The organism is Acinetobacter sp. 742879 (genome assembly GCF_000588535.1).
GTDB lineage: Bacteria > Pseudomonadota > Gammaproteobacteria > Pseudomonadales > Moraxellaceae > Acinetobacter > Acinetobacter pittii.
The window spans coordinates 1-57,671 of record NZ_JFYC01000019.1 but is presented as its reverse complement, the minus strand read 5'-3'; the positions used below and the strand labels follow the sequence as shown (position 1 = coordinate 57,671).

The following is a 57,671-nucleotide window of genomic DNA, read 5'->3' as shown; positions in this document are numbered from 1 at the left end:
GATAAGGGTTTTCAGCATATTGCGCCTGAGTTAAGCCCTCTGGCATTTCGCCGCGACCTTCATAATGATGCAGATTTAAAGCAACTGAGTCTTTATCATTAAATTGATAAGCAGACTTTAGCATTACGTCATCGATATCAATCTTATTATTTGCTTCTCGATAACCGTTTCCTTTAGTCCCTGAATATAAAAGGGCAAGGCCTAAACCATTATCTAAAGTTCCCCCCACAAATAGATTAGGGCTCAGTTTTACTTGGTCAGTACCAGAGGCATATTCTGAAGTTAGGCTAACGGTTCCGCTAAAATCTTGAGGAATTGATCGAGTAGCAAAGTTAATAATTCCGCCTACGTTTTGAGGCCCAAAACGAACCGATCCCGCACCACGTACAACGTCAACTGACTCAATATTACCAATTGAAACAGGTGCTAACGATAACTGTGGCTGACCATAAGGTGCAAATGAAAGAGGAATGCCGTCTACTAGAACTGTTGAGCGAGGTGATAGGCGAGATGCTAAACCACGAACCCCAATATTGAGTGAAACATCACTACCACCTGTGCCACTACTGTCTTGAGCCTGAACTCCAGGAACTTGCTTTAGAGCTTCGCGCAGTGAAGTTGCCGCCGTTTCATCTAAACGCTTACGGTCAATAATAGTTCGAGCGCCAGCATGCTTGTGAACAGTTTCTGCATTTGCTTCTTCTAGCCAGTTACCTTGTGCCTTAATGGTAATAGTCGGTAATGCATTAGTGGTTGTATCTTCAGCATGTGCAGGAAATGCGAGATAAGTACACACAATTCCGATTGCATAGCTAAGCGTAGAAACTTTGAACTTGAAATTTGGGAGTGAAAGAGGGGGTGAAAGAGGGGGTGAGCGGTCCATGTTGATGTATCGAAATCCTAAACGATAATTATAATCATTATAGCGAAAAAGTAACAAAATTTTATAAAATGGTTTATGTTTTTTTTAAGAATTTTAAACTTTTTCTAAAAGATTACTTTTGATAATAATTTCAAATAGCTGACTATGATTTAGATATAAATAATAAGATTCTAGCTAGACATTGGCTGTTAAAAGATGGAAGCCCTCTTATGTGCAGCCACGTATAATTTCTATTTAAAGACACAGTAAGTATAAAAGTGATAGGGGGCTCAAAAGTACACTATTACAAACTTACAGTAGATAATCAGGTAATAAGTTGAGTTTAAAGGCTATTTGTGTGAAATTGAAAATAATTTCATAAATATATTTAATTAAAATCAAAGAATTATTAATTTTTATTGAACATTTGTTATAGGATTTTTATATTAAATTATTGTTTTAATAATCAATAATCATTATTATTCGCGCTAATATTTACATGAACACACAAAATATATATGGAATTTATTAAGTCTCGCAAGAAGATTGCTAAATCAGCAATAGCTTCTTCATTATCAATTGTAGCTACAACTGCAATGGCTGCTCAGGAAAATTCTGTAGCGCTTCCATTAATTCATGTTCAAGCAGATACAGAAGTTGCACAGAGCCTTAAAGTTGATAAATCGGCTAACTCTAAATTTGTCGCACCTCTGTTAAATACACCAAAATCAGTTTCAGTAATTTCAAAACAACTTATTGAAGATACCAAAGTAAATACTTTAAGCGACGCACTTCGTACTGTACCAGGCATTACCTTAGGTGCTGGAGAAGGCGGTAACCCGAATGGGGATCGACCATTTATTCGTGGTTACAATTCAGAAAGTTCGATGTACGTTGATGGTATTCGTAACTCATCATCACAAAACCGTGAAATGTTTGCTATCGAGCAAGTTGAAGTGACTAAGGGGTCTGCTTCTTCTATGGGTGGTGCAGGTTCTGTTGGCGGTAGCATCAATATGATTTCTAAAGTTGCTAAAAAAGGTGACTTTTTAGAAGGCTCTGTACAAGCAGGTACCGATAATTATCAACGTATCACATTAGATGGTAATAAAGACTTCGGTAATGGTACTGCTGGTCGCGTTGTTCTTATGGGGCATAAAAATGAAAAAGCGGGTCAAAGCGATGGCGCTGAATACAAGCGTGTAGGTATCGCACCTAGTATTACATTTGGATTGGATACACCAACACGTGCAACTTTAAGTTATTACTACTTAAGATCTGATGACACTCCAGATTCAGGTGTTCCATATAATTACGATACGGCTAAAAAGGCAACTGTTGGTAAGCCTGTTGATGTTAAACAAGGTATTTACTATGGTTTAAAAGGTCGTGATTTCCAAAAACAAGAAAATCATATTGGTACTTTTAAAGTAGAGCATGATTTAAATGAAAATCTTACTCTTGCTAACACTGTACTCTACAGCAAATCAAAAAATGATTACCTTTGGACTCAGCCAGATGATTCAAAAGGTAATGTAGCAAACGGTAAAGTTTGGCGCCGTATTAACTCTCGAATTACTGACACTGATATTTTCACCGATCAATTATCTTTAAGAGGTAAGTTTAATACTGGAGCTATCAAGCATAGCTTTAATGTCGGTGCAGAATACAGTGATCAAGAGTCAGATAAAGGTAGCTACACAACAACATATCCGGGGTACGCAGGTTCTACAACGGGCGGTTTTAATAGTGATTGTGCTATTAATGATGCATGGTGTACTTCATTAACTAATCCTAATTCTAAAGATGCGTGGTTAGGTGGTCGTATCGCCAATAAAGCAACTACGACAACGACTACAAAAAATACTTCTGTCTATTTATTAGATAATATTGAGTTTAATCCTCAATGGTTACTTGATTTAGGTGTTCGTTGGGATAAGTTTGATACCGAACAGGTGACAAATGCCACTGGCGCTAAAATCGAGAGTAATAAAGATTTTGTTACTTACAATGCAGGCGTAACTTTCAAACCTACTGAAAATGGTAGTATTTATGCAAGTTATGCAACTTCTGCTAACCCTGTAGGTGTTGATGGCGGTGATGGTTCTGAGTCAATCGGTCAAGCTTATATGGACCTTAAACCAGAAGAAAGCCAAACCATTGAATTGGGTACAAAGTGGAACGTTCTAAACGAAAAACTTAATTTAACTGCTGCCATTTTCCGTACAGAGAAACAAAATACACGTATTCAAGTTGACTCAAGCACTTATACGAATGGCGGCGATAGTAAAGTTGACGGTATTGAACTTTCAGCAAACGGAAATATCACTGATAAATGGGCTGTGAGCGCAGGTTACACCTACTTAGATAGTGAAAATACTGATCCAGGGCCAAGTTGTAGTCGTGCTGGTGTATGTAATCCAGAAAATGCAGCTAAGGGTAAGCAACTTCCAAACGTACCTAAAAACTCTGCAACTTTATGGACTACATATAAAGTATTGCCTCAAGTTACTGTGGGTGCTGGCGCTTTCTATGCTGACAAAGTATATGGTGATGCAGCTAATACAAAATGGGTTCCTTCATATGTTCGATATGATGCAATGGCTCGTTATGACGTTAACAAGAATGTTAACTTGCAACTTAACTTAAATAACCTTTCTGATAAGCGTTACTTTACTAAAGCATATGCTTCACACTATGCAACTGAAGCAGAAGGCCGTAGCGCAGTATTATCAGTTAACTTTAAATACTAATAAGTTTAAAAATTTATTAGTTTGAATAAGTAATCTAAAATAGCCTCAATATGAGGCTATTTTATTAAATAAAGCTATTTTTAAAGGTATCGCCGTGATTCACCATATTCCAAATGTACTTAATAAAGACCAAGTCCAGTTTTTCCGTCAAGAAATGGACAAAGCAGAATGGGTTAATGGAAAAGTCACTGCTGGTACACTTTCAGCTACAGTAAAACATAATCAGCAATTGCCTGAAGAAGATCCTCTAACTCATCAACTGAGCAATATCATTCTTGATGCTTTAGGAAAACATCCATTATTTCTATCTGCCGCAATTCCCCTAGATATAATCCCACCATTATTTAATCGCTATGAAAATCATGAGTCTTTTGGTTTTCATGTAGATAATTCAATACGGCTCATACGTGGTAGTAATCAGCGTTTAAGAACAGATTTATCGTGTACGGTTTTTTTAAGTGAACCAGAAGAGTATGAAGGTGGGGAACTCATAATTGAAGATACGTATGGATATCATGAGATTAAATTACCTGCTGGTGATATGATTTTGTATCCATCTACCAGTCTACACGAAGTCACCGCTATTACTTCAGGCTGTCGTATAGCGTCTTTTTTCTGGGTTCAGAGCATGATTCGTGATGATGCAGAGCGGCATATGTTATTTAATCTAGACCAAACTATTCAAAATTTACGTATGCAACTAGGTGATGATCATAAAGAAGTTTTGAACTTAACCAATACTTATCACAACTTAATTCGTAAGTGGGCTGAGGTTTAAAAAAACAAGGCGAGTAATTAAGTAGCGTAGATTATTTATAGGTTACTTATAAATATTTACTTCAATATTTAACGCTTTTTCATCAATTTTTTTCAACAAGCATTCTAGTAGTTCTTCTACTTTTTCATCATATTCAAAAGGATGAGATTTTCCAGTTTTGGTATTAATAAGATTTAAACTAATTTTATTAGAGGCTGGTCTATAAATCCCTCTATTACTTTTACCCAAAACAACTCTTTTAATTAATTTTCTATGTTCGAGTTCCGCTAAAGTACGATATGTCGTGGCTAGACTAATTTTTAAATTTTTCTTTTGAGATAGTAGGTATATTTCTTCTGCAGTTATTCCCTTATCGTTCTCATGTAAAAAACGAAAAATAGCAACTCGCGAAGGTGTAGCTGATAAACCCGTTTCCATTAACGCTTGATGATAATCCATTTAGTTCCTCTGCTAATGGCTTCTTTACATTTAAATTGATTACTAAGGCTTTTTTAGTAGCAGGTAAAAAAATCTATTTGAAAACCAATGATATTAGTCTTAATTGTAAACCATTCGGTATAAAAAGTATTATGATAAAAAGTAAAAATACTAATAGAAATAACAAAAGCTAGCAGTCGATTCTTTTTTAGAAGCTCATATTTACCATACCATTAAATTTTTAGACTCTCATGACTGAGTTCTATTTTGCTCAATGATCTCTGTTAGCTTTTCACATGATTGATTTACTTTTGCTATAGGTGAGGCTGCAATGCCTATGAATTGAGAGCTGTAAAGATGAAGGAAGTGGCATTCCTAAAAGTAACATTTAAAAAGCCCTCCGAAGAGGGCTTCAAATTTATTTAAAGTTAGGTTGATTTAAGATTTTGTAGACCTTTTCTTTATATACATCATTAGAAATAACACCTTTATCTCGCTGTTGTTTTAGCGATTTAAACTGTTGGCCACGAATTTCTCTTTGAATACCCACATTATCATGATGTCTAATGTAATAAAGACTACGCTCATGATTGCTCATATTCACTGTTTCATCAGTAAACGAAGAAGGCTTTGCTTCATTTTCTTGATATTGTTTTGCAATTTCAAAAAAATCTACGTTTTGGGAATGAGGAGAGTCAAATGAATTTTGTTGTTCAGTCAGCTGATAGTTCTGAGTGTTAGAATTTACTTCAAGCATACTTTTATGCTGATTAAATCTAGGGCGGTTATATTCTTGTTTGGTTTGAAATGTGTTTGTTTCAGCAAAAGTGGAAGAAGAAAAAAGCCCAATATTTAAAGATAAAAAAGTTAATAAAAATCTATTCATTTCTTTGGGAGTCCAATTGAAATTGAGTAAATCACTGTATTCTAACATTAAAATTTGATTTTTGAAGGTTTGACTTCAAGTATGCTTGATCAACTGGTAAATAATAAGATCTGTAGCGGAGCGTAAAAGCCAATTTAAAAAGGCTCTTTACACTCATTTTTTTAAGATCGTTTTGAATATTCTTCTTTCAATTTATCCAGAAAAATAAAGAGGTTTTGATTCATTTTTTGATAGTCATGCTTCCATAATTCTTCACGAGTATTCACAAATTTATAATTATGAGCATCATTTAACTCGATTTCTGAATGTTGAATCAGCAATTCAACTACTTCTGAAGTTAATTCCATATGACATTGTAGGCCATAAACTAATTTGGAATATTCAATAATCTGTCTTGGGCACCCTGCGCTAAAAGCAATAATTTTTGCGTTGGGAGTTAAGCCTGGCATGTCGTTATGCCAATGGCCAACTTCGGTCATTTTTCCTAAGTGAGAAAACTTAGAATGCGTTATTCCATAATCTGTAAGCATAATTGGAAACTTACCAATTTCTCGCTCAGGGCTGTGTTCAAACTTGGCACCTAAAGCTTCACCGATCAATTGAGATCCTAGGCATACCCCAATAACCACTTTATTTGCTTCAATCGCTTTTTTAATGATTGCTTGTTCTGCTAATGAATTAAAGTGAGGGCACATATCTAATGTAGTATCGGGACTTTGTGGGCCACCCATTACAATAAGAAAGTCAATATCTTCAACAGAAGTTGGCAAAACTTCATTTAAATACACTCTTGAATAGGTAATTTTGAAGTTATTCATTTTGCCCCAAATTTCATATGCGTCAGGCGCTTCAAAATCTTCATGAACAATAAAATGTAACCGCATAACAATCCTTAAAATCTAAACATTAATAGGTAGATCATTGGTTAAAAATCAAGGAAATATTAAAATTAGAATAGGGCCTTTAATACATCCAGTTTTGAAAACTTATATGGGCCAGCTTTATTTGTTTTTATCGAAGTTGAAATTATTTGTTTTTAAAATATATGCGATATATTTATTGTTAAGTTAAACTAAATTATTCTGGTGTGACAATAGCAGTTCAATTTGTTAAATTGTGTAGCTTTTATCAAAGTGGACAAAATTTATGAAGACATTTTTAGTTATATCTTTATTGGGTTTTGGGCTGATTGGTTGTGCTTCATCTCCATATAATTCTCAAGAAAATTATTTAAATAAACCTCCAATAGTTCCAGAGAATAAAGCTTTTAATAGTTTTAAAACACCTGAACACGGGATTTTTACTGATCGAGATGTCTATAATATAAATATATCAGAAAATTCAAATCTAAATTTTCGTTATGAAGTTCCTTTTTAATGAAAATAAAATATTAAATAAAAAAGGGAAGAGCAAAGGTGGCTTCACACCTTTGTTAACTCATAATAATTAATGATTAATACAACCTTTTGGGTGGTTTTTTAAACTCTAAACTGTTAAATTTTAATTATTGAAAATAAGGTATTTTAAATGAAAAACTTCACTATTGTTGCTTCTTTATTTTTGTTAGTTGGGTGTGCCACAGGTCACAAACAAGTCACTCCTGCGCCAGTGGTTGATAATAAAATTATTTCAGAGGCTGAAAAATATAAAAAACAATATCAAAAGAAAATTTATAAAACATGGGATATTCCCAAGTCTTCTACAGGTATGAGCGCAAGTGTTAAGGTCTTTTTAACGGATACTGGAGAAATCGAGCAAATTATCTTTTTAGATAAAGAAGAGCAAAAATTTAAAACAAGTATTGAAAAAGCTATCTGGCGTTCAAGTCCATTTGTTTTACCATCTAATCCGGAAGTAAGAAAACAAGCAAGAAAATTCAATATTAAATTTCAGGTAAAATAAAAGAAGATCTTACTAAACATAAGGAGCGGATTTAAAGGATTTTCGTTTATTTATATTAAATTCGCCCCTTTGTTATAAATATCTTTAATACTATTTACTTTAAAATTTTGAGGTTACAGAAATATTAAATATACTAATTAATATTTTTTGATAAACAAAATATAAAAATTAATAACATTTTTATCAAAAAGTTAAAGAAATAAAACTTTAAGTACATAGCGAATTAATATAAAAGAATATGTAAATCTAGAAGTTTATTAAGAAAAATTATGAGTGAAGTGAAGAAATCACTTAAAGAAAGTAAGACAACATCAGTTGTAGCATGGGTTGTGATTTTGTTTGGAATTGTCTTAGGCTTGGCTTTTATTTTGTCATATGGGCAAGTTGAAACTCGAAATGATAATTTAGATATTATTCAAGTGTGGTCTAAAGAAATGGTGACTGTTGGTCTTTTTATTATATTTAATGGACTACTTTTCGGTTACTTGTTTTTAAAAATTAGTAGTATTTTGAATCACCTTGAAAACAATAAAAATTAAAAAATATCTTAGTAAATTAATATCTTATATAAGCATATTTCATATTAAATGGATGGTAAGTTAGTATTGGAAGCATTGCTCATCTATAAAAATAAATTGAAAGAAAATTTTTCAAAATCTTCTTTTATTTTGGTGTTTTATGTTAAAAGTTTCACATTTTTAAATGTTTTTGATAAATGCCTTACTATTAGCTTTCAAAAACCTTGTATTTCTTACATTTAGTTGATGAGTTTTACCCTATCTTACATAAAAAAATAATAGTTTAAAGAAGTATATAAATATACGCATAAGAAGATAGGAGGTTAAGATGCCAAAATATCTAGCAATAGCAGATAAAGTTTATAAAAAAATTAAAAATGACAACTTGTTTTCTGATGATGTAATAGAAAATTTAAATTGTTTGGTTGGGCTTATTCGTAATGCGATAAAAGGTACTGAATTCAAATTAAAGTATAATTTTATTAATTTTGAAGACTGCTTAACCAAGCCCATCGAGCAATGCTCGGTAAAAATTGATTTTAGTCTTATGCCTAAGTTTGATAATGAAGGTGAGTTTATTTTATGGCTTGCAGGATTTATTGAAAGAATCACTGAGGGAGGGAAAGCCAAATTTCCTCCTATTTCTCAATTGGTCCCTCAAGGCTTTAGTATGGGAAATGAAAATATTCCAGTAACTACTTTACCTGTAAAAGAAGAAAATGCAGAAATGATTGTTAATTATTTTAAATCAGATGATTATATTAAAAATAATAAACTACCTTCTTAAAATATATAACAGTTATAAGCCAATTATCTCTAACAATTTAGAGTTTAGTAACCGCCTTCGAGGGCGGTTTTCTTTGTTATATGTATCTTAAAGTGTCTGTTACATAAATGATGATTGTTTCATGTTGAATGTATCTGTTAATTATTTGAGCATAGTATGAGACAAGTGAAGTAAAGGATAAATCTCATGATAGATGAAGAAAAACCCTTAAATTTTGATGATGATGAAGAGCCTCTTGATTTTGCAGATGAAGAATTTATTGATGATAAAAAAGAGGATGAGTTGTATAACAGCATTACCAAAGATGGCTCTAGTGTCGATCCGGCAGATGATGGTGAGCGACATATTCGACCTGAAGATGGCGATCCCATAGAAGTCGAAGAATAATCTATAGCCCAATTTTATATTGGGCATTTTAATTTTTAGCTTATTTGGTTGAACAAAAACAAACCCTAGATGTTATTCAAAAATTATCATTAATGACTTAAAAAACATGAAAGTTAAGCAATGAGTCTAGAGATATGAGGCTATATATTTATTAAATTCTTATTCTCAGCCAGAAGTAAAACTATGAGTAATTATATTTATAAATTTGCCAACCAAATCAAACATAACGCTGTACCACCAATTAATGACGTTTTGCTCGCTTTTAGAACATTGAAAGCAATACCAGGTGGATTAACGTTGTTGTCAAAAGTTGTTAGCCGTGTTGCTCCATATTTTCAAACAGTAAATCCAATTATTCAAAAACTAGATGCTGACGTGTGTGAAGCTTTCATCAAAAAGAATAAATCAGTCGAAAATCACATAGGAACAGTTCACGTTATTGCCATATGTAATGGATTAGAATTTGTTATGGGTGTACTAACCGAAGCATCTATTCCTCAACATTTAAGATGGCTACCTAAAGGCATGAACGTAAATTATGTCGCCAAAGCCGATTCTGATATTAAAGTCGTCGCAACAATTGATGAAGAATGGAAAGTTGGCGATATGCAAATAAAAGTAAATGCCTATAGAGCAGATGGACAGTCTGTAGTTCAAGGGTATATTACACTTTGGGTTACAGAGAAAAAGTAAGATGACAGAGGATTAGATGCAAAAAATATTGGATTATCTTTGCAAGCTTTTTACTACCAAGTCTCGGTCACGTGCCGCTACAAATAGTCCGATTGCTACCGCAACAGACAATGGCGATCAGGAAATTGGTTTTGCGGTAGATGAGATGTCTCTGAGTCAGGAAGGGGTAAATCATATTTGTAATTTTGAAGGATTAAGACTCAGTGCTTATGATGATGGCGTAGGTGTCTGGAGCATTGGTTATGGCACAACCAGATACCCAAACGGTTTGAGCGTTCAAAAAGGTGACACATGTACTCTTGAGCAGGCCAAAGCATATATGCAGCATGATTTGAAAATATTTGAGCGTGCAGTCAATGGCACTGTAAAAGTTCCTTTAAAGCAAAATCAATTCGACGCATTAGTCTCACTAAGTTATAACATCGGGGCAGGAGCCTTTAAAAAATCGACCTTATTAAAAAAATTAAATTCAGGTGATTACAAAGGGGCCGCAAACCAATTTGATATATGGGTAAACGCAGGCGGTAAGCGTTTGGCTGGATTGGTTAGACGCCGCGCTATTGAAAAGAAATTGTTTTTAGGATCGTAGAGTCTTTTTAATTTTTATAGGCTTTTATCAGAAAAGCCGTTCCGATCTTTAATAAAATCTAGGCATAAAAAAAGCCTGATGCTACGAATCAGGCTTCAGTATTCATCGACAATAGGAGTTGATGAACAAGACCAATCTAACAGACCTGTTCAGTAAAGGCAAACCGAGGCTTGAATTGCTGAGTCAGATAAAAGTAGTTTTTCCAAATTACACGCATTAAAAAAGCCCTTGCTCGAAAGCAAAGGGCTTAGTCATTCATTGATCTACCAATGAACTATATAAGGCTCATCTCATACTAAGGTCAGTATATCTGAAATTGGAGCAACTGAGAAGAAAACCTTATAAATACCTTTTTCATTCTATTTAAACTTAATTTATTTGAGCGTATAGCAAGTTACATCATTGGTAAATCAATACACAAAACTTGCACTTTGCATTTTTAAGGGTGTGGTATTTGTGTAGGCTCTGATTGGCTTAGGAAATAAAACAATAGCTATCTTTTAACGGTTCAATATAAAGTTTGAACATGTTGAAGACATCAGGAGCTAGATATAAGCAAGGAAGTAAATATGAACTTAATTAGATTAGAAGAACTTTCATTGATGAGTAATGCGGTTTTAACACCTCAATTAAACAATTGGCCATGTATACAATCATCAAATACGGGTACTACATATGCTAATAAGAATACAGACAGTTTTTCTGAACAATCTGATAAAAAATTTCATAAAGAATGGCGAAAACAACAAAAGAAAATACTTAAAAATATTCCGAGTAATGCTGTTTTACTCAGTATTAAAGAGATGGTGTAGTTAGACACGAGACAAGTTTATAAAGATATAAATTACAAGGATAAGCTATTAGCTAAATAACTTTACGTAGGTACACTTGTTAGTCATAACTTATTCTAGGGATATTAATAATAAGCAAATTACATAAGGTAAGACAGAAAATAGAAAATAACAAAAAAGGGCAATTCTGTAGAGGTAATTTTTATGGTTAATCTTCATCAGAAATCACTTTTTGATGTTCTGACTCAACATCAAGCTTATCTATATCGAGCATCTTCAAGATCGGTTAATGAACTTCTTAATTTATTTAATTCCGAAACAGTTAATATGCTTACCAAACTAAGTAACTTGTTAGATGAGCTAAATGAAAAGGAAAAAACCGCATTGGCGGGGGGGGTTTACTCAACAGCCCCATTAAAAGAGATACGTGCACTGATTTCTCAGTGGTTTAATACCACTAACGATGTGCTCATTGAAACTTTTACCATCTCTGCTGTGGCATTGGCTGTCTATGAAGCCAAATATATGTCAAAAGTTTTTAGTGGCAAACATAAAGAATTAAAAGGTGAACAGCTCTATAAAGCTGCTAAACGTGTTCCTTTAGCAGGTGGAGCATTGGTGGATGAGTTATTTTCTACAATTGCCGAGGTAGCCCGTCAAAGAGTTGAGTATGCGATTCGGGATGGCCTCAATACTGGATCGACGAATCAACAAATTATTCAAAGGATTCTAGGAACTAAACGCCTTAAATATGAAGATGGACTACTAAATAGCTCTAAGATTGATATTGAACGAACTGTGCGTACGATTCGAAGTCATATATCCAATCAGGCCTATTTAAACAGCTATAAACAGTTAAAGTTTGAATATGTCAGATTTGTAAGTGTTCTTGATGGCAGAACCTCCAAAATATGTGCAGCCCTTGATAGTAGTGTGTGGAATATCAATGATCCTACAAAAAAAGTTCCGCCTTTACATCCTCATTGCCGTAGTATTCTAGTTCCAACTCATGAGGACGGTCAGCTAGTCGGCAGCCGAGCCTTCATTATGGATGAGAGAAAATTTAAGGATATTCCTAAAAATGAACGTGAACAGTTAATTGGCCAATTAGATGCAAATATGTCATTTAAAGAGTTTTTTAAACTAACAGATGATTTCTTTCAAAAAGAGTGGTTAGGGCCTAAAAGATATCAACTATATAAAGAAGGACAATTCGACTTTGATAAGTTTTTTGATCCAGAAGGACGATTGTATACACTTGAGGAGCTTAAAGAACTTGATGAGCGAGCTTTTAAAGTATTGGGATTGTGAGATAGAGTAGAAATATTAGAGATAATATTTTTAGTTTTAACTAAATACACACACTTAAACAATTAGTTGAAAAAAGTTTCAATAATCTAGCCAGATAGCATGTTAAGTTTTTCTCAATCATAAAAATTTAGAAAGGATCAAAACATGAAATTTTCCTACCAAGATCTTGCTGGAAATAATATTGAAGTGGAATGTGAAAGTTATATCCATATTCCATCAGGTGCAGCTGTAAAATCTACAGAAGCCGGCAATTATCATATTACTGAAAATTTCAGCTTCTATAAAAAAACTCAAGCTGATTCTGTGCCCATCTATCGATTTGCTATTGATCGTAATTCTAATGTTTTTAATAGCGATGAACTGCCAGCATTAGCTCAAATTGGTAAAGATTGGAAAAACTTAGACTAGTCTTTAACTCAGCATAAAGCCCTCAGTCGAGGGTTTTATGATGTACTTTAAATGAGTTATTTCTTTTTAAATACAAGTGTTAAGCCTATTAAAATCGCAATCATTCCTATTAAGCCTGCAAGCGGCAACTTATTTTTTAAAATTAAAAAATCTAAAAGTGCAGTAACAACAGGGACTAAATAGAATAGGCTTGTCACATTTACAAGATTGCCCCGATTTAGAAGTCGATAAAGTAAAAGTTGAGCAACTACAGAAATTAAAATTCCAAGGAATAAAACCGAAATAATGAGTTGTGAATTCCACGTTATTTCAAAATGTTCAAATGGAACTATAAATAAACAAACTAGAAGGCTAACTATATATTGGAGCGGTAAGACATCTGTTGGGGCTTGTTGAATGTTTTTTTGCATGATGGCACCAAAAGTTATACAGATCAGTGCTGCTAAGGCAAAGAATATTCCGATTGGAGCGATAAAAGACATAGTTAAGCTTTTCCACACTAAAAGTATGAGTCCGGCTAAAGCAATCAATAGACCTAATAATCTCTCTTTTTGTAAATTCTTTTCTAAAAGACAAAGCGTCAAGATTGGCTGTATTCCCATGATTGTGGCCATTAAACCAGGGGTGACTCCGTGAGCCATGGCTTTAAAATAACAAATTGAATAACCTGCAATAATAAGGAGTCCAGTTAATAAAACTTGCTTTCGAGTTCCATGCTTAGGTAAAAGTCTTTTTCTAAAAATAGCAATTAACAATAGAACAAACAAAGCTGTGGCAAAACGCAGAATTAATAATGCTATAGGTGAGGCACTGTCGAGTCCCCATCGAGTAAAAATCGCAGCACTTCCCCAAAGTAAAACGAAAGTGGATGTCGCACTTTGTGATGCAAGCATCTGTTTATTTAGGCGCATAAAACCTCCTCCTAGTGCGTAATACCTAAGAAATACGAAGTGATAAAATTGTTAGTAAGGACAGTGATTAACGAGTTATTCAGTTGTTAATCAATTTACTGTTAGTGACGTTAAAAAATGAATTGTTTTAACTTCTTATAAGTTCAGTATGAGAGAGGCAATAAATAAAGAAAAGCGCATAATTCTTTTATATACTATTTGAAAATCGAATAGATAAATTCTAATGACTTTAAAAAATTTACAGATTGATTGGCTAAAGTGTTTTGTCACCGTAGTAGATACAGGCTCTTTATCAAATGCAGCACCTGAGTTATATCGATCACAGTCAGCGGTTAGCATGCAATTAAAAAAACTTGAAGAAGCTCTACATTGCCAACTTTTAATACGAACGCACCGACAAATTGAATTAACGTCTCAAGGACAGCTACTTTTAGGTTATGCGCGCCGTATTCTTGACTTACATGCAGAAGCCCAAATGGCATTTCATGGAGATGAGCTGAAGGGGCGTATACGCCTTGGGGTGCCCGATGATTATGCTGCAAAATATTTAACGCCTGTACTTAAGCGTTTTGCTCCACGTTATGGAGGTGTTGAAATTGAATTAATTTGTGAGCAGTCTACTTCGTTAATACCACGGGTAGAAACTGGGGATATAGATTTAGCATTAATTTCGAGAGATAACGCTCGTCAAGGAACACTTTTATTTCATGAACCAATGGTGTGGGTAGGCTCTCCACAGTTTGAACTCTGGCGAGAAGATCCACTCCCAATTGCAGTTTATGAAAGTACTAGTCAAGCCAAAAAGAGTGCTATTAATTCTTTGGCTTTACAGGGACGCCGTTATCGGGTGGTATACAACAGTTCAAGTTTAGCTGGTCAAATTGCAGCAGTGGAAAGTGGTCTAGCAATTGCAGTGTTTACACAGTGTAGTGCACCTGAGCATTTAACTATTTTAAGTGCTGATCATGGCTTAGGACCTTTAGAACCTATGGAGGTCGCTGTGTACCGAAGCCGGGCATCTTTGGAGTCTAAAGCTGTAGATCACTTATATGACTTACTCCTCAAAACGCTCAGGCATTCAGTTAATATTTAATTTAAGTTTATTTTAGGTACTGGGCTCTGAACGTGGTGAGTTAAATTTAAAATGGGCACTTAAAGTTAAAACTAAATAGCTTTACATTTTTGCGCTAAATCTACAAAAAAGCCTAGAAACCTATGCTGATCGTAAAACTAATAAAAAGTATTTATTAACTCATCAATCTAAACAATTCATGAGGTGAAACATGACAAAAATTATAGCGACCTTGGGTTTAGCCGCCTTTATTTCTTTGAGTGTGAGTGCTTGCCAAGGTGAAAACGACACAAAACAGCAAGATAAAACCACAACTCCTCATTCGATGGATAAAGATTCATAATCTAGTTGAATGCCCAAAGCCCATCGTAAGATGGGTTTTTTATATCTTTTTATTTTTGTCTTAAAGTGTGATTTGTAACTCAAAAGATTTATTTTTAATGGCACTGTTCAAAATATGTTGACTAATACACTCGGTTTTAAATATATTTAAATTCGACACTAATTATTTTAAATAGAACTCTATATTTAAAGTAAATTGGTTCAAATATCGTCAGATCAGAAATTTAACCTTTAAATTTGATTATAAAAATATTAACTAATCAAGGAGGTAGGTATGGACGCTAAATTTCATTCTGAAAATGAATATGGTTTTATTTTAAATATATTGAACAACTATGTTGTTATAAAGAAGACATTAAAAGATGATCATTATCCTTATGATTCATTTGGTTATCTTCTTGCTCTTTATCAACCACTAAAAGTTTATATTCCTCAGCTTCCACATCCAAAAATTTATATTGAGGTTGGTGGAATTTCTTATGACAGAATGATTGTTATGCAAACTGAGGACGAGACAGAAGCCATAAATATTTTATTGAATTTAGGACAACTTGTTGCTTAACAATGAAATGATATTTAAATGCTGAGTTTAATTTACTTAAGAAAAAGCTTTCTTAAGTAAATTCACGAAAAAATAAAGACCATAAAATAGTTGTTGGAAAAGAGAACTTAAAGAAATTTTTTAATATTACTATTTATTCTCATTAACAAAGATCCTAATAAGATACAAAAAGCCACAAAAGCTAAATCTATAACTTTAAAAGAATTTGTTTATATAACTAAGAATATTAAAAAGTAGGTAATCGTCATGAAAAAAATACTTTTAACAGCGTTGGCTGGATTTGCTTTATTAGGAAGTAGTGCTGTGATAGCTAAACCAGATGCTGCTTTATTAAACGAAGCAACAAAAAATGTAGTCACAGTGTCCAAAGTAAAAACTTTGGCTGATGAATCTGGAGTAACTTTAACTGGTACGATCGTAAAGCATATTGCTGGGGATCATTTTGAGTTAAAAGACGCTACGGGTTCAATCATAATTGATATCGATGATGACTTATGGAAACCTCTTGAACTAAAAGCAGGGGATAAAGTACGTGTCGTTGGTGAGGTAGATAAGCATAGAGTTAAGCCTACCGATATTGAAGTTTTCCAAATTGAGCGTGTTAAATAAAAGCTAATATTTTAAGTAAATATTGTTCAAAACCAATGAAAAAGAAAACTCCTATTTTTAGGAGTTTTCTTTTGAAGATAGTAAGTTTTTATTATTGTGTTGCATTAAAAGCCTCATGGTATTTGACATTAGCTTTTGGAATATTGCCCGAGAAAGTTAGAGCCTGAAAATATTCACTTGGTACATCAGGCAAAATTAGCTCAGGATAATTTTTAAAACCAAATCGGCTGTAATAATTTGGATCACCTAATAAAACACATCCTTGAGCGCCAAGTTGTTTTAATTTTTCTAGTGATTTATTGATGAGAAGAGAGCCAACACCGCATCCTTGTTTATTTGGATGAACTGAGATAGGACCTAAACCATACCAACCTATTTCGCCTGAGCTAATCTCAACCGGAGAAATAGCAATATGTCCAATAATAGACTCATCTTCAATTGCAACGAGAGAAATAGTAAGTTGTCCGTGAGCTCTTAGACTATTAACAATAAAATGCTCGGTATGACTTGTGTGCTCAGCATTTTGAAAAGCTGCTTTTGTCAATTTTTCAATGGCTTCAATATCTTCGGCTTGCTCATCACGAATAATAATATTCATTAAAAATTCTTCCAGACTTATAGATTATCTATATACTTTAACTTTTAAATAATTATTGAAAAGAAAGATAATTAAGACTTCTAAGATACTTTATTTGTTACTGGTTATAAAAAGCAACTACTACTCATCAAACTCATACATAAAGTAAAATTTTATAAAAATCATTTTTAATATAATCACTTTAAAATAATTTTGAGGGTCAATAAGTTGAGAAAAATCATTAAAACATTATTACTATCTACGCTTATTTCAGCTACTTCATTTACTATCTATGCCAAAAATGCTGAGCAAAAAGTTAATTTTTTACAAAGTTCACCACATACCACTTTAACTGGAAAATTTCAGGGCTACGATGATATAAGGTATAGAGTTTATGCGAAAAAAGGCCAAATATTAAAATTTGATATCAATAGTCTGGGGAATTTAGCCTACATTAATATTTTTGCACCTGGTAAGAAGCCAGGTAAAGATAACGCATTATTGATTGGCTCAACTATAGGTTTTAAAGGAGAGTTTACTTTACCAGTTGACGGTGATTATATTATTCAAGTTTATCAAATGCGTAATAGTGCTCGTAAAAATAAAACTGTCAAATATACTTTAGACCTCGAGTTATTAAACAAAGTGAAAAAATAATAACTGATGAAATTTACTAGCTCTCAAATGAGAACTAGTAAATTTGAAAATTGGTATATTACTAACGATTATATTAAAGAAAATGACTCATGAATGCCCGAGCTTTCAACAAACAGTTGATCGTGTGAAACGAGCAATACCGCACCTTCATAACTCTGAATAGCATTAGCAAGTAGCTCTCTAGATTCAATATCCAAATGATTTTCTGGTTCATCTAATAACAGAAGTTCAGGTGCAGGGTTTAACTGGCTAAGAGCCAATAAAGCTACTTTTAATTTTTCACCACCACTTAACTGAGACAATAGTTGGGTACCTTTATCCCCACGAATTCGAAGTTGACCTAGCAAATTTCTCCATTCGAGTTCTGAAAGTTCATTATTCATGTGAGATAAATTTTCAATAACAGTCATTTCATCACACAAAAAGCTAAAGTTCTGGTCGAGATAGAAACACTCTACAGATAAGTGAATGCTGTCACAGGGTTGATTGCTTTGTGCATGAATTGCCTTAAGTAAAGTTGATTTTCCAATACCATTTTGTCCTGTTATGTGAATTTTTTGAGCTGCTTGTACAGCTAGATCAATGGGTTTTTGAGTACCATGTTTCAGTTTCAATTTTTTAATCCGCAGAATTTCACCAGATTTCTTATGAAAAGACGGGAAGACAAACTGTTGAGATTTAACGGTTTCGAGAAGCAATTTCTTATGTTTTAAATCATTTTGACTGTTCGAAATCTGACGTTGGTGTTGAGACTGTATAGCAGCAATGCTTTGGCCTGCTTGTTCCTTTTTAAAGTCGAGCAAAATCTTGGCTTGAGAATTTGATTCTCTTAATTTATTTCCAGCACGCTCACGTTTTTGAGCTTTCATTAATACATCATGTTGCTTTTGCTTCATGTGTTTAACTTCACGTTGGTTCTGTTGAATAGATTGCTCTAGAGCTGCAATATTGGTTTGATACTGCCCATAAAATTTTTCATAGTTTCCGGTGGTGTGATGTAGACCATGTTCATTTAAATGATAAATATGGTCGACTTCATTTAATAAAGTCCGATCATGGCTAATGATAAGACTACCTGCTGGGTGTTTTGTTAAATGATCGATTAACCATTGTCTAGATTCCTGATCTAGATGATTACTAGGCTCATCAAGTAATAGATAGTGATCTGATTTTAAAAATAAACAGCTTAGAGCCAATTTGGTTTTTTGACCTTCACTTAAATTTTTAACTGGGAAATCTAAATCTGTTGGTAGACCAGCAGATTCTAAGAGGTTGTTCCATAAAGTAGGCAGGTCCCATTTACCTTCCAATAAATCATAATCATCGAAGTCGGCATTACCTTGTTCAACACTTTTAAAAGCGTCGTAAATATCTAAGATATCTAAGGCTTCAGCAATCGTCAGTGCCGTCAAACGATGCAATTGTGGTAAATACGCATGTTTTACATGCCAGGATATTTGCCCTGATGTAACAACTGAATCTAATGCAAATGTCTCATTTAATATTTGCATAAGCAAAGATTTGCCTTGGCCATTACGACCAATTAGGGCAGAGACCTGATTCGATTCAAGACTAAAATTTAGATGCTTAAACATTACCTTTGAAGGGAACTCTAAGGTAAGTTGCGATATTACACATGCCTGCTGAGTCATAAAAAACCTCATAAATACAGGATGTACAAAATAGGAGAATGATAATTTTTAATAGAGACGGTAAATCACAAAAATAGTCTATTTTGCACATCAAAAAAAGAAAAAATTGATGAGAAAAAAGACTTACTTCATTGGCGTGACTCACGAAATTGATGGAATAGTGAACTATTCTATAGGGTTTTTTAGTGGGTGTAAAATTTCTATAAGTTATTTTATTAAAAAACCCAATCATAGGATTGGGTTTTTATCTTTCAAGAATTTTACTCTTTTACGACTAAAACTTGAATCTTGGTGCTATTTAAAACATCTTGAGCAAAGCTACCCAAAATTAGTTTTTGGAAACCTTTACGACCATGCGAACCAATCACAATCAAATCAGAACCTAAGTCTTCTACGGCTTTCAAAATACCATCTGAAGAAATTTCACCTTGGATGATTTGAGTCTCTGCATCAATGCCTTCTTCAGCACATAAAGCTTTAACTTTTGCGAGAGTTTTTTCCGCATTAGCACGTGCTTCAACAAAATAATCTTTTACAACAGGTGAGATGTAATAAAAATCTACGCCACTAAAAGGATCTACCGCAACCAAACTAATGGCGGTCAATTTACTACCAAATGCTTTTGCAATGTGAGCTGCTTGTCGAGCTGCTGCTAAAGAAATCTCAGAACCATCTACTGGTACAATAATATGTTGGTAATTCATGATGTTACTCCTCTTATTTACAGTTGTTATATGTATGAAGCTTTTATTAATTAAAGATTAACATATTTCATTCTATGGAGACATCTATTCAATTAAAAGTAATTGAAATTAAATAAATTATATATAAATCAAACAATTGAATTGATTGCTTTGCTGATTTTGAACTGATAAGTAAGCTGTAGACCAATAATTGTTAATATTTACATGAAAATTACAAAAAATTACGGTTCATATTTCTGTCATAAAGAAGCCGTATAACAAAATAGTAAATTAAAGGGGGGCTAAGAAAGATGGCAGATTTAACAGCAAAGAAAGTCAATAAACTCATTGAAGAGTTTAGTCAAACAGGTAAAGAACCTCAAAAGTTAATCATTGGCTACAAAACTTATGCAAGACTGATGACTGAAGATAAATTTGCGGAAAAAGTTGTTCCTTCACTAGAAGACTCAAAAGAACGCTTATATAAAAACTTAAAAATTAAACTTGTGACTGAAAAACATTATTTTGAAATTAAATAAAACTTATGTGAATTTCCTCACTCTCTATTAAACTAAATTAACATTAAATAAGTTTAATAACATTATTAATGTATGATGATACAAATTAATAGTGTAATCAACATTTGAAAACAGCAATCGTTTATAAACTCGATAGAATAAATTGCTTTTATTTTAAGTAGTGGAATAAATTGAAATGCCAACAATCAGTGTAATTATTTTTTATATTTTAGCTATATTAGGCGGTATAACAATTGTTTATGGATTAATCAGTTTAAGTGTTTTTTTAATTACAATTGGATTGGCTCTATTATTTGCAGCACTTTTATTAAAAAAAGAATTTAAAATAGATATTTTATTTTGGCAATAAATATAATATTTATTTGTAATTTAATTTATTTATAAACGTATTTCGATATAACTGACATAAAAAAATGTCAGTTTTTAAAAGATTAAATTAAGTTTTTCTAGAGATATGTGGTTAATGATGTTTTTTGATCAAAATAATTACAATAAAATATAAAAGTAAGAAATTTAAAATTTATTTAAGTATTTAAAAATAAAAAAGTTTCAATTAGGATAAAAGTAAAGTAGTAAGACCATTTTAGCTATTAAACAATAACAAAGTGAGGTAGGCATGACTTATAAGTATGAGTATGCAGGGTTCTGGTTAAGATTTGGCGCAATGATTATTGATAGTCTTATTCTTTGTTTAGCAATTATTCCAGCCGCATGGATTTTTTATCGGGGAGATTACGACTTAGTATTTGCTACAGGCTTAAGTAGTCAGCCACAAAATTATTGGTTCGACTTAATTGTGAACTACGCATTTCCTTTTTTATATTCAGTTTTATGTTGGTTGTATTTTGCAGGTACACCTGGCAAACGGTTGATGCGATTAAAAGTTTTAGATGAAAAAACAGGTAATAAGCTCACAGTTATGCAGAGCATTATTCGATATATTGGCTATATTCCATCAATTTTAGTATTTGGTATTGGTCTTTTTTGGGTGGCATTTGACGCTAAAAAACAAGGCTGGCACGACAAAATGGCAAAAACAGTCGTAGTAAGAGAGTTATAAGAAATTATACTAAAAAGCGTTCATAGCATTGAAAATAGGGAGCTATGAACGCTTTTTTTATTAGCTTTTTTTGGCTTTAAATTTGAGCACAACAAATACAATAATTCCGACAACCAATCCCCAAAATGCTGAGCCGATCCCGAAGAATTGAATACCTGAAGCACTACATAAAAAGGTAAATAATGCAGCTTCACGTTCTTCAATTTGAGTAAAAGCAATCGCAATGTTGTGGCTGATCGTACCAAGTAATGCAATACCAGCCAAAGCTACAATAAAAATATGGGGGAAAGACATCAATAAACTTGTGAGTGTTGCAGCAAACACACCCATTAAAATGTAGAAAAAACCGCAGCTTATACCTGCAATATAGCGTTTGCTTGGGTCAGGATGAACTTGGTCGTCTAAGCTTACAGCGGCACTAATCGCAGCAATATTGACGCTATAACAGCCAAACGGTGCAAGCACAACTTGGGTTAAACCTGTCCAGCCAATGAGTTGATTCACGTGTGGTTTGTAGCCATAACTTTTGATCATGGCAATGCCCGGTAAATATTGAGAAGCCATACTAATCACAAACAGTGGCAGTGCTAAGCCCAAAAGTGCTGACCAGCTAAAGTCAGGACTAATCCAAACAGGTTTTGCTAAAGACCACTGAATTGTAGGCATATGAAATTCTAAAAAGACAGGGCACAGGGCTATACCTGCAATTACGGTAAATACAATGCTATAACGCGGCCATAATCTTTTTGTAATGACATAAATGCTAAGTAAGGATAAAACAAATGCCCAATCATTTTGTAAACTTGCGAAAAGTGAAATACCAAATTTGAGTAGGACGCCTGCAAGCATGGCACTTGTTAAACTTTGAGGGATGTATGACAGCGCTTTTTGAAAAATACCTGAAAAGCCTAAAATAGCTGTTAATAAACCACCAACTAAGAAAGCACCAATCGCTTCATTTAAACTATATCCACTACCTGTTGCCATAATTAAAGCAAGACCAGCGGTTGACCACGCCGTCGCTACAGGATATTTAAATTTCCAAGAAAGAATGAGTCCTGATAAGCCAATACCCAAACCCAAAGCCCAAAACCATGAAGTGATTTGTTCAGGTGAAGCACCTAAAGCTTGAGCCGCCTGAATCACTAAAACGGCCGAAACACTAATACCAATGAGAAAGGTAATAAAACCAGCAAATACTGCTGGAATTGAAAAATCTTGAAGAATTTTTTGCATGATACGTGTTCTAAATCCAAGAAAAATTAATAGGCTTCTGCCATTGCTTCCAGTTGGGGTGAATTTAACAATTTTTTTTAAGAAGGTGCTTTCTATTTTTAGGTTAAAAAATAAATAATCTTTTTAAATTATTAAATAATGCTATTATTTATTTCATAAATAACAAGGGATCAAGAATATTATTTTATGGATGATAAGGCTGAAAATTTGACCCCATTAGAACTGAAAATTATGCGTGCCTTACAGGAAAATGGGCGTTTAAGTAATGCTGAATTGGCAAAACTAGTAGGTATTAGTACATCATCTTGTTGGAATCATACTCAGCGTCTTTTTAAGATTGGAGCAATCTTGGATGTCCGTGCTCGGATCAATCCCAATATGGTTCAACGTGGTACAGTGGTGTTAGTTGGTGTGGTTTTGGACCGTTCAACTCCTGACAGCTTTCAAGCATTTGAACAAGCGTCGGGTGATTTGGAAAATGTTTTAGAGTGTTATCTGGTGGCGGGAGAAGTCGATTATTTTCTAAAAATTCGTGTTAAGGATTTGGCTGCGTTTAACCGATTTCATAGTGAAAAGATTATTGCTTTACCCGGGGTAAGACAAGTCAGAACTTTTTTTGTACTTAATGAAGTTAAAACAGATGGCATGCTGGACTTTTAGCAGTTCATGATGTTTGAACTTTCTAATGCAAAAGCTTATTAGAGTAAAAATAATTAAATCGTAGAGGTTGCTAGTTTTAAACCAAATCCGAAAAATAGAATTCCTACTAAAAAGATTCCGCTTGCTGCAATTTTATGGTTCTCTTTAAAAAATACCGAGAGTTTAATTCCAGAGAAGATTAATGCAGTTAAATAACTAAAGCTAATGATTTGTAAAATAATCGCTAAAATTAAAAAGCTCAGAGCAGGATAAGCATAATTTGGCTCAACAAATTGAACAAAGAAAGAGAGGAAAAATAAAATCGCTTTAGGATTGAGTAAACTGATACTAAGTGCTGTTTTATAAGGATGAATTTTATCTAAAGCGGGTAAATCGGCCATTTCTGGTTGAGTTTGATTACGTTGTTTCCAGCGTTGAATACTGCCTTGTAACAGTTTAAAGCCTAAGTAAGAAAGATAAAGTGCACCTGTTAATTTAAGAATGACAAATACCCATGGAAATGCCTTGAGTAGAGAAGCAGCTCCGAGTACTGTACATAGCATTAAAATAAGGTCACCGGTGAAAATACCGAATGCACCCATATATCCGGTTTTAATGCCGTAACGTGAAGCAATTGACATCACATAAAGAGAATTGGGTCCGGGCAATAACACAATTAGGAATGTACCAATAATATATGTTGTTAAATCTGTTATGCCGAACACGAGAAACCCAATAAAAAACCGATTTTTGTCATGATAACAAAAATCGGTGATTTTGTATGAAAAGTGCAGTTTTTTAGGATTTTATTTCCGCATCAATTCCAAAAGACTGACGTAACAAAAGGCTTAATTGGTCACGTGCTTTAATAAAGCCATCAACACCACCTTGTAAAAGCTGGAATGCCATTAAGTCATGGTTAAGTTCATCTTTAAAACTTTGCTCATCTTGAGCTGGTCTAACAATCGCTTCTGCTTGTTTTGCTTGAGTTGCATCAAGTGCTGCATCAACTGTACGGTTATCTTGCTCAAGCTGGGTAAGTAAGCTTGGCGAGATGGTTAGCAAATCACATCCAGCTAGACCAAGCACTTGATCAATACTACGGAAGCTCGCACCCATCACTTGAGTTGGAATATTTTGCTGCTTGTAGTAAGTGTAGATTTTCTTAACTGAAACTACGCCTGGATCTTTTTCGATTGGGTAAGCGTCTACACCTTCAGCTTTTTTGTACCAATCTAAGATACGACCTACAAATGGTGAGATTAAAGTCACTTTTGCATCTGCACACGCTTGGGCTTGATGTAAACCGAAAAGGAGAGTGAGGTTACAAGCAATTCCTTCAGCTTCGAGCACTTTGGCAGCTTGAATACCTTCCCAAGTCGATGCAATTTTAATAAGAATACGTGACTGATCAATACCGTAACCTTTGTAAAGTTCACATAATTCATGCGCTTTTTTAATGGTTGCTTCAGTGTCGTATGAAAGTGCAGCATCGACTTCTGTAGAAACACGGCCTTCAATCAGTTTTAAAATTTCTACACCAAATTTTACGGTTAAAATATCAATGGTTCTTTCGATTAACTCATCGTTGCTATAGCCTTCTTCTTTGGCTTGATAATAAGCATCTTCAATCAGCTCTTTGCTTTCTGGTTGTTCTGCTGCTGCCGTAATCAATGAAGGGTTAGTCGTTGCGTCTAATGGACGGAATTTACGAATTGCATCAAGGTCACTACTGTCGGCAACAACGGTCGTTAATATTTTTAATTGGTCAAGTGCTGTATGAGTCATTGATATTCAACATCTTCAGTAATAAATCTTATGTTTTCTTTATAGCACAAAGTCTATTCATGCTGTCGATATATCAATTGTTATATTTCAAAGAAAAACGTTTAGGTTCTGCATCTAATTTGAAATATTTTTAAGGCAGTGGTTGCATTCGTTGCTTACGGATATGTTCAATCAAAAATCTAGCAGCGGCACCAAGCTCACTTTCTCGACTCCATACCAAATCAACATAATATTCAAATCGGGGAGTGAAATCTAATAAATCCAATACTTTAAGTTTATTTTTTAATTCAGGGTTTTCTTTAAACATTTCTTGAGGAAGTACACCCCAACCCAAATTTCGCAAGATCATTAAACAAGCGGAGTGGTGGTTATCGGTGCGCCAATAATGTTTCGAAAAAAGTAACTCGGGTTTTAAAGTCTCATCTCGGCTTGCAACTACAATTTGTCGTGTAGTGAGGATTTGTTCATAAGTAACCTGATTTTGACCTGCGAGGGGGTGGTTATTTGAAATAACTGGAATTAAGGCCTCACGTTTAAGCTCTACAAATTGTTCTCTGTTATCTAGGTGCTCGCGTTCAAACATCAGTGCAAGTTGGGCAGACCCGTCTAATAACATTTGCAGTGCATCTTCTTGAGGGGCAGAGACAATATTAATTTGTAAGTCTGGAAAACGACTCTCTAAAAGACAAATATAGTCTGTCCAATTGGTGTGTAAAAGTTCAGACACAATCACAATAGTTAAATTAGCTTCCAAACCTGTACTTAACGCGTGAGCATGCTGTTTCCATTGATTCATCTCAATTAAAAGCTGAGATGTCTTTTCGTATAACACTCGTGCTTCGTCAGTAGGGACGGGTTCACGGCCTTTACGGTCAAATAAAGTCAGGTCCAGATCAATTTCTAAGTTGGCAATAGACATGCTTACAGCCGAAGGAACTTTTCCAAGTTTACGTGCTGCTGCAGAAAAAGAGCCGGTCTCAATTACGGCTTGAAACATGAGTAGTTGTTCTTGATTAATATTCATCTGTCAAAAAAACTGAAAGAACCTGATTGGATTAATCAATATTATAAAAATAAAATGCACATTATCCAAGTTATTATTGAGTATTTAAAAATGTTGATTTCCAAGAGAAGACTCATTCATGCAATCAGTTATGAAGGAATTTTATTGGTCATCATTGCGATTGCATTAAGTTTTATTTTTGATATGCCAATGGATGTAACCGGTACACTCGGTGTGTTTATGGCAGTGGTTTCAGTTTTCTGGAACATGATTTTTAACCACTATTTTGAAAAAGTAGAGCATAAATATAATTGGGAAAGAACGATCCCTGTGCGGATTTTACATGCGATTGGTTTTGAAGGTGGTTTGCTGATTGCAACTGTACCAATGATTGCATATATGCTTCAGATGAGTGTCATTGATGCACTTATTTTAGATATTGGTTTAACCTTATGTATTTTGGTTTATACCTTTATTTTCCAGTGGTGCTATGACCATATTGAAGATAAATTTTTCCCAGATGCCAAAGCTGCATCACTTCATTAAGCTAATATATTGAAATGAAATAAGCACCCAAATGGGTGCTTATTTTGTTAGGTCGTTATAGAAATTATTTTTCTACAATCGCAACCACACCTTCACCACCTGCTGTACAGATAGAGATTAATGCACGGCCTGAACCTTTTTCATTAATCAATTTAGCAGCAGTTGCTAAGATACGACCACCAGTTGCAGCAAATGGATGGCCTGCACCTAAAGATGAACCATTTACGTTTAGTTTAGAGCGGTCAATTGAACCCAAAGGTGCATCTAAACCAAGACGTTCTTTACAGAATTTTTCATCTTCCCAAGCTTTCAATGTAGATAACACTTGAGATGCAAATGCTTCATGGATTTCGTAGAAATCGAAATCTTGAAGTTTAAGGTTTGCACGCTTAAGCATACGAGGTACTGCATAAGCAGGAGCCATTAACAAACCTTCTTTAGGGCCGTTTTTACCAATGAAGTCAACAGCTGCTGTCTCAGAGAAAGAAAGGTAAGCTAAAACTTCATGACCGTTTTCTTTTGCCCATTCTTCAGAAGCAAGCAATACCACAGAAGCACCATCAGTCAACGGAGTTGAGTTACCCGCTGTCATTGTTGCAGTTTCGCCTTTACCGAAAACTGGCTTCAATTTAGCAAGTTTTTCAACTGTGCTGTCTGCGCGTAAGTTGTTGTCACGGTTAAGACCTAAGAATGGAGTCATTAAGTCATCAAAGAAACCACGCTCATAAGCAGCAGCAAGTTTTTGATGGCTGCTAGCAGCTAACTCATCTTGTGCTTCGCGAGTGATACCCCATTCTAAAGCAGTGATTGCTTGGTGCTCACCCATTGAAAGGCCAGTACGTGGTTCACCATTGCTTGGTGCATCAAGAAGCTTTTTAAAATCAATTTTTGTTAAAGCTTTAAGACGGTCTTTACCCGTTTTAGCTACATTGAGTTCAAGTAAAACTTTACGTAAGCCATCACCTACAGCAATCGGCGCGTCAGAAGTGGTGTCTACGCCACCTGCAATACCTACATCGATTTGACCAAGTGCAATTTTGTTTGCAACAACAAAAGCTGCTTGTAAACCTGTACCACAAGCAATTTGAATGTCATAAGCAGGGGTTTCAGGAGCAAGATCTGTGCTCAATACAACTTCACGAGTCATATTAAAGTCACGGCTGTGTTTTAAAACAGCACCAGCAACGACTTCACCAATACGCTTACCTTGTAAGTTAAAGCGTTCAACCAAACCATTCAATGCTGCTGTCAGCATGTCAGAATTTGACGCTTTGAAATAAGCAGTATTTGAACGTGCAAATGGAATACGGTTGCCACCAATAATTGCAACGCGGCGAACAGTGTTTTGGCTCATGGTTTTATCCTGTTGAACAGAAGTTTTGGTTTTTGTTGCTTTTGTTGCTGCAGCTACATTTGAAGATGTAGAAGTAGTTGCTGTAGCCGCGCTCTTGGTGCGAGGGCTACGTGCAGGTGCAGTCGTTGAACGAGTACGTGTCGTTTTTGATGTATTAGTTGCTGCTTTAGGAGTAGTGCTGTTACGCTTAGCCGTGTTAGAAGCCGACTTTGATGTATTTGACACTTTTTCCTGAGCAGAATTCTCGACTGCTGGATTTTCTTGAGTTGTTTTGCTCATAAGGCTTTTCCAAGCATAATAACGATATTCTTGTAAGCTACCTTAACACAATTCAAATAGACCTGTATTGACTAGAATGACATTGTAGATAGCATTCAGGTCAAGACATCCAAAGATGAAGTCAAGTATGATTTGGAGTAACTCTAATGAACGACTGCTTTCATATTGTTGCTATTCATCTCATAACATAATGAAGCCTGTCGTAGAAAATTCATTTCTTTGAGAGATAATAATCATGACTGATCAATACCAAGCATTTACACAATCTCCTATTGGTAAATTCGTTGTTAAAAATCTGGGTTTACCATCGCCAGTTGCATTAGAGCGTTTTGAAAGTGCTCAGCCAGTAGTGAATGGTGCAGTATTGGTTGGCGCAGCGCCGTCAAGTGTATTGTCTGGTGCGATTGCACAAGTACTTAGCAATGTTCATGCAGATAGCTATGTAGGCAATAATGTTGCATTACAACAAGAAGCTGCAAAAGTTGGTTTAAATTTACGTCCATTCAATGCAGGCGACAAAGAATCAAAATTCAAAGCAGTTGTATTTGATGCGTCTGGTATCCAAAACTCAGAACAGTTAAACGAACTTTATAAATTCTTTAACCCAATTGCACGTCAAGTTGCGACTTCTGGTCGAGTGATTGTGATTGGTACAACTCCTGAAACTGCGAAAACTGTAAAACAAGCGATTGCTCAGCGTGCACTTGAAGGCTTTATCAAATCTGTAGGTAAAGAATTTAAAAAGGGTATTACTGCTCAAGTTGTTTATGTTGATGAAGGTGCTGCGGCAAACCTTGAATCAACTTTACGTTTCTTGCTTTCTCCACGTTCAGCTTATGTATCTGGTCAAGTGATTCGTGTATCTAAAGCAGATGTAGTTGATGTTGATTGGGCAAAACCGCTTGCTGGTAAAACTGCGTTGGTAACAGGTGCGAGCCGTGGTATCGGTGAAGCCATTGCGCATGTATTGGCACGTGACGGCGCGCATGTTATTTGTCTAGATGTACCACAACAACAAGCTGACCTTGACCGTGTAGCGGCTGATATTGGCGGTTCTACATTGGCAATTGACATTACAGCTGCTGATGCGGGCGAAAAAATTAACGCTGCTGCGGCAAAACAAGGCGGTTTAGATATTATTGTTCATAACGCAGGTATTACACGTGACAAAACTTTGGCAAACATGAAGCCAGAGCTTTGGGATTTGGTAATTAATATTAACTTGTCTGCTGCTGAACGCGTAAATGACTACTTGTTAGAAAACGATGGTCTAAATGCAAATGGCCGCATTGTTTGTGTATCATCAATCAGTGGTATTGCGGGTAACCTTGGTCAAACAAACTATGCTGCGTCGAAAGCAGGTGTGATTGGTCTAGTGAAATTTACTGCGCCTATCTTAAAAAATGGTATTACCATTAACGCAGTAGCACCTGGCTTTATCGAGACTCAAATGACTGCTGCGATTCCATTTGCAATTCGCGAAGCTGGTCGCCGTATGAACTCGATGCAACAAGGTGGTTTACCTGTTGATGTAGCGGAAACTATTGCATGGTTTGCATCAACTGCTTCTACAGGCGTAAACGGCAACGTTGTACGAGTGTGTGGTCAAAGCTTGTTGGGCGCTTAAGCACTTTTAGCTAAATAGGGGGTGCTTGTGCATCCCTTTTTTATTCAAGAATCTATAAATTATAAAAGGTTAGGTATGAATACTCGTCATTTTAGCCAGCTACCAAAAGCGGCATTGGCTTATCCAAAAGTAGTGCAAGGTTTAATTTTTAAAAAGCCGAAAGGTCCAAAAATATTACCGCAAGTTGAATATGTGGTAGATACTTTAGAAATTGATCAGAACCACCTCAAAGCTTATAACGAAGTATGTGGCTTTCAAAATAATGGCTTTGTACCAGCAATTTATTTGGCTGTACTTTCTCAAAGTTTGCAAATGCACATGATGACGGCAGAAGCCTTTCCATTTCCAATTTTAGGTTTAGTCCATATTCGTAACCAGATTAAACAGACCAGACCAATTGCTGTGACTGAAAAATTAACTTTGTCATGTAAATTTGGGGAACTAAAACCGCATGATAAAGGTGTTCAGTTCGACTTTATTACCACGGCAAAAGTTGGCAATGAAGTGGTGATGGAAGGCTTAACGACTTATTTATCTCGCCAAAAAGTTGAGAAAAGAGTAGGTGAGAAAGCCAAAGAAGAACAAGCACCAGCTTATGTTCCAAAGGCAGAGTGGAATATTTTAGAAAACACAGGTCGCCGTTATGCGAAAGTGTCTGGTGATTTTAACTTAATTCACATTCATGCCATTACTGCAAAAGCATTTGGCTTTAAGCAAGCCATTGCACATGGTATGTGGAGCAAAGCTAAAGCATTAGCAAACCTTGAATTACCAAATGCTTATGAAGCAGATGTATGGTTTAAGCTGCCAATGTTCTTACCGTCAAAAGTTGAGTTTTTAACTGCCAATACAGATAAAAAGACTGATTTCTTAATTCGTAATGCGAAATCCCAAAAACCGCATGTTGCAGGAACAGTAAAAGCATTATAAAAATATCAGCAGCCTGAACAGAGGTTTGGGCTGCTTTTGAGCAAAATAACAAAAAATGCAAGGAACTTCATGTGATTAAAGAGATTTTACTGGCCGATACCCATAACTATCACGGTATTTTAGATGAACGTTTTATTGATTTAGCTCACCAGTTTAGCCGTCTTCAAGATGCTAGAACAGGACAAGGTGGAGCTGCTTTAGCGGTTTATTTTAGAGGTCAGAAAGTTGTAGATATCTACACGGGTCTAAAATCACAAACCGAAGCTTGGCAACCTGACACATTGGCAGTTTGTTATTCTACAGGTAAGGGCATACTTGCAACTTTAGCGCATATTTTAGTAAGTGAAGGTTTTTTAGAATACGACAAACCGATTGCGACTTATTGGCCTGAGTTTGCTCAAAATGGAAAAGAGCAAATGACATTGCGTCATGTGCTCAGCCACCAAAGTGGCATGTTTGATGTGCGCAATATCATCGAAAGTGCGCGAGAAATGCTCGACTGGTCACATATGTTAGATGTGGTCGCGGCGACTAAGCCAAGATTCCTTGCAGGAGAGGGCAATGCTTATCAAGCTTTAACATTTGGTTGGCTTGTGGGTGGTGTACTTGAAAAAGCAACTGATCAATCTTTAGATCAGCTCATGCAAAAATATCTGGTTGAACCGTTGCAGTTAGACGGCGCTTATTTTGGGACGCCTGCAAATGAGTTGGATCGTGTAGCACGTTTAATTATTCAACCAAAACCAGAAAAACCAGCATCTACTCAAGTTGAAAAACCTAAAAAGCCACAGACGCGCAAGAGTTCACTCTCTGAAAAAATGATTACTTGGACTGGACAAGACCCTCAAGACTTTCAAGATGCCATGATTCCAAAAGGAATGAAACATCTTAGTTTCTTTAGTGACGAGGGGTTGCAAGCAGTCATTCCAGCAGCAAACGGCACATTTACTGCAAATAGTCTTGCTAAAATTTATGCGATGCTAGCAAATCAAGGTGAATGGGATGGACATCAAATTATTCGCCCAGAAGTATTTAAAGAGCTCAGCACCATCCAAAGTTATGCACGTGATCGTGTTATGCCAATTCCGATGAATTGGCGTTTAGGCTATCACCGCATTATTACCATGGGTAAACGCGCTAAAAATGGGTTTGGGCATATTGGTTACAATGGTTCAGGAGCGTGGTGTGATCCTGAGCGTGACCTCAGCTTTGCTTATACGCATAACTTTCAAATTGGTTCAATCACGGGTGATTACCGTTTATGGGGGCTGACTCAAGAAACTTTACGTTGTACAGACCAAATTTTAAAAGGCCGTAAAGGCTGGTTCTAATTTTAGTATTTTAAAGCTGGTATTTTTAAGCAATGCCAGCTCAACATTTATAATAATTCTAGGCGAATAATCGCTTCGGTATGGCGTTTGAAATCTTCCTCAGCTAAACCTTGTAAACCAAGTTTATAAATACCTTCTAAGCCACAAACAAAGGCAATGAGTCGCCATGCAATGTCTGTGGAATTTGATCTGTTTTTAAATTCGCCTTCTTTCTGGCCACACTCAATCGCTTGCACAATCGTTTGATGCCAATTCTGCATAGCAAGGTTATAAGCCTTTCGTATTTCAACATCTTGTTCAATCAAGAGTTCAGCTTCATTCCATAAACGTAAGTAGGGCTGAAGTCTGTCGATGTTTTCTGCGCCCAATAGGATGAAGACCCTTTGAAATTGGCTAGTTGTTTCTAGGGTTTTTTCAATTTCATCAAGCTGTTCCATCAGCTTTAAAAAAGCTTCAGCTTTTAAATGAGATGCCGAAGAGAAATGGTGATGAACTTGTCCGGTTGAGGTTTGTGCCTCCGTTGCGACTCTACGTACCGTCATGGCAGTAAAACCTTCAGCCAAAGCAACTTGCATGGCAGCTTGCAGAATCATTTCTCTGCGTTGATCGCGATTAAGATAGGCCATGTTTCTTTCACCTGACTGAATTCGACACAAATTACATTAAAACTAAAAGTTGGACAAGTGTCCAATTGTGTATATAATAACCATGATTTGAACACATGTCCAAGTTTTGGATATTGAAGAGCGTTATGCAAAAAAAATGGTTAATCCTGACAATTATCGTCCTTATTTATTTACCCGTTACGATTGATGCAACGGTGATGCATGTTGCAACACCATCTTTAAGTGCAGCATTAAATTTAACTGCCAATCAGCTTTTATGGGTCATTGATATTTATTCACTGATTATGGCGGGTTTGATTTTACCGATGGGTGCACTCGGTGATCGTATTGGCTTTAAAAAATTATTATTTATTGGAACAGCAGTTTTTGGTGTTGGTTCGTTAGCTGCGGCTTTTTCTCCAACTGCCTATGCCTTAATTGCTTCTCGTGCTGTCTTAGGGCTAGGGGCAGCGATGCTTATTCCTGCCACTTTATCCGGCATCCGTAATGCCTTTACCGAAGAAAAGCAGAGAAATTTTGCACTTGGTCTTTGGTCTACAGTGGGTGGTGGCGGAGCAGCTTTTGGTCCATTAGTGGGTGGATTTGTGTTGGAACACTTCCATTGGGGAGCTGTATTCCTCATCAATATCCCGATTATTTTAGTGGTTCTGGTTATGATTGTAATAATCATTCCTAAACAACAAGAGAAGACTGATCAGCCAATTAATTTAGGACAAGCTTTAATCTTGGTTGTAGCCATTTTAAGCCTGATCTATTCAATTAAATCGGCGATGTATAACTTCTCGGTACTTACAGTCGTGATGTTTGTGGTAGGCATAAGTACTTTAATCCACTTCATTCGAAGCCAAAAAAGAGCTACGACGCCAATGATTGATTTGGAATTGTTTAAACATCCAGTGATTTCTACCAGCATTGTTATGGCTGTTGTTTCCATGATTGCTTTGGTTGGCTTTGAATTACTCTTGTCTCAAGAGTTGCAGTTTGTACATGGGTTTTCACCATTACAGGCAGCCATGTTTATTATTCCATTCATGATTGCGATTAGTTTAGGTGGTCCATTAGCCGGAATTTGTTTAAATAAATGGGGGCTTAGACTTGTATCTACTGTTGGTATTTTAATAAGTGGATTTAGTCTATGGGGGCTTGCCCAGCTTAACTTCTCGACCGACCACTTTTTAGCATGGACGTGTATGGTCTTTTTAGGCTTTAGCATTGAGATTGCCTTACTTGCTTCAACTGCTGCGATTATGTCATCTGTACCTCCGCAAAAGGCGAGTGCAGCAGGTGCCATTGAAGGGATGGCTTACGAGCTTGGGGCTGGTTTGGGCGTTGCTATATTTGGGTTAATGTTATCTTGGTTTTATAGTCGTTCAATTATTTTGCCAGAACAGCTCCCAACGGACTTAATTGAAAAAGCGAGTATCTCGATTGGAGAAACCATGCAATTAGCGTCTAACCTTGAAAATCCTTTGGGAGGACAATTAATTGCAGTTGCGCAGCAAGCTTTTAGCTATGCCCATAGTTGGGTGCTTACCATTTCAGCTATTTGTTTCTTTCTTTTAACTGTATTTGTCTGGTTGAGTTTTCCAAAGAAAGTAAATTAAAACTAAAGGATAAAAAGAGAGACTACCTTTCTTTTTATCCTTAAATATCTTTTTAATATTTTCTACATATTAAAAATTGGTTATTTAATTCTCATAAATAAACTATTCTTTAAAAAGGTTCATATTTTTATTTCAAAATGATTCAGTGGTCATGTAATTGAAATTTAATGAAAAATTAATTGTTATGAAATTGACTGTGTAAAAATGGTTTGCTAACCTGCTATTCGAAAAATCTAAAAACAAATAAAAGAGGCTGCTGTGAATTTTAAATTAAAAACATCACTCATTATTGGAGCAATTGTTGCATCTTCACTTGTATATGCCGCAACAGTACTTTCACCAAATCAGAATAATAATAGTGGATCAATTCCATCCGGTTATTCAGATTTAGAATTTAATCTAGCAAATGGGAATTGGGTCAAAAATCTCACTTTACCCACAAGCGCTAATAATTTGGACAAAATTACAATTCGTTCTAGCGCTGCCTATAGCAGCTATTTAGATACTTCTAATACCAATATTCCGTTAGAAATATTAAAGATAAATAGTGGGGATGTTTACCAATTCATCTTTAATAGTAGTCAAAATAAATGGATCGCTCAGTTAGCGACAGTGAGTCCTACTAATGGTGCGACCTATGAAGTCGTTCCATTAACAACTGCATCTATGCAAAAAGTACTTATTCAAAATGACAAATGGGCACAAACCATAGCATTCCCGAGTGATGTACGTGATGGAACAACCGTACAAGTTGTTTCTACAGCAAGTGCAAGTTCGGACATTGATAAAACAAATTTACTATTCCCGAGCAGTTTTACATTAAAAAATGGCTCTGAATATTGGTTCAAATATTATTCTGCTTTAGGAAAATGGGTTCCAGAGTATATAAAACCTCAGAAGTTAAATGTTCAGCAAATTGGAACGTCATTAGCGACAGTTAATAGTCCACTTACAGAAATTTCATTTGGAGATGGAAACTGGGTTTCCAATTTCACTTTGCCGACCACTGCAAGTGATCGAGATAGAATTGTTATCAAGTCTACAGCGACTTGGTCTGCAAAAATTAATAATACCAATATTAATAGCCAAGCGACCCTAACGCTTAAAACAGGCGATCAATATGAGTTTATGTATGTAAGCGACAAAGGATATTGGCAGTTGATCTCTTCACCTACAAAGGTGATTGATTCAGCCGCAACAATCCCTGCAACTTTACCGAATATGACTCAGCCTACTTTAAAGGTAAAACTTTCTACCTCAAATTGGCAGCCAACCTTACAACTACCTGCTAAAGCTCAAGTCGGCGATAAAGTTGTTATTGTGTCAAATGCATCGGCAGACACCTATATTAATGCTGCTAATGGCTTGTCTACCGCAATTAAAAATGGTGAAAATCGCCGTTTTATGTACACCGCTCAAGGCTGGACAGTAGATAGTTATACAATTGATATGTTGTTGGTTTCTAGCCCAGAGGTAAACTCAATTTTAGGAGAAAGCGCTGCTAAACTTAGAATGATTGAAGGCGTAAATTTAACGAATTTAACTGCTGACAATTCGAATGCACGTTTTTACTTAAGAGATGTAGGTTATCTAACTTATAAAATTCCTGCTGCCACTTTAAAAGAAGCAATTTCTACTGGACGAGATGACACCACGGTACAAAATGAGCGAAAACGTGTATTGGCAGACGGTGTTTATTATCAAGGTAATGAACCGGGTGATGGTGGTTGTGGTTGGGCTTGGATTAATGCTTCTGCATATAACATGATTGGCGCAAATGATATTGCAGGTTGTTCTTTCGCTGCTATGCGTCATGAAGTTGGGCATAATCTTGGCCTATACCATAATGGTTCAACTAATATTGGTTCAGGCTTTGCCCATCCGTTAGGAAGTACAGCAATGGGTGGTAATAACATTAATTTTTATTCGAGTCCCTATCTATATAACCCTAAATATGGTGTACGTTTAGGTGTAGAAGGAAAAATTGATGCGGTTAGTGTCATTAATCTGAATGCACAGAAAATTTCTCTATATAACTAATCTCTATTTTTAGCTGTAAATAATGAAGAAAAATAAATTGTTAATAGGAACTGCTATCGCTTGCGTGGCGTTAGCAGTTTTAATCTGGTTTGCCTTTTCACAGCAAAGCTCTTCTGCTTTAACGTCGTCTTTAGAAAGTCGGCAAGAGTCTGGGCCAAAAGTGGCAGATAATCAGAATGAATTTGCTAGTCAAAATATACTGAATTTGAGTTCATCAGAAAAGGAAAAGTTGTCTCAGCAACAGATTGTTTTTAATGAAATAGAAAAGGATCAAATACCTTCTAATCTTAATTTTCCACTAATTAAAAATGCAGAAGGTATGGTCATTAAATATGATCCAAATGTGATTGAACTTAAAAAAGTGGGTGACACTGTTAAGTTTCAAATGTTGGAATATGGCATTAATCGCACGGGTAAAATTGTAGAGATCGAACCTGTTGACCAAGATATTGTTCGGTGGACCGGTAAATTTGATCAGGGCGATCCGAATCAAAATTTCTTTACCATTACTCAAAGTCAAAAAGACCACTATACGATCATGCAAATTTTTACCGAGAAGGGAAATTATTCGGCTGAAATTAAGGATGGTGTGGGACTCGTGCAAAGGATGGATGAGGGTGTTACAGATCAGGAGTTACACCATGATCATCCTTAGACAAATAAACGGTTCTGGTAGAGAAAAGAAGCCAGTTCGCAGTTTATCTGTACGGATATGAGCTTTATGCGTTCACACTCTTTTAAAAACAAAGTATGCTTATGCCTGTAACAAGGAGCATACATGTATCAAGTACTTGCTAGAAAATACCGTCCACGTAATTTCAATGAGTTAGTGGGGCAAAACCACGTTTCTCGTGCATTAAGCAGTGCATTGGAACGCGGTCGTCTTCACCATGCTTATTTATTTACAGGAACGCGTGGTGTAGGTAAAACTACAATCGCACGTATTTTAGCCAAGTGTTTGAACTGTGAAACGGGTGTGACTTCTACGCCATGTGAAGTCTGTGCAACCTGTAAAGCAGTAAACGAAGGGCGTTTTATTGACCTAATTGAAATCGATGCTGCTTCAAGAACCAAAGTAGAAGATACGCGTGAACTTTTAGACAACGTTCCTTATGCGCCAACGCAAGGACGTTTTAAAGTTTACCTGATTGACGAAGTACATATGCTATCGACGCATTCTTTTAATGCGTTATTAAAAACACTAGAAGAACCACCAGAACACGTTAAGTTTCTATTTGCTACGACTGACCCACAAAAGCTACCGATTACAGTTATTTCACGTTGTTTGCAATTTACTTTACGGCCTTTGGCTGTCGATGAAATTACCAAGCATCTTGGCGCTATTCTCGAAAAAGAACAGATTACTGCTGACCAAGATGCAATTTGGCAAATTGCTGAATCTGCTCAAGGTTCACTGCGTGATGCATTATCTTTAACTGACCAAGCCATTGCTTATGGTCAAGGTTCTGTACATCACCAAGATGTTAAAGAAATGCTTGGTCTAATCGACCGTACGATCATTTATGATTTGATTTTAGCGATTCATCAAAATCAACGTGAGAAAGTTAGTCAGCTTTTATTGCAATTTAGACATCAGGCGTTAGACGTGTCACTTGTGCTTGATCAGCTCATTTCGACATTGCATGAATTGGCAATTTTGCAATATCTACCTGATTTGAGTTTGAAATATAGCGATGAAATCAATCGCAAAATCATGCAATTGTCTAAGCTGATTTCTGCTCAAGATTTACAGCTTTATTACCAAATCGCATGTAAAGGACGTTCAGACTTGCAACTTGCCGTGACGCAAGAGCAAGGCTTTGAAATGTGTGTTTTACGCTTATTGGCATTCCGACCTTTAGCGCCTAATGAAATTGTGGTATCAGAGCCTGTTCAACAAAATGAGCAAGCAGTGGTGAGTTTGACCCAACAAGTTCAGCAAAAAGCTCAGGAGATTACTCCAGTAAATACGGTTCAGCCTGTTGAAGTTATTAACCAGCCCGCTATGGTTGAACCTGAACCTGAACCTGAACCTGAACCTGAACCTGAACCTGAACCTGAACCTGAACCTGAACCTGAACCTGAACCTGAACCTGAACCGCAGTCTAATCAGGATTTAATGGTATTTGACCCAAATCATCATGAGCTGATTGGGCTTGAGTCAGCAGTTGTTCAAGAGACTGTTAGTGTTCTAGAGGAAGATTTCATTCCTGTACCAGAACAAAAGTTAGTACAAGTGCAGGCAGAAACACAAACTAAAAATATTGAACCTGAACCAGCTTTCACTGCTGAACCTATGGGTTTATTTGAAACGCCTAGCGCTGAATTTTCGCTGGCCCAAGATACGCCTAATCTTGCTTCTGAACCTGTTATTGAGCAGCAATCATTGGTGCAGGCTGAAGTTGTTGAAACAGTTGCTGTTGTAAAAGAGCCTAGTGCAACTGATAACGGTCAGTTGATGCCTCAAGATATCTTGAAGCTTTCTCCTCAAGTTTTGGAAGGTGAGTGGACACTCGAAAAGTGGGAATATTGGTTTAGAAATAGTCAGCTTTCTCCAGCCGTTCAAGAACTTGCTCAACATGGTGTGATGACTGGTGAAATTGGTGGCAATACTATTTTCCATATTCCTCAAGAATATGAAAATATGCTGACCCAATTACAACAAGGCCTTATTGATGCATTAAATGAGCAATGGCCGAATACTCAGTTTACAGTTGAATATGGTGCTTTGAATACATCTACTCCCTATACCATTCAAAGTGCACGTAAAGAAAAAGCCTTTCATAGAGCAGCTGAGCTATTACAGCAACAGCCAGTTATTAAGAGTCTCATAGAAACTTTTGATGGCGAACTACAAAATATTCAATTAAAGCCTTAAATTCATCTGATTTTTGATCTGGTGCAGAATATGAAAATAATAGACTTTTCATATTTTTCACTGGATTGAAATATTTGGGTCATGTCACTGTCATTGTACTTTTCTATGTTAGCCATTTTAGATTTTAAATGGACTATATATCGTTATGAAAAGGCAATGCACTGGAATAAATAGTTTTAAATATTCATATTTTTTATTAATCGGCGCGATTCTGCTGAGTGGTTGTAATGACTCGGCAAATGATAATTCAAATACACCAGATACAGGTAAAAAGCCTGTAATGCGCTGTGCTCCATAAACTTAAATAATAAAAAGAACCTGATCATGATTACACGTCGTAAATTTTTAAATTATTCTTTAAATATGGGTTTTGGTGCAGCGGCATTGGCAGCGTTCCCATCTAGTATTCAAAAAGCTTTAGCAATACCTGCAAACAATAAAACTGGCACCATTCAGGATGTCGAGCACGTTATTATTTTAATGCAGGAAAACCGATCTTTTGACCATTACTTCGGAACATTAAAAGGCGTTCGAGGGTTTGCTGATCGTTTTACGATTCCTTTGCCAAGTGGCCGTCGTGTTTGGGAGCAGCTTAGAAGTAATGGGCAAGTTTTAACGCCTTTTCACTTAGATGGTACAGCCAATAATGCACAGCGTGCAGATGGTACGCCCCATACTTGGAACGACAGTCAGCTGGCTTGGGACAATGGGCGCATGGCGAACTGGCCAGCCCATAAAACTGATATATCCATGGGTTATTTTAAAGAAAAAGAAATTCCATATCAGTTTGCGCTTGCGAATGCTTTTACGATTTGTGATGCCTACCATTGCTCTATGCACACTGGAACAGATGCAAACCGTTCTTATCATTTAACGGGTACAAATGGTGCAACACCGACCAAGCGTTCATTTGTAAACAATGAGTGGGACTGGATTGATGGTAACCCAGCGACGGCAGACCGTGGTTATACATGGAAAACTTATGCCGAACGCTTAGAAGAAGCAGGGGTAAGTTGGATTTGTTATCAAAATATGCCAGATGAATGGGGCGATAATATGTTGGGTGCATTTCGTTCGTTTAGAAAGGCCAACATTGCATCTGGCTATCCTGTTTCAAGTGGCGGCGAACCGAATAAACCATATGCTGATACGGGTCAAAAACTACCTTATAAAGCCTATGTTGCTGCGACCGATAATGCCAAAAATCCACTTTATAAGGGCATTGCAAATACGCTACCGGGCAATAAACCAGAAGAATATCTTGACGCTTTTAAACGCGACATTCGGGAAGGTAAATTACCTCAAGTCTCTTGGATTAACGCGCCATCGATTTATTGCGAACATCCAGATCCTTCAAGCCCAGTTCAAGGGGCATGGTTTATTCAAGAAATTATTGATGCATTAACTGCTGTACCAGAGGTTTGGAGTAAAACAGCACTACTTATTAACTTTGATGAAAATGATGGTTACTTTGACCATGTACCATCACCATCAGCGCCATCTCGACTAAAAAACGGCCAGTACGCGGGTAAATCGACATTAAGTAGTGCGGATATGCAGGACGAATATTTTGATCATGCCGCGCCTGAGGGAAGTCATTCACAGCCTACACCTGATGGACGCGTTTATGGTCCGGGTCCTCGTGTTCCGTTATATGTGATTTCCCCATGGAGCCGTGGTGGTTGGGTGAACTCACAAGTGTTTGATCATACTTCTGTGCTCATGTTTTTAGAAAAACGTTTTGGGGTTAAAGAGCCGAATATCAGTCCATACCGCCGTGCAGTGTGTGGCGATTTAACCAGTGCATTTAACTTTAAAACACCAAATGTAGATGTTTTACCGCAGCTGGGTGGTAAACAAACACGTTTGCAAGCAGATGAGTTAAGAGAAAATCAAGAAGCTTTACCGGCTGTTCCTGTACCCACGGATACGAAGTTACCGATTCAGCAAAGTGGCATACTTCTTTCACGCGCGTTACCTTACGAGCTACACACCAGCGCGCGCTGTAAAGCCGATGGTAAAGTGCAATTGATTTTCTCTAATACGGGTACGCAAGCAGCGGTTTTTCATGTTTATGACAAGCTCAACTTGGACCGTATTCCTAAGCGTTATATTGTCGAGCCGAATAAAACTTTAGATGATGAATGGGATGTTTTAAAAGATAATTTAGGTCGTTATGATCTATGGGTACTTGGTCCAAATGGTTACCATCGTCATTTCAAAGGGGATACTCAACGTATTGTCGATAGTAGCGTTAAACCTGAAATTCGAGTGTGCTATGACATTGCCAATGGCGATGTATACGTAGAGCTCATGAATGAAGGAAGCAAGGATGCGATATTGACAGTAAAACCGTGTGCATATCGACAAGATGCGCCGTTACAACTTACCGTAAAAGCGGGACAGGTTGTTAAGCAACATTGGGCTTTAGCTGATGTAGGGCATTGGTATGATTTTGAAATCACCAGTCAGAGTGATCCATATTATTACCGACGTTTTGCTGGTCGAGTCGAAACGGGTGAAGATTCCTTTAGTGATCCTGCAATGATGTAAGTCAAGACGAGGCAAAAAGAGCTACGTATTTTCTTTTTGCCTCATTTTTTATAATAAGAAATTCTCTAAAACCTCACGAACTGTCTCGGAAATTGGCACAGTCTTACGCGTTTCGCGATCAACAAACACATGCACAAAATGTCCTTGAGCTGAGGCTTGGTTCTGACCTTGTTTAAAGATTGCTAATTCATAACGCAATGAAGTCGTACCGATTTTACCAATCGCAACACCTACTTGAATAATTTCTGGAAATGACAATTCCTGAAGAAAACTACAAGCTGAATCGACCACTAACCCAATTGCTTTTGCTTCATGAATATCAAAACCTGTTTTTTGGATGAGCAAAGCATTGGCCGCTGTATCAAAGTAGCTATAGTAAGTCACATTATTCACATGACCATAAATATCGTTATCTGCCCAACGCGTTTGAATGTCTAAAAAGAATTTAAATTGATCACGGGTTTTTAAAACTGGTTTAGTCATTAATGAATCGCCTGATAAATTGCCAAAGCAGCGGCTTCTGTCATGTCACGTGGGTTATTTTGTAGTAAACGGGTTTGCAACATGGCATCTTGAGCAAGTCGAGGTAAGCTGGACTCGTCAATACCCAAATCACTAAGTCTTAAAGTCAAGCCACTACGGTCTAAGTGGTTCTGCATGTGGTCAATAAATAAATCACACAAGCCATCGGTGCTGCCATTGCTGTATGGGTCGAGCCATTGCATAAGCTCTGCATAATATTTTTTTGCATTTGGTGCATTAAACTTTAATACTTCAACCAACACTAAGGCATTGGTATGCCCATGTGACAAATGAAAATGTCCACCCAGCGGATAAGCTAAAGCATGTACCGCAGCAACTGGCGAGTTTGCAAACGCTTGTCCCGCGAGCATTGAACCAAACAGCATGTTTTGACGTGCTTCTAAATCATTACCATCTTTAAGAACTTTTGGTAAGTTATGATTTAACAACTTCAAAGCATGCTTGGCTAAAATATCCGTATAAATATTTTTTTTATGTTTAGAGGTATATGCCTCAATAGCATGTACCATCGCATCAATACCTGTTGCAGCGGTAATATGTGCTGGAAGATTTTGAGTAAAAGTAGCATCAAGAATTGCAGTGTCGGCGTAGAGTACTGGAGAGACAATCCCCATTTTTGTCGTTTCACCCGTGGTCACAATTGAGATTGGCGTTACTTCTGAACCTGTACCGGCTGTAGTAGGAATTAAAATAAGGGGTAGGCGAGCTGTGGTGATTTGGTTTACGCCGTACATCTCTTGCAAACTTTGGGTCTGGTTAGGGTGGGCGAGTAAAGCAATAACTTTTGCAACATCTAGAGAACTACCGCCACCAAAACCAATAATGACATCAACATTTTGCTGTTTAGCATAAGTGGCTGCATCTAGTACTACCTGTTCAGGCGGGTCAGCTTGCACATCAGCATAGATGACATATTCAATATTAAGCGTATCTAAAATTTGAAGGATGGGACGGTGTAATTGATTTTTAACCATGCCTGCATCGGTGACTAGCAATAACTTATGGTAAGCTTTTGACGAAAAAACATTTTGTAATTCTTGTATAGAGCCTAAGCCAGAGATGATATTTGGAACAGTTTGAAATTGAAAATGGCTCATATACATTATTTCCTTATTTTTGAACATTATTGTTGAATGGTTCTATAAGATTCTATCTCCGAATAAGTTAGCATAAGAAACTTTAAAATAAAGTAGTTCTGAAGTGACTATGCTTTTCTTAAGCCTTGTGCCACCCATAAATAAATACTTTTTTGCAATGTTGGGTCCGACATGTAAGTGAGGATTACCAAAATATTTAAACCCTCGTCGAAAAGTGGGCTTTTTGTTATTTATAGGGTTCTGTAGATTTTCTGGCAAGCTTCTAACTTATATAATGCCTTAACAATTTATAATTTTATCGGTTCTAAAAAGTGAAAATTTCTAAAACTTTTCTTAGTATTATGGGATGTACGTGTTTGATGCTTAGCTCGGCAGCAATCGCGAAAAACAGCTCTAGTGTATATTCGCCTACAAAAGGTGTAATTTGTGACAAATATATTTGTGCTGACAAAAAAGGTATTTCTAAAAAGCTTACAGCTAAATATTTAGGCACTTATAAAGCGAATAAAGCCTTCTCTCAAGGTGATTTTGATACTTCAGCGTTTACGCTGTCAAACGGTGTGTTCTGTGATACTAAAACAAAACTATGCCATGTCGATCGATACTTTGAGAATGGGCATCGCAGTAAAATTGATAGAACTATGACAGATAAGCTTTTTAAAAATAAATGATTTTTCTATTGCAGAAATGAGGCAAATATCTCTGATAGATGAGTCTATCAAAGTAAAATTAAATCGCAAAAGACCCCGCTAACTATCGACTAATGGCGGGGTTTTTTATTATTAAGTATTTCTGTAATATCAATTTAATAGTATAGGGTGAAAAAATACTAAATGATCAGGGGTAATAATTAATAAGGGAGGGTTTAGTTCTCGGTAGGATCTTTTCTGATTGGGAAGGGAACAAAGATCTTTTTATTATTAAGAAAAAACATAATTTTTAGGTGGAATTTAAATAGTGATGTACACAATTAGATATGTTCATCGGAACAACACTTACTATATTGCTTCGAACAATGAAGGAAATTTTATTATTCTTGAGTCACTTGATTCAGAGTTTCGTATGGGCCATCAAATTTCATATGATGGTGAAAAAATATTTAACCTGACACTAAATGATGAAACAGATGCAGTCATTAAACTGGAGAGTAACGAAAAAGGAGCCTATGAGTACTTACATTCAGTTAAGTAAATAAGCTTTGTTTTTTGAGAAAAAACTATGGTATGTTTATTTGCGCTTTAATGATGAGCAAGTTTAATTCATGAACTGTTTACTAAAGAAAATCAATACAACCACCACGACCTACAGAAAAGGCTGCGTGTGATTTTTTATTAGAGCGACTTAATAAGATAACCAAACCCAGCCAATAATGGCTGGGTTTATTTTTCTCTGCACATTATTGGTTTTTTTACAGAGAAAGATTATGGATAAAAGTCATAACTCAAAATCAGCTTTACTCGTTATTGATATGCAAAATGGCCTATTCAAAGGAGAGCTAAAGCCGTATAACCATCAAAGTGTACTTTCAAATATTCGTGAGCTTATTGAGTATCAGCGCTTAAATAAGAGACCAGTTATTTTTATCCGTCACGTTGGAGCAAAAGGTACTCCATTAGATCCAGACGATGCTAATACGCAATTGATAGCAGAATTATCTTTTAATCCAGATATAGATACTGTCATTGAGAAAATATACCCTAGCAGTTTTAAGGGCACTGTTCTAAAAGATTGGTTAGAAAAACTTGATGTTGATCAAGTCATAGTCACTGGCATGAAAACTGAGTATTGTATCGACTCTACTATTAGAGCCGCTTCAGAAGTGGGATATAAAGTAACTTTAATCTCTGATGCACATACTACATTTGATTCTATGCATTTAAGTGCTCAGCGTATAATTGAACACCATAACCAAATTTCTAACAATGCTTTTGCTAATGTAATAACTACAGAAGAGTTTATAGATGAGTTTTAATTTAGAAACAAAACAGTAAAGCCAAGTGCTTCTTTTGAAGAGGCTGTTTAGCCTTAGAAGGGCGCAGTACAGAAGGCTTTATTGAATAACTGTTATTGGAAGGGCTTTTTTATTCTTAAGTATTTCTGTAAGATCCTTCCGTTGCTTTAAACAACAATAAACCTGAATGATCAGCGCAAAAGTCATAAGGGGAAAGCCTACTTGAAAGAGTAGGCTTTTTTTATTTCTTTATAAAAGCATACTGAGGACTTTATGATCAGGGTAGCTGAGTTATAAAAATTTATTTTTTGCTATGAATGAGCTTAAGTTCCAAATTCTTAAAATCTATAACTTGATTAGAAGAATCAACAGGTTTTAATTTAAGTTCATCATCAGTACTCTTATTAAAAACTTTCACCACATCTTTACCAGCTTCAATAAAATTACCGCCAGACTCAAGCATGGCGAGTAAGACAATATTTAGACTTTTGCCTTTTTTAGTGAGTAAGTATTCTTTACGTTCTCGCTCACCAACTTCTTTATAAATTGATAATTCAAATATTTCTAATTGGATGAGATGCTTTAGACGATTAGATAAAATTTGCTTTGATATGCCTGTATTTTCTAAAAAATCATTAAATTTTGTTACCCCATAGAAGGCTTCTCTTAACAAGAGGATCGTCCATCTGTCATTCAATATTTCTGTAATTTTGAAGATCCCACATACATCTACTGGAAATTTATGATCTGGAATAATTTGATTTGACATCAGTGGGAGCTCCAATTAGCATGAGTCTATAATTTAGACCTAGCCTTAATTCAGGTAGCATTATGCCATTTATAAATATACAAACTATAGAAGGTTTACTAGATAAAGATAGTAAGGCTGAGCTTTTCAAGCGAATAACGGATTTATTTGTAGAAATAGAAGGAAAGGGAAATCCTGCTTTTCGAGAACATGTCTGGATAAGAATTGATGAGCATCCTCCTGAGCATTGGCAATTAGGCAGCTTCAGGCCTACGAAGGAAATGATTGAATTAATCACTGCATCCAAGTGATGTTTGTAAAGCCCTATAAATTAGGGCTTTATTTTTATTTAATTACTACAAGAAGTACAAGATTAGCTAATTTATCGCCTGATTTATCAACTTTTAATCTATTGATAAACATTATTTTCCTTTTCAACCCATGTGAGTTTTGACAAAATGCAACAAGCCACAATGGTCAATTCAGTTCTCACAAACTTATAGTCTGTTAAGATTGTGCATGACCCTGTTTATTTTTATGTAATTCAAATGTTTGGAAGTAATTTCTAATGGAAACACAATATAAGGTGTTATGTGTCTGTTTAGGAAATATTTGCCGTTCTCCCACGGCTGAAGTAGTTTTTAGACATTATTGTGACGCGCATCAACTCAATGTTATTGTCGATTCAGCTGGAACGAGTAATTATCATCCAAATAAATCGCCTGATCAGCGTAGTCAGTTGCATGCCAAAAAAAGGGGTTATGACCTATCATCTTTACGTGCAAGACAACTTTCAACTCAAGACTTTTTAGAGTTTGATTTGATTTTGGCAATGGATCATCAAAATTTTGAAGATATTCATGACGTGTTGCAAAGAGCCGTTTCCCAATTTGGCGCACATCAAATTCGTGCAAAAGTAGCTTTAATGAGTGAGCATGATCCTGAATACCCACAACAAGCGTTGCCTGATCCTTATTATGGCGGTGCTGATGGTTTTGAACGTGTACTCAATCAATGTGAGTCCAGTAGTTTGGCGTGGGTCAATATTTTAAAAAAACAATTGAATGTTTAAGAATAGGTTTTTCAATACAATGCAAATTCAGAATCAAGTACAGCTTAAGCCATTCAATACTCTAAGTTTAGATGCAACTGTTTCTCACTATACTAAAGTTGGCAGTATTCAAGATATTGAATCAGCTTTAGAGTTTGCTGAGCAGCATCAGTTAAATGTACTTGTATTATCGGGCGGTAGTAATATGTTATTACCGCAGCAGATCAATGCTTTAGTGATTCATCTTGATATTCAGGGAATTGAAGTTTTATCAAACGATGATGATTTTGTGCGGGTTAAAGTTGGCGCAGGCCAAGTCTGGCATGATTTTGTTTTATACAGCACTGAACAGAACTGGTTTGGTTTGCAAAATTTAGCCCTTATTCCAGGTTTAGTTGGTGCTTCACCCGTACAAAACATTGGGGCGTATGGGGTAGAGGTAGGTGAGTTTATTGAGTCAGTACAAGTGTATGACCGTAAATTAAAGCAAACTCAGACAATTTTAGCGGCCGACTGCCATTTCGCTTACCGCCATAGTATTTTTAAAGATGATCCAAACCGTTACATTATCACGCATGTCACTTTTAAATTGCTTAAACAGCCGCATTTAAAACTTAACTACGGCGACTTGAAACAAGCAGTTGGAGACAATCAGACTGCCGAAAATTTACAAAATCAGGTCATCCATATTCGACAAAGTAAACTTCCTGATCCAAAAGAGTATCCTAATGTCGGGAGTTTCTTCAAAAATCCAGTTATTAAACCTCAAGAGTTTGAACGCTTAGTCACACAATTCTCAACAATTCCACATTATCCTCAAGCTAACGGAAACGTTAAAATTGCAGCAGGATGGTTAATTGATCAGGCGGGTTGGAAAGGGAAGCAACTCGATATGGTAGGGATGTTCCATAAACAGGCATTAGTTCTGGTGAATTATGCCAATGCATCTCTAGTTGATGTAAGGAAAACTTATCAGGCTGTACAACGTGATGTTGATCAGCTTTTCCATATTATGTTAGAACCAGAGCCTGTGCTTTATAACAGTTTAGGTTTAATTGAAAATCATACGGAATAGTTTTATGCCAAAAGTACACTTAATGGTACGTTTAGTACAAGTAGTCACCGTGCTATTTGTACTATTAGGCTGTTTCGTGGTTTTTTTATATTCGCCATTTTATTCAAAACTTATTGTAGCTGGGCTTAACTATTTTGTACCTGTTGATGTTAATCAAGTCGCTGCTGAGAGCCAAAGACAGGCTGCATTAAGTGAGCATGATAATTTAGAGCCGGGTTCAAATTTATGGATCGCTCGTCAGGCCTATTTAAAACTGACAGAGCAAGCGTTACGTGAAAAAAGAACATCTGATCTGACCTATATTCAAGAGAATTATAAAGCCTTGCAGCAAATTATTCTTTTAGAAGAAAAGGAACAGGATTCAGAAGAACAAGCAGCATCTGTAACGGTTCCTTTAGTCGCTAAAAACTCAGAAATTGATGCCGCAGATGAGGCGAGTAGTCCTGTTGACGAAGCACTTTTTATTAATAGTTCTGAAAATAAAGCGCTTACTGAGCAATATACAGAGTTTTTAGCAAGAAAACCTGTGGTACCAGAGCATCAAAAAGCTGTCAGTGAACCTGAACAAAAAGTCGAGTATGTGCGTAAAAATCCATTACCCGTACAACCTAAAAAGTTATCAGAACCTTATGCAATTGTTGTGTTGGGTGGCGGATTAACCTTAGATAAAAATGGTAAGGATATTGTTGTTAATGGCTATACGCGTTTGCGATTAGAAAAAACTTTAGAAGTTGAAAAACAAAATCATCTGCCTATTGTACTTAGCGGTGTAGAAGCACCTTATATGCAAGCTTGGTTAAAAGAGCGCGGTGTTGATGCAAAGCTATTAGAAAAGCGTAGTATGAATACATGTGAAAATACTCGCTTTAGCTCTTTATTGCTTCAGAAAAAAGGCGGGGCACCGACAGTCATGTTGGTTACAGATGAATATCATATGCCGCGTACACGCCGACTCTTTGCCTTAAATGGTATTGAAACTATTCCTGTTGTAGCTCCAATGCCAACTCCACTGACGCGCTGGCAACCAAGTGTGCAAAATTACGATCATAGCCGCCGTGCAAATTATGAATTACTTGCGACAATTCGCGACATGTTGTTTGGCTCAAGTGATTGTCGAGAGGTTCCTTAATGTCAGATATTCCATTTCTCAATCCTGCCGTATTAAAACAATTAGATTTACCGGTTCCTAATCGTGATCTTACGCCGCAGGTTTTGAGTCCACTTAATTTAAATACATTAGAAGAACCTTCCCGTGATTTGCTGGCCTACCGCAAATTGTATGGTTTACATTTACTTGAATGTGACCATTGGCAAGGCTATGTTCAAATGCCGTTATTCCGTTTGCATGTGCAAGTTTTCAAACCTAAAGTAGAAAAAATACAAGGTACAGTTTGTCTATTGCATGGTTATCTTGAGCATAGTGGTATCTATCAGCCAATCATTCGTGAAATTCTTGAGCAGGGCTTTAGTATCATTACTTATGATTTGCCGGGACATGGATTAAGTGATGGCTCACCAGCCAGCATTAAAAACTTTGATCATTACCAGCAAGTTTTGATGGCTGTTTATCAATATGTGAAACATGCAGATCAGTTACCTAAACCATGGGTCGGTATTGGTCAAAGTACGGGTGGAGCAATTTGGATGCATCACTTATTAGAATATGCTGAAAAACGCCAAGATCCGATTGTAGATCGAGTACTTTTACTTTCTCCGCTAATTCGCCCTGCAAAAACCGCGTGGTGGCATAACCCCGTTGGATTAGGCATTATTCGCCGTATTAAGCGTCAGGTACCAAGGCATTTTAGACGTAATAATCATAATCCTGAATTTTTGCGTTTTATTCGTTTAAAAGATCCTCTGCAACCTCGAATGATGGGCATGGACTGGATTTTGGCAATGTCAAAATGGATGCAGGAAATGGAAGAGCGACCTGCTTGCCGTATCCCAGTCTGGCTTGCACAAGGTGCTCTTGATCAGACGGTTGATTGGCGTTACAACATTGAATTTATTCGTCGTAAATTTAGACTCCAAACGTTGTTAATGCTTGAAGAAGGCTCTCATCAATTAATTAATGAACGTGCAGATATACGTGCGGCTTTAACGGGTTTGATTCCGGCCTTTTTGCATGCAAAGCCAAAACATTTTTATTATTAGAAAAATAATGCATCTATCCAAAACTCTAGATAGATGCATTATTTAATCTTTGTATTTTATTTTGAATTTTGATAAAGCTGCATAAAGTTTTTATAAACTGAAGACTGCTTTTGTGGACTATACATATTGCGCTCGATTGTTCCTTTATCTGTTTTGATTAAAACATTCACATTTTGAGCATTTTTAAATTCTTGTAGGAATTGACTTGGAATAACAAAGTAAGTGGTTGAATGTTTAGGTACTAATCGGCTCACATTTGTCTTTTCAGTGGCTTGAGCTGGTTCGTAATTGAATCGTTTGCCATCAATATCAAAAGTCAAAGCGTTAATATCGTAAAAGTTATAACTACTACTTAAATGAACATCTACTCGAAGCTGATTTTTTTGATTTTCATTCCATTTAACCAATAAGCTTGGGCATAGTTCAGTTGGTGAGCAGTTTAGTTGACCAGCTGTTTTTACCTCTTTAGGAGCTGGTGTACTAACCAGTGTGGTGCTACAAGCCGCAGTAAGTAGGCATGAACCCAATAAAAGTAGAGATTTCTTCATCATATAAATTCCAAGATAGTATGCTTAATATTATTTATGTTAAGAGTAATAAATTTTGACATAAATTAACGCGTAGTTGGACCTAAAAATACAAATGGTTTTGCAATTTTAAAGGAAGAGGTAGCATCACCTGCATAGATATGGCTTTGATCAGGCCCTAAATCAAGTCTACGTGTTTTACCATCTTTAAAGTTAATCTTTTTTAAGTCAACCCAAAATACATTTGGTGAGAGAGCGGATTCAAAAAAGTAGAGCATCTGTTTGTGGTCGGCAACAGTTCGCCAGCGAGTCGAAGAGATATTAGGTTCTTCTTGAGTATTTAGCCCATAGGGAACAGATGCATTCCGAATCACACTAAATACAGAAGCTTGTGCTTGTTTTGTATTATCATTTTTAGGAATAGCATTAATGTAAAATGATGCGCGTGCAAAGCGATCAGATGCTCTGTTAGTACCGGGAAGCATAATCGTTCCGCCAATTTGCTTCCAATATTCAACAAGTGCAAGTTGTTTATCGAAAGTAGGTGAATTGGTCATGACTTGATAGCTTCGGCTATGGTGAATCACTTGTTTTCCACCAATATATTCAATAATTGCGCTATCACCTGTTTTATCAGAAATAGATAAATGTAAGGTGGTGAGCCGTGTTTCACCGGGAACATTGTCTGTAATAATAGTATAGGGTTCTTTTTCTAAGGCCTTAACGGCTTCATCTACAGTTGCAAAATTATCGAGTACATATTGAGCCCATGCTGCAATACTTAATAAAGGCTTATCTGTCTTTTTTGCATCTGGGTATTCAGACTCTACTAACCATAAAATATTAGCAACTAAACCTGCTTCATTCATTCCATCTGTTGTGGAAACTTCATAACCTGTAGCAATTACACTTCCATACTTCGACGTCCATTTTATTGAGTTGGGACCAGCACTACCGTCACGGCTAACTCCGCTTGGCATAATCCATAAGTTGGTCCCTGTATCAACTTTCCAGTCCATTGAGCGAGCAGTAATAATATGTTGGTTATTACCTAAATATACTGCACGTGTACAAGCAACAGCATAGCTACTTAAGCCTACAGCGATTGCAACAAAAGAAGAGATGAATGTTTTTTTCAACATGATGAGGTACCTTCTTGTTATAAGCATAAAATTTTTTATTAAATAAAATTAAAATGTGTACATTATTTATACTTTTATATTAGGTGAAAAATCTATTAAATACAAATTAAAAGAGGCGTAAAATTTAAGCAAAAATCACATATTAGGTTTAAATCTGGAAGAGCATCACACTATAAAGGTGATGCTCAACTTATAAAAATTAATATAAATTAAAAATGATTGGCATCAGCCATATTCCACATTCGATAGTAGAAATTATCATCGTCATTATTAAGTTCAGATTGTAAAAGTTCACCTTCTTTCAAGAAAAAATGCAACTGAGCATAGTTCTTAATTTCACGGTCATTTACTCGCTGAGCCAAATGATGAGCTTTAATATCAGAAGGATGGCGTAAACCCGCAGCAGCGATCATTTCTGATAATGCATGCAAGGTATTTTTATGAAAATTAAATACTCGTTCTGATTTAGTCGGTACATCAATTGCTTTTTGACGATCTTTGTCTTGAGTCGCTACACCCACAGGGCATTGGTTGGTGTGGCAGCTTTGTGCCTGAATACACCCAACTGCAAACATGAAACCACGTGCTGAATTAACCCAGTCTGCACCGAGTGCAAAAGTGCTAGCGATATCAAAAGCACTAATGATTTTACCACTCGCGCCAATTTTAACTTGATCTCTGAGTCCTGCACCGACAAGAGTATTATGGACAAAGCGTAAGCCCTCTCGTAATGGAGTACCAATATTGTCACTAAACTCAATTGGTGCTGCACCAGTACCACCTTCAGAACCATCCACAACAATAAAGTCGGGAATAATTTTTGTTTCAAGCATTGCTTTAACAATACTCATGAATTGCCAAGGTTGGCCAATACACAGTTTAAAACCAACTGGCTTGCCGCCAGATAATGTTCGCAGCTTCTGTAAGAAATGCATCATTTCAATTGGGGTAGAAAAACTAGAATGCTTAGCAGGAGAAATACAATCATGATCGCGTGAAACGCCACGGATTTGGGCAATTTCTTCAGTAATTTTATGCTTAGGTAAGATACCGCCATGGCCCGGTTTTGCACCTTGTGAAAGCTTTAATTCGATCATTTTGATCTGTGGCAATTGAGATTGTTTAGCAAATTTTTGCTCGTCAAATTTTCCATCTAGGGTACGGCATCCAAAATAACCACTGGCAATTTGCCAAACAATATCTCCACCATTTTCGAGATGATAAGGGCTTAAGCTACCTTCACCAGTATCGTGATAAAACCCACCTAATTGCGCTCCTTTATTGAGTGCTCGAATTGCATTGGCACTTAAACTACCAAAACTCATGGCAGAGATATTCATAATGGATGCACTATAGGGTTGAAGGCATTGTGCATTACCCACCTGAATGCGGAAGCTCTTTGGATCAGCTGGTGGGCAAGGGCTTATTGAGTGGACAATAAAGCGGTAATTCTCTTGATAGACATCAATAATTGAGCCAAAAGGTTTATCTGCATTTTCGTTTTTAGCACGTTGATAAACTAAGCTTCGTTGCATGCGAGAAAAAGGTAGAGCATCTTGATCCGCTTCAATAAAGTATTGACGAATTTCGGGGCGTATATCTTCAAACAAAAAACGAAAATGTCCCATAATTGGGTAGTTTCTTAAAATTGAATGTTTATTTTGTAAAACATCATAGAGGCCTAATAGGCTTAAAGCGCCTGTAACTACCCATAAACCATTAAGGAGAGTATCAGAAATAAAATAATAGATACTATGAGGGGTATAGACGGTTCGAAACCATGTGATGCTGAGCGCAGTAAAAATACATAAAAACCAGAGAGAATGACGTGAAAAAAATGTATTGAGAAATTTATGTCGAATGATTTGTGCTGGACTCGCCATATTGGAACAAATTCCTAATGTTTTACTGATACATACCTTGCCAAGAAGGAACTAAAACCACAAGTATGGAATTGTTAGCTTAAGGACGGTATAACAAAATCCAAAGATTATTAGGTTTGATTTTTCATTTAATTTTTAGAAATAGTTGAGCTAGCAATATATACTTTTAGTAGTGAAGACCCGCCTCTAGCCATTGAAATCTCTAAAAAATTCTAAAGATGTGATAAAACACTTAGATTTCTTATTCATAAAGTATTATTTTCTTATTCATTTAAAATATATAGAATAATCAGGTGCTTGCTTTTTGTTCTTATTTTTTTGAATAAACTTTAAAAAATTATAAAATATAAATGATGATGGTAAATTTTAACTAATGAAAAATTAAAATTTTTTAGAAAAACTAATAAAAATGTAAATGAAATTATCGAAAATTAATAAAAAGAGTGGGGATAACCATAAAAATTTTTATAATTGAGAAAACAATCAAAATTTTGATTATTAATTGATATTTGGAATGAAACAAACATTAGTATTTTTGTTGTTTTTTTGTATTATGCGCAACTAGTAGAGTAAAAAAATAACGCTTTGAAAAAACAGTCAGAAGAACTAGTGATTGTGATGGGGAAGGCTAATTTTTACATCTATTAATTTTATTGGCGTAATGTAAAAAGGTTTTTAACCATGAATAAGTCTCTCATTTGTTTATCAGCAATTGCTATGGGTTTAACGTCTATCAATGTTGCAAATGCAGCTAACGCAACCGGTACACTAACTGTTAAAGCAACGATTACAAACAGTTGTGTTCTCAACACTTCTGCAACAGGTACTACGTCAAATGCAATTTTAGACTTTGGTACGTTAAGTTCGCTTGCGAGCAATGTAGATGCAGACACCACAACAACAGGTGGGACTGCAATTAAAGTGTTATGTAACAACACTGTGCCATGGACTTTGGCTTTTGACGCAGGAAAAAATGCTCAATCGACACAACGTCGTATGATTGGTGGGGCGGCTAGCAACGAATACATTCCTTACAACCTTTTCTCAGATACTAACCGTGCAACAGCAATTGGTATTGCAACAACTGCATATAGCGGTACTGGTACTGGTGCAGCACAAACAGTTAACGTCTATGGTCGTATTCCTGCTGGCTCAACTTTACCAAGTGCAGGTAGCTATGTTGACACTGTGACTGTAACAGTGACTTATTAATTTTTAATAAGTTTTATTGCGTCATTGCTAGCTCTTTTTTAAAGGTGCTAGCTCAATTTGAGAAAAGTAGTTCTGGGCAAATCATGAAAAAAAATATCTTTGTTGTGACAAGTTTATTGTTATTTTTGCCTAGTATGCTAAATGCAGCATCAATCCGCCTTTCACCTGTTAGTGTTGAAATATTGAGTGATCAGGCTGCCTCTTCCATTAGTTTATATAATCAGTCAAATGAAAGCGCTGATTTGCAGGTGCGTGTATTTGAATGGAGACAAAATGCTGGTCAAGATCAGTTAATCCCTACGGATGAGATTGTAATTAGTCCACCATTTTTAAAACTACAGCCTAGTGACTCTTATAACTTACGTGTAGTTAGAATTAACCCAGAACTTATTTCTGGTGAAAAAACTTATCGTATTATTATTGATGAGTTACCAAAACCAATTGATAGTCGTAAAGCTGATCAAGGGGTTAACGTACTACTACGTTCGTCATTACCTGTATTTGTAGTGAATAAAGATGCGATTACTAAACTGAATTGGTCAATACAACAAGAACAAAATAACGCTTATCTCACCATAAGTAATGTTGGTAATCGACATGCGCTTTTAAATAACTTAATACTTGTGGATACAACAGCAAATAAAAGCTATACCATTAAAGTAAATACCGTGAATGGTTATATTCTTGCTGGGAAAGCGAGAAATTTTAATATTAGTCCTGATTTTAAATTTCAAGCAGGTCATAAATATAATATTTTATTAAATATTAACGGTAAGCAAACATCTCTTTAAAGAGGCACATATGAAATATATCGTAAGTGCCTTATGTGTTATGTACTTGCCGATTCATGCCGCTGCTGAATCATTACAAGATAGTACCAATGCTGTCTTACCAAGTATTCCCGAAGTTCCGAATTCTGCTCATCAGGCATTTGGTTCTGATCAGGGATATGTACAGCTATTTTTAAATATTTCTGTTAATTCAAATGTTTCTAAAGATTTAATATCGGTACGGCAGGATCAAGATAGAAAATTATATATCCGCTCTCGTGATTTAAAAACTTTAAGACTAAAAATGGGTGAACATATCCCAGATAATCAGTGGGTGTGTATTAATGATCTAAACGGAATCCAGTTTAAATATCTCGAAAATGAGCAGTCTTTAAACTTAAAAGTTCCGCCGAACATGTTAACGGGTTACTCAGTTGACTTAAATGGCCAGCAGATCACTAGCCCACAATTGCTAAAGATGAAACCCTTAAATGCAGCCATTCTGAACTACAGTCTGTATCAGACTATGACCAATGACGAGAACGTTTTCTCAGGTACGGCAGAGGGTATTTTTAACAGTGCAATTGGTAACTTTTCATCAGGGGTTTTATATAACGGTAGTAATGAAAATAGTTATAGCCATGAAAAGTGGGTACGACTGGAAAGTAAGTGGCAATATGTCGACCCTGAGAAGATCAGGATATATACCCTAGGCGACTTTATTTCTAATAGCCCAGACTGGGGGAGTAGTGTCCGTCTTGCCGGTTTTCAGTGGTCGAGTGCTTATAGTCAACGCGGTGATATTGTCACCTCGGCACTCCCGCAATTCTCCGGCTCGGCAGCACTGCCTTCAACACTGGATTTATACGTCAACCAGCAAAAGATTTATTCAGGGTTAGTCCCATCTGGTCCATTTGATATTAAACAGCTTCCATTTATTTCGGGAAATGAAGTCACACTTGTGACTACCGATGCAACGGGACAGCAGAGCATTACCAAAAAGCCGTACTATTTTTCCTCCAAGATTCTGGCAAAAGGCATTAATGAGTTTTCAGTAGATGTGGGGGTTCCACGCTACAACTATGGGTTGTATTCAAATGATTATGACGATGCCACCTTTGCCTCAGGTGCGATTCGATACGGCTACAGCAACTCACTGACCTTAAGCGGCGGTGCAGAGGCTTCAACAGATGGCCTGTCGAATCTCGGCACAGGATTTGCCAAGAATGTTTTGGGTATTGGGGTAATTAATGCTGACATCGCAGCGAGCCAGTATAAAGATGAAAACGGCTATTCTGCCTTGCTGGGTTTAGAAGGGCGCATCAGTAAGAACAT

62 protein-coding genes and 1 pseudogene (1 of these 63 running past the window's edge) are annotated in these 57,671 nt (G+C 36.1%); 43 read left to right on the top strand and 20 right to left on the bottom strand.

Annotated features, from left to right (window positions below):
* Window positions 1-883, bottom strand: the 5' end (the start) of a protein-coding gene (locus tag J690_RS21220) for a TonB-dependent receptor family protein (RefSeq protein ID WP_032038203.1). 1,319 nt of this gene lie to the left of the window's left edge; only the first 883 of its 2,202 coding nucleotides appear in the window; its start codon is at window positions 881-883; its stop codon lies beyond the left edge, outside the window.
* Between the two features lie 497 nt (window positions 884-1,380).
* Here J690_RS21220 and J690_RS21215 point away from each other — a divergent pair, with 497 nt between their 5' ends.
* Complete coding sequence (locus J690_RS21215) at window positions 1,381-3,615, top strand: TonB-dependent receptor (RefSeq protein ID WP_032038202.1); 2,235 nt, start codon at window positions 1,381-1,383, stop codon at window positions 3,613-3,615.
* Between the two features lie 94 nt (window positions 3,616-3,709).
* Window positions 3,710-4,393: a Fe2+-dependent dioxygenase gene (locus J690_RS21210; RefSeq protein ID WP_032038201.1), complete on the top strand. Its 684-nt coding sequence runs from the start codon at window positions 3,710-3,712 to the stop codon at window positions 4,391-4,393.
* A 42-nt stretch (window positions 4,394-4,435) separates the two neighbouring features.
* Here the strand turns inward: J690_RS21210 and J690_RS21205 are convergent, their stop codons facing one another.
* The 3 genes from J690_RS21205 to J690_RS21195 all read right to left on the bottom strand — a co-directional run bounded on the left by J690_RS21205 (window position 4,436) and on the right by J690_RS21195 (window position 6,580).
* Window positions 4,436-4,831, bottom strand: a complete 396-nt coding sequence (locus J690_RS21205) for a Fur family transcriptional regulator (RefSeq protein WP_005073733.1) — start codon at window positions 4,829-4,831, stop codon at window positions 4,436-4,438.
* A gap of 397 nt (window positions 4,832-5,228) precedes the next feature.
* A complete protein-coding gene (locus J690_RS21200) occupies window positions 5,229-5,744 on the bottom strand; it encodes a hypothetical protein (protein WP_032038200.1) in 516 nt (171 codons plus the stop codon).
* Window positions 5,745-5,857: 113 nt separating this feature from the next.
* On the bottom strand, window positions 5,858-6,580 hold the full coding sequence (locus J690_RS21195) for a type 1 glutamine amidotransferase (protein WP_032038199.1): 723 nt from the start codon (window positions 6,578-6,580) through the stop codon (window positions 5,858-5,860).
* A 262-nt stretch (window positions 6,581-6,842) separates the two neighbouring features.
* Here J690_RS21195 and J690_RS21190 point away from each other — a divergent pair, with 262 nt between their 5' ends.
* From J690_RS21190 to J690_RS21150, 10 genes are all read left to right on the top strand, one after another.
* Complete coding sequence (locus J690_RS21190) at window positions 6,843-7,073, top strand: hypothetical protein (RefSeq protein ID WP_005068685.1); 231 nt, start codon at window positions 6,843-6,845, stop codon at window positions 7,071-7,073.
* 150 nt (window positions 7,074-7,223) lie between these two features.
* Window positions 7,224-7,598, top strand: coding sequence for a TonB C-terminal domain-containing protein (locus tag J690_RS21185; RefSeq protein WP_032038198.1), 375 nt, complete (start codon window positions 7,224-7,226; stop codon window positions 7,596-7,598).
* A 269-nt stretch (window positions 7,599-7,867) separates the two neighbouring features.
* Entirely contained in the window at window positions 7,868-8,137 is a 270-nt protein-coding gene (locus tag J690_RS21180; RefSeq protein WP_005803531.1) for a hypothetical protein, read from the top strand.
* Window positions 8,138-8,444: 307 nt separating this feature from the next.
* A complete protein-coding gene (locus J690_RS21175; protein ID WP_005803530.1) occupies window positions 8,445-8,903 on the top strand; it encodes a hypothetical protein in 459 nt (152 codons plus the stop codon).
* Between the two features lie 186 nt (window positions 8,904-9,089).
* A complete protein-coding gene (locus tag J690_RS21170; protein ID WP_002114613.1) occupies window positions 9,090-9,290 on the top strand; it encodes a hypothetical protein in 201 nt (66 codons plus the stop codon).
* A 183-nt stretch (window positions 9,291-9,473) separates the two neighbouring features.
* Complete coding sequence (locus J690_RS21165) at window positions 9,474-9,983, top strand: hotdog fold domain-containing protein (protein WP_032038196.1); 510 nt, start codon at window positions 9,474-9,476, stop codon at window positions 9,981-9,983.
* Window positions 9,984-9,999: 16 nt separating this feature from the next.
* Window positions 10,000-10,572: a lysozyme gene (locus J690_RS0104740; RefSeq protein WP_032038194.1), complete on the top strand. Its 573-nt coding sequence runs from the start codon at window positions 10,000-10,002 to the stop codon at window positions 10,570-10,572.
* A gap of 569 nt (window positions 10,573-11,141) precedes the next feature.
* The gene (locus J690_RS21160; RefSeq protein ID WP_032038193.1) at window positions 11,142-11,384 is read left to right on the top strand and encodes a hypothetical protein; all 243 of its coding nucleotides are present in this window, start codon (window positions 11,142-11,144) and stop codon (window positions 11,382-11,384) included.
* Between the two features lie 183 nt (window positions 11,385-11,567).
* Window positions 11,568-12,674: a minor capsid protein gene (locus tag J690_RS21155; protein ID WP_032038190.1), complete on the top strand. Its 1,107-nt coding sequence runs from the start codon at window positions 11,568-11,570 to the stop codon at window positions 12,672-12,674.
* Between the two features lie 144 nt (window positions 12,675-12,818).
* The gene (locus tag J690_RS21150) at window positions 12,819-13,082 is read left to right on the top strand and encodes a hypothetical protein (protein ID WP_032013260.1); all 264 of its coding nucleotides are present in this window, start codon (window positions 12,819-12,821) and stop codon (window positions 13,080-13,082) included.
* Between the two features lie 56 nt (window positions 13,083-13,138).
* Here the strand turns inward: J690_RS21150 and J690_RS21145 are convergent, their stop codons facing one another.
* Window positions 13,139-13,993, bottom strand: a complete 855-nt coding sequence (locus tag J690_RS21145; protein ID WP_032038188.1) for a DMT family transporter — start codon at window positions 13,991-13,993, stop codon at window positions 13,139-13,141.
* 223 nt (window positions 13,994-14,216) lie between these two features.
* On the opposite strand from J690_RS21145, the gene J690_RS21140 reads away from it, so the two are divergent.
* From J690_RS21140 to J690_RS21125, 4 genes are all read left to right on the top strand, one after another.
* Window positions 14,217-15,086 carry a LysR family transcriptional regulator gene (locus J690_RS21140; RefSeq protein WP_005073761.1) on the top strand — a complete coding sequence of 290 codons (870 nt, stop codon included), beginning with the start codon at window positions 14,217-14,219 and terminating at the stop codon, window positions 15,084-15,086.
* 190 nt (window positions 15,087-15,276) lie between these two features.
* The gene (locus J690_RS24130; RefSeq protein WP_002114618.1) at window positions 15,277-15,408 is read left to right on the top strand and encodes a hypothetical protein; all 132 of its coding nucleotides are present in this window, start codon (window positions 15,277-15,279) and stop codon (window positions 15,406-15,408) included.
* 273 nt (window positions 15,409-15,681) lie between these two features.
* Window positions 15,682-15,969, top strand: a complete 288-nt coding sequence (locus tag J690_RS21130; protein ID WP_017398397.1) for a hypothetical protein — start codon at window positions 15,682-15,684, stop codon at window positions 15,967-15,969.
* Window positions 15,970-16,215: 246 nt separating this feature from the next.
* Window positions 16,216-16,578 (top strand): NirD/YgiW/YdeI family stress tolerance protein, encoded by a 363-nt coding sequence (locus J690_RS21125; RefSeq protein WP_005073765.1) that lies wholly within the window; start codon window positions 16,216-16,218, stop codon window positions 16,576-16,578.
* 91 nt (window positions 16,579-16,669) lie between these two features.
* On the opposite strand, the gene J690_RS21120 is transcribed toward J690_RS21125, so the two are convergent.
* Window positions 16,670-17,176 carry a GNAT family N-acetyltransferase gene (locus tag J690_RS21120; protein WP_017386740.1) on the bottom strand — a complete coding sequence of 169 codons (507 nt, stop codon included), beginning with the start codon at window positions 17,174-17,176 and terminating at the stop codon, window positions 16,670-16,672.
* Window positions 17,177-17,260: 84 nt separating this feature from the next.
* On the opposite strand from J690_RS21120, the pseudogene J690_RS24330 reads away from it, so the two are divergent.
* Window positions 17,261-17,347, top strand: a pseudogene (locus J690_RS24330) (hypothetical protein); the annotation flags it as partial.
* Window positions 17,348-17,383: 36 nt separating this feature from the next.
* Entirely contained in the window at window positions 17,384-17,812 is a 429-nt protein-coding gene (locus J690_RS21115) for a PPC domain-containing protein (RefSeq protein ID WP_032038185.1), read from the top strand.
* A gap of 68 nt (window positions 17,813-17,880) precedes the next feature.
* Here J690_RS21115 and J690_RS21110 read toward each other — a convergent pair whose 3' ends face one another.
* Entirely contained in the window at window positions 17,881-19,464 is a 1,584-nt protein-coding gene (locus J690_RS21110) for an ATP-binding cassette domain-containing protein (protein WP_032038182.1), read from the bottom strand.
* A 260-nt stretch (window positions 19,465-19,724) separates the two neighbouring features.
* Entirely contained in the window at window positions 19,725-20,168 is a 444-nt protein-coding gene (locus J690_RS21105) for a universal stress protein (RefSeq protein ID WP_002115225.1), read from the bottom strand.
* A 290-nt stretch (window positions 20,169-20,458) separates the two neighbouring features.
* On the opposite strand from J690_RS21105, the gene J690_RS21100 reads away from it, so the two are divergent.
* The 3 genes from J690_RS21100 to J690_RS21090 all read left to right on the top strand — a co-directional run bounded on the left by J690_RS21100 (window position 20,459) and on the right by J690_RS21090 (window position 21,746).
* Window positions 20,459-20,686, top strand: a complete 228-nt coding sequence (locus J690_RS21100) for a hypothetical protein (RefSeq protein ID WP_002115208.1) — start codon at window positions 20,459-20,461, stop codon at window positions 20,684-20,686.
* A gap of 175 nt (window positions 20,687-20,861) precedes the next feature.
* Window positions 20,862-21,035 carry a hypothetical protein gene (locus tag J690_RS24125; protein ID WP_005068723.1) on the top strand — a complete coding sequence of 58 codons (174 nt, stop codon included), beginning with the start codon at window positions 20,862-20,864 and terminating at the stop codon, window positions 21,033-21,035.
* A gap of 267 nt (window positions 21,036-21,302) precedes the next feature.
* Window positions 21,303-21,746 (top strand): RDD family protein, encoded by a 444-nt coding sequence (locus tag J690_RS21090; protein ID WP_005073782.1) that lies wholly within the window; start codon window positions 21,303-21,305, stop codon window positions 21,744-21,746.
* Window positions 21,747-21,806: 60 nt separating this feature from the next.
* On the opposite strand, the gene J690_RS21085 is transcribed toward J690_RS21090, so the two are convergent.
* On the bottom strand, window positions 21,807-22,982 hold the full coding sequence (locus J690_RS21085; protein ID WP_032038179.1) for a benzoate/H(+) symporter BenE family transporter: 1,176 nt from the start codon (window positions 22,980-22,982) through the stop codon (window positions 21,807-21,809).
* Window positions 22,983-23,168: 186 nt separating this feature from the next.
* Here J690_RS21085 and J690_RS21080 point away from each other — a divergent pair, with 186 nt between their 5' ends.
* Window positions 23,169-23,642: an Lrp/AsnC family transcriptional regulator gene (locus J690_RS21080; protein ID WP_032038177.1), complete on the top strand. Its 474-nt coding sequence runs from the start codon at window positions 23,169-23,171 to the stop codon at window positions 23,640-23,642.
* A gap of 53 nt (window positions 23,643-23,695) precedes the next feature.
* Here J690_RS21080 and leuE read toward each other — a convergent pair whose 3' ends face one another.
* The 3 genes from leuE to aceR form a co-directional block, all read right to left on the bottom strand.
* Window positions 23,696-24,346 carry a leucine efflux protein LeuE gene (leuE, locus tag J690_RS21075; protein WP_032038175.1) on the bottom strand — a complete coding sequence of 217 codons (651 nt, stop codon included), beginning with the start codon at window positions 24,344-24,346 and terminating at the stop codon, window positions 23,696-23,698.
* Between the two features lie 73 nt (window positions 24,347-24,419).
* Entirely contained in the window at window positions 24,420-25,409 is a 990-nt protein-coding gene (gene tal, locus J690_RS21070) for a transaldolase (RefSeq protein WP_032038172.1), read from the bottom strand.
* 130 nt (window positions 25,410-25,539) lie between these two features.
* On the bottom strand, window positions 25,540-26,433 hold the full coding sequence (aceR, locus tag J690_RS21065) for an HTH-type transcriptional regulator AceR (protein ID WP_017387332.1): 894 nt from the start codon (window positions 26,431-26,433) through the stop codon (window positions 25,540-25,542).
* A gap of 90 nt (window positions 26,434-26,523) precedes the next feature.
* Here aceR and aceI point away from each other — a divergent pair, with 90 nt between their 5' ends.
* Window positions 26,524-26,958, top strand: coding sequence for a chlorhexidine efflux PACE transporter AceI (gene aceI / locus J690_RS21060; protein ID WP_005073799.1), 435 nt, complete (start codon window positions 26,524-26,526; stop codon window positions 26,956-26,958).
* A 64-nt stretch (window positions 26,959-27,022) separates the two neighbouring features.
* On the opposite strand, the gene J690_RS21055 is transcribed toward aceI, so the two are convergent.
* Window positions 27,023-28,591 carry an acetyl-CoA C-acetyltransferase gene (locus tag J690_RS21055; protein WP_032038169.1) on the bottom strand — a complete coding sequence of 523 codons (1,569 nt, stop codon included), beginning with the start codon at window positions 28,589-28,591 and terminating at the stop codon, window positions 27,023-27,025.
* 235 nt (window positions 28,592-28,826) lie between these two features.
* Here J690_RS21055 and J690_RS21050 point away from each other — a divergent pair, with 235 nt between their 5' ends.
* From J690_RS21050 to J690_RS21040, 3 genes are all read left to right on the top strand, one after another.
* Entirely contained in the window at window positions 28,827-30,218 is a 1,392-nt protein-coding gene (locus J690_RS21050) for a 3-oxoacyl-ACP reductase (protein WP_032038166.1), read from the top strand.
* Window positions 30,219-30,293: 75 nt separating this feature from the next.
* The gene (locus tag J690_RS21045) at window positions 30,294-31,148 is read left to right on the top strand and encodes a MaoC family dehydratase (RefSeq protein WP_032038164.1); all 855 of its coding nucleotides are present in this window, start codon (window positions 30,294-30,296) and stop codon (window positions 31,146-31,148) included.
* Window positions 31,149-31,219: 71 nt separating this feature from the next.
* A complete protein-coding gene (locus J690_RS21040) occupies window positions 31,220-32,479 on the top strand; it encodes a serine hydrolase domain-containing protein (protein ID WP_032038161.1) in 1,260 nt (419 codons plus the stop codon).
* A 47-nt stretch (window positions 32,480-32,526) separates the two neighbouring features.
* Here the strand turns inward: J690_RS21040 and J690_RS21035 are convergent, their stop codons facing one another.
* Window positions 32,527-33,105, bottom strand: coding sequence for a TetR family transcriptional regulator (locus J690_RS21035; protein WP_032038158.1), 579 nt, complete (start codon window positions 33,103-33,105; stop codon window positions 32,527-32,529).
* 125 nt (window positions 33,106-33,230) lie between these two features.
* On the opposite strand from J690_RS21035, the gene amvA reads away from it, so the two are divergent.
* The 6 genes from amvA to J690_RS21010 all read left to right on the top strand — a co-directional run bounded on the left by amvA (window position 33,231) and on the right by J690_RS21010 (window position 42,180).
* Entirely contained in the window at window positions 33,231-34,709 is a 1,479-nt protein-coding gene (amvA, locus tag J690_RS21030) for a multidrug efflux MFS transporter AmvA (RefSeq protein WP_032038155.1), read from the top strand.
* A gap of 258 nt (window positions 34,710-34,967) precedes the next feature.
* Complete coding sequence (gene cpaA / locus J690_RS21025) at window positions 34,968-36,749, top strand: metalloendopeptidase CpaA (protein WP_032038153.1); 1,782 nt, start codon at window positions 34,968-34,970, stop codon at window positions 36,747-36,749.
* A 22-nt stretch (window positions 36,750-36,771) separates the two neighbouring features.
* Complete coding sequence (cpaB, locus tag J690_RS21020) at window positions 36,772-37,404, top strand: metalloprotease secretion chaperone CpaB (protein ID WP_032038150.1); 633 nt, start codon at window positions 36,772-36,774, stop codon at window positions 37,402-37,404.
* A 123-nt stretch (window positions 37,405-37,527) separates the two neighbouring features.
* Window positions 37,528-39,627 (top strand): DNA polymerase III subunit gamma/tau, encoded by a 2,100-nt coding sequence (locus J690_RS21015; protein WP_032038147.1) that lies wholly within the window; start codon window positions 37,528-37,530, stop codon window positions 39,625-39,627.
* 145 nt (window positions 39,628-39,772) lie between these two features.
* A complete protein-coding gene (locus tag J690_RS24325) occupies window positions 39,773-39,925 on the top strand; it encodes a hypothetical protein (protein ID WP_153301268.1) in 153 nt (50 codons plus the stop codon).
* Window positions 39,926-39,951: 26 nt separating this feature from the next.
* Window positions 39,952-42,180 (top strand): phosphocholine-specific phospholipase C, encoded by a 2,229-nt coding sequence (locus tag J690_RS21010; protein ID WP_032038145.1) that lies wholly within the window; start codon window positions 39,952-39,954, stop codon window positions 42,178-42,180.
* A 48-nt stretch (window positions 42,181-42,228) separates the two neighbouring features.
* Here the strand turns inward: J690_RS21010 and J690_RS21005 are convergent, their stop codons facing one another.
* Window positions 42,229-42,663: an acyl-CoA thioesterase gene (locus tag J690_RS21005; RefSeq protein ID WP_017387342.1), complete on the bottom strand. Its 435-nt coding sequence runs from the start codon at window positions 42,661-42,663 to the stop codon at window positions 42,229-42,231.
* A complete protein-coding gene (locus J690_RS21000; protein ID WP_032038143.1) occupies window positions 42,663-43,820 on the bottom strand; it encodes an iron-containing alcohol dehydrogenase in 1,158 nt (385 codons plus the stop codon). Before J690_RS21000 ends, J690_RS21005 begins: the two co-directional genes overlap by 1 nt.
* Before the next feature lie 341 nt (window positions 43,821-44,161).
* On the opposite strand from J690_RS21000, the gene J690_RS20995 reads away from it, so the two are divergent.
* From J690_RS20995 to J690_RS20990, 3 genes are all read left to right on the top strand, one after another.
* Window positions 44,162-44,491, top strand: coding sequence for a YcgJ family protein (locus J690_RS20995; protein WP_212771365.1), 330 nt, complete (start codon window positions 44,162-44,164; stop codon window positions 44,489-44,491).
* 289 nt (window positions 44,492-44,780) lie between these two features.
* Window positions 44,781-45,011, top strand: a complete 231-nt coding sequence (locus tag J690_RS24485) for a hypothetical protein (protein ID WP_032038138.1) — start codon at window positions 44,781-44,783, stop codon at window positions 45,009-45,011.
* Between the two features lie 232 nt (window positions 45,012-45,243).
* Window positions 45,244-45,792: a cysteine hydrolase family protein gene (locus J690_RS20990; protein ID WP_032038135.1), complete on the top strand. Its 549-nt coding sequence runs from the start codon at window positions 45,244-45,246 to the stop codon at window positions 45,790-45,792.
* Between the two features lie 280 nt (window positions 45,793-46,072).
* Here the strand turns inward: J690_RS20990 and J690_RS0104730 are convergent, their stop codons facing one another.
* Window positions 46,073-46,540: a winged helix-turn-helix transcriptional regulator gene (locus J690_RS0104730; RefSeq protein WP_032038133.1), complete on the bottom strand. Its 468-nt coding sequence runs from the start codon at window positions 46,538-46,540 to the stop codon at window positions 46,073-46,075.
* Between the two features lie 62 nt (window positions 46,541-46,602).
* On the opposite strand from J690_RS0104730, the gene J690_RS0104725 reads away from it, so the two are divergent.
* The 5 genes from J690_RS0104725 (at window position 46,603) to J690_RS20970 (ending at window position 50,802) form a co-directional block, all read left to right on the top strand.
* Window positions 46,603-46,830 carry a tautomerase family protein gene (locus tag J690_RS0104725; protein ID WP_005073831.1) on the top strand — a complete coding sequence of 76 codons (228 nt, stop codon included), beginning with the start codon at window positions 46,603-46,605 and terminating at the stop codon, window positions 46,828-46,830.
* Between the two features lie 257 nt (window positions 46,831-47,087).
* Window positions 47,088-47,591, top strand: coding sequence for a low molecular weight protein-tyrosine-phosphatase (locus J690_RS20985; RefSeq protein ID WP_002115216.1), 504 nt, complete (start codon window positions 47,088-47,090; stop codon window positions 47,589-47,591).
* A 19-nt stretch (window positions 47,592-47,610) separates the two neighbouring features.
* Window positions 47,611-48,645 carry a UDP-N-acetylmuramate dehydrogenase gene (murB, locus tag J690_RS20980; protein WP_032038131.1) on the top strand — a complete coding sequence of 345 codons (1,035 nt, stop codon included), beginning with the start codon at window positions 47,611-47,613 and terminating at the stop codon, window positions 48,643-48,645.
* A 4-nt stretch (window positions 48,646-48,649) separates the two neighbouring features.
* The gene (locus tag J690_RS20975) at window positions 48,650-49,774 is read left to right on the top strand and encodes a YdcF family protein (protein ID WP_002115205.1); all 1,125 of its coding nucleotides are present in this window, start codon (window positions 48,650-48,652) and stop codon (window positions 49,772-49,774) included.
* Window positions 49,774-50,802 (top strand): alpha/beta hydrolase, encoded by a 1,029-nt coding sequence (locus J690_RS20970; protein WP_002115207.1) that lies wholly within the window; start codon window positions 49,774-49,776, stop codon window positions 50,800-50,802. The genes J690_RS20975 and J690_RS20970 overlap by 1 nt, the downstream gene beginning before the upstream one ends.
* Window positions 50,803-50,858: 56 nt before the next feature.
* On the opposite strand, the gene J690_RS20965 is transcribed toward J690_RS20970, so the two are convergent.
* The 3 genes from J690_RS20965 to J690_RS20955 form a co-directional block, all read right to left on the bottom strand.
* The gene (locus tag J690_RS20965) at window positions 50,859-51,353 is read right to left on the bottom strand and encodes a hypothetical protein (protein ID WP_050688067.1); all 495 of its coding nucleotides are present in this window, start codon (window positions 51,351-51,353) and stop codon (window positions 50,859-50,861) included.
* A gap of 62 nt (window positions 51,354-51,415) precedes the next feature.
* A complete protein-coding gene (locus J690_RS20960; RefSeq protein WP_017387349.1) occupies window positions 51,416-52,471 on the bottom strand; it encodes a linear amide C-N hydrolase in 1,056 nt (351 codons plus the stop codon).
* A 209-nt stretch (window positions 52,472-52,680) separates the two neighbouring features.
* Window positions 52,681-54,354: an FMN-binding glutamate synthase family protein gene (locus tag J690_RS20955; protein ID WP_032038125.1), complete on the bottom strand. Its 1,674-nt coding sequence runs from the start codon at window positions 54,352-54,354 to the stop codon at window positions 52,681-52,683.
* A 681-nt stretch (window positions 54,355-55,035) separates the two neighbouring features.
* Here J690_RS20955 and J690_RS20950 point away from each other — a divergent pair.
* The 3 genes from J690_RS20950 to J690_RS20940 all read left to right on the top strand — a co-directional run.
* Window positions 55,036-55,566: a Csu type fimbrial protein gene (locus tag J690_RS20950; protein ID WP_005068793.1), complete on the top strand. Its 531-nt coding sequence runs from the start codon at window positions 55,036-55,038 to the stop codon at window positions 55,564-55,566.
* 83 nt (window positions 55,567-55,649) lie between these two features.
* On the top strand, window positions 55,650-56,357 hold the full coding sequence (locus tag J690_RS20945) for a fimbrial biogenesis chaperone (protein ID WP_002115167.1): 708 nt from the start codon (window positions 55,650-55,652) through the stop codon (window positions 56,355-56,357).
* A 40-nt stretch (window positions 56,358-56,397) separates the two neighbouring features.
* On the top strand, window positions 56,398-57,671 hold a 1,274-nt coding region (locus J690_RS20940), incomplete at its 3' end, for a fimbria/pilus outer membrane usher protein (RefSeq protein WP_032038123.1).

Bases quoted from the DNA above. Each gene is read 5' to 3' on its own strand.
- J690_RS21215 (WP_032038202.1), top strand. From the start codon at position 1,381: ATGGAATTTATTAAGTCTCGCAAGAAGATTGCTAAATCAGCAATAGCT.
- J690_RS21205 (WP_005073733.1), bottom strand. From the start codon at position 4,831: ATGGATTATCATCAAGCGTTAATGGAAACGGGTTTATCAGCTACACCT.
- J690_RS21200 (WP_032038200.1), bottom strand. From the start codon at position 5,744: ATGTTAGAATACAGTGATTTACTCAATTTCAATTGGACTCCCAAAGAA.
- J690_RS21195 (WP_032038199.1), bottom strand. From the start codon at position 6,580: ATGCGGTTACATTTTATTGTTCATGAAGATTTTGAAGCGCCTGACGCA.
- J690_RS21190 (WP_005068685.1), top strand. From the start codon at position 6,843: ATGAAGACATTTTTAGTTATATCTTTATTGGGTTTTGGGCTGATTGGT.
- J690_RS21185 (WP_032038198.1), top strand. From the start codon at position 7,224: ATGAAAAACTTCACTATTGTTGCTTCTTTATTTTTGTTAGTTGGGTGT.
- J690_RS21180 (WP_005803531.1), top strand. From the start codon at position 7,868: ATGAGTGAAGTGAAGAAATCACTTAAAGAAAGTAAGACAACATCAGTT.
- J690_RS21175 (WP_005803530.1), top strand. From the start codon at position 8,445: ATGCCAAAATATCTAGCAATAGCAGATAAAGTTTATAAAAAAATTAAA.
- J690_RS21170 (WP_002114613.1), top strand. From the start codon at position 9,090: ATGATAGATGAAGAAAAACCCTTAAATTTTGATGATGATGAAGAGCCT.
- J690_RS21165 (WP_032038196.1), top strand. From the start codon at position 9,474: ATGAGTAATTATATTTATAAATTTGCCAACCAAATCAAACATAACGCT.
- J690_RS0104740 (WP_032038194.1), top strand. From the start codon at position 10,000: ATGCAAAAAATATTGGATTATCTTTGCAAGCTTTTTACTACCAAGTCT.
- J690_RS21160 (WP_032038193.1), top strand. From the start codon at position 11,142: ATGAACTTAATTAGATTAGAAGAACTTTCATTGATGAGTAATGCGGTT.
- J690_RS21155 (WP_032038190.1), top strand. From the start codon at position 11,568: ATGGTTAATCTTCATCAGAAATCACTTTTTGATGTTCTGACTCAACAT.
- J690_RS21150 (WP_032013260.1), top strand. From the start codon at position 12,819: ATGAAATTTTCCTACCAAGATCTTGCTGGAAATAATATTGAAGTGGAA.
- J690_RS21145 (WP_032038188.1), bottom strand. From the start codon at position 13,993: ATGCGCCTAAATAAACAGATGCTTGCATCACAAAGTGCGACATCCACT.
- J690_RS21140 (WP_005073761.1), top strand. From the start codon at position 14,217: ATGACTTTAAAAAATTTACAGATTGATTGGCTAAAGTGTTTTGTCACC.
- J690_RS24130 (WP_002114618.1), top strand. From the start codon at position 15,277: ATGACAAAAATTATAGCGACCTTGGGTTTAGCCGCCTTTATTTCTTTG.
- J690_RS21130 (WP_017398397.1), top strand. From the start codon at position 15,682: ATGGACGCTAAATTTCATTCTGAAAATGAATATGGTTTTATTTTAAAT.
- J690_RS21125 (WP_005073765.1), top strand. From the start codon at position 16,216: ATGAAAAAAATACTTTTAACAGCGTTGGCTGGATTTGCTTTATTAGGA.
- J690_RS21120 (WP_017386740.1), bottom strand. From the start codon at position 17,176: ATGAATATTATTATTCGTGATGAGCAAGCCGAAGATATTGAAGCCATT.
- J690_RS21110 (WP_032038182.1), bottom strand. From the start codon at position 19,464: ATGACTCAGCAGGCATGTGTAATATCGCAACTTACCTTAGAGTTCCCT.
- J690_RS21105 (WP_002115225.1), bottom strand. From the start codon at position 20,168: ATGAATTACCAACATATTATTGTACCAGTAGATGGTTCTGAGATTTCT.
- J690_RS21100 (WP_002115208.1), top strand. From the start codon at position 20,459: ATGGCAGATTTAACAGCAAAGAAAGTCAATAAACTCATTGAAGAGTTT.
- J690_RS24125 (WP_005068723.1), top strand. From the start codon at position 20,862: ATGCCAACAATCAGTGTAATTATTTTTTATATTTTAGCTATATTAGGC.
- J690_RS21090 (WP_005073782.1), top strand. From the start codon at position 21,303: ATGACTTATAAGTATGAGTATGCAGGGTTCTGGTTAAGATTTGGCGCA.
- J690_RS21085 (WP_032038179.1), bottom strand. From the start codon at position 22,982: ATGCAAAAAATTCTTCAAGATTTTTCAATTCCAGCAGTATTTGCTGGT.
- J690_RS21080 (WP_032038177.1), top strand. From the start codon at position 23,169: ATGGATGATAAGGCTGAAAATTTGACCCCATTAGAACTGAAAATTATG.
- tal (WP_032038172.1), bottom strand. From the start codon at position 25,409: ATGACTCATACAGCACTTGACCAATTAAAAATATTAACGACCGTTGTT.
- aceR (WP_017387332.1), bottom strand. From the start codon at position 26,433: ATGAATATTAATCAAGAACAACTACTCATGTTTCAAGCCGTAATTGAG.
- aceI (WP_005073799.1), top strand. From the start codon at position 26,524: ATGTTGATTTCCAAGAGAAGACTCATTCATGCAATCAGTTATGAAGGA.
- J690_RS21055 (WP_032038169.1), bottom strand. From the start codon at position 28,591: ATGAGCAAAACAACTCAAGAAAATCCAGCAGTCGAGAATTCTGCTCAG.
- J690_RS21050 (WP_032038166.1), top strand. From the start codon at position 28,827: ATGACTGATCAATACCAAGCATTTACACAATCTCCTATTGGTAAATTC.
- J690_RS21045 (WP_032038164.1), top strand. From the start codon at position 30,294: ATGAATACTCGTCATTTTAGCCAGCTACCAAAAGCGGCATTGGCTTAT.
- J690_RS21035 (WP_032038158.1), bottom strand. From the start codon at position 33,105: ATGGCCTATCTTAATCGCGATCAACGCAGAGAAATGATTCTGCAAGCT.
- amvA (WP_032038155.1), top strand. From the start codon at position 33,231: ATGCAAAAAAAATGGTTAATCCTGACAATTATCGTCCTTATTTATTTA.
- cpaB (WP_032038150.1), top strand. From the start codon at position 36,772: ATGAAGAAAAATAAATTGTTAATAGGAACTGCTATCGCTTGCGTGGCG.
- J690_RS21015 (WP_032038147.1), top strand. From the start codon at position 37,528: ATGTATCAAGTACTTGCTAGAAAATACCGTCCACGTAATTTCAATGAG.
- J690_RS24325 (WP_153301268.1), top strand. From the start codon at position 39,773: ATGAAAAGGCAATGCACTGGAATAAATAGTTTTAAATATTCATATTTT.
- J690_RS21010 (WP_032038145.1), top strand. From the start codon at position 39,952: ATGATTACACGTCGTAAATTTTTAAATTATTCTTTAAATATGGGTTTT.
- J690_RS21005 (WP_017387342.1), bottom strand. From the start codon at position 42,663: ATGACTAAACCAGTTTTAAAAACCCGTGATCAATTTAAATTCTTTTTA.
- J690_RS21000 (WP_032038143.1), bottom strand. From the start codon at position 43,820: ATGAGCCATTTTCAATTTCAAACTGTTCCAAATATCATCTCTGGCTTA.
- J690_RS20995 (WP_212771365.1), top strand. From the start codon at position 44,162: ATGGGATGTACGTGTTTGATGCTTAGCTCGGCAGCAATCGCGAAAAAC.
- J690_RS24485 (WP_032038138.1), top strand. From the start codon at position 44,781: ATGTACACAATTAGATATGTTCATCGGAACAACACTTACTATATTGCT.
- J690_RS20990 (WP_032038135.1), top strand. From the start codon at position 45,244: ATGGATAAAAGTCATAACTCAAAATCAGCTTTACTCGTTATTGATATG.
- J690_RS0104730 (WP_032038133.1), bottom strand. From the start codon at position 46,540: ATGTCAAATCAAATTATTCCAGATCATAAATTTCCAGTAGATGTATGT.
- J690_RS0104725 (WP_005073831.1), top strand. From the start codon at position 46,603: ATGCCATTTATAAATATACAAACTATAGAAGGTTTACTAGATAAAGAT.
- J690_RS20985 (WP_002115216.1), top strand. From the start codon at position 47,088: ATGGAAACACAATATAAGGTGTTATGTGTCTGTTTAGGAAATATTTGC.
- murB (WP_032038131.1), top strand. From the start codon at position 47,611: ATGCAAATTCAGAATCAAGTACAGCTTAAGCCATTCAATACTCTAAGT.
- J690_RS20975 (WP_002115205.1), top strand. From the start codon at position 48,650: ATGCCAAAAGTACACTTAATGGTACGTTTAGTACAAGTAGTCACCGTG.
- J690_RS20970 (WP_002115207.1), top strand. From the start codon at position 49,774: ATGTCAGATATTCCATTTCTCAATCCTGCCGTATTAAAACAATTAGAT.
- J690_RS20965 (WP_050688067.1), bottom strand. From the start codon at position 51,353: ATGATGAAGAAATCTCTACTTTTATTGGGTTCATGCCTACTTACTGCG.
- J690_RS20960 (WP_017387349.1), bottom strand. From the start codon at position 52,471: ATGTTGAAAAAAACATTCATCTCTTCTTTTGTTGCAATCGCTGTAGGC.
- J690_RS20955 (WP_032038125.1), bottom strand. From the start codon at position 54,354: ATGGCGAGTCCAGCACAAATCATTCGACATAAATTTCTCAATACATTT.
- J690_RS20950 (WP_005068793.1), top strand. From the start codon at position 55,036: ATGAATAAGTCTCTCATTTGTTTATCAGCAATTGCTATGGGTTTAACG.
- J690_RS20945 (WP_002115167.1), top strand. From the start codon at position 55,650: ATGAAAAAAAATATCTTTGTTGTGACAAGTTTATTGTTATTTTTGCCT.